We start from the raw sequence: 55525 nt of genomic DNA, 5'->3' as shown, positions 1-55525 counted from the left end.
ACCGACACGGCCCCGAAGTCGAACACGCGCGCCGAGCAGCGCGCCCGGACCGGCCCCTCGATCCCCGGCACCGCGATCTCGCACTCGGCGAGCGCGATCTCGAGCGGGCGCACCGCGATGACGAGGCCCTCCGCGAGCGTGCTCGCGAGCTCGAGGCGCTTGCCGCCGGGGACGAGCTTCTCCGCGACGTCGAGCGCGATCTGCTCGCCCGCGTCGAACACGCGATACGCGAGGATCGCGCCTCGAACGATCGCCGGACCTTCGCTCACGCCGCGATGCTACCGTCGTTCGCGTGCTGCCGCTCTTCGCCGTGCCCGAGGCCGCCCTCCACGCCGAGACGCCGCAGCCGCAGGCGCAGCCGAAGAACGCGGTGCTGCTCGATCTCGGGCTCGCGGTGGTGGGCCTCGCGTTCGAGCGCACGTTCGAGCGCCAGCTCGCGTTTCAAGTTACGGGTCACGTCTTCGGGACGTGGTTCGGACCCGCGGTCGACAAGCCGAACCTCTCCGGCCTCGGCGGCGGCGTGCGCGCGACGTGGTTCTTCACCCACGACGCGCCGCGCGGCCTCTACGTCGCGCCGTTCCTGCGCGTCGATCGCGTCACCGTCGACGAGCCGGGCGCCGAGCGCGCGTGGGGCTACTCGACGGGCGCCTTCGCGGGGTGGTCGTGGCTCTTCGCCGACCACGTCAACGTGCGCGTCGGCGGCGGGCTGCAGTGGCTCGCGTACGAGGTGCCGGTCGGCGCCCGCCGTGACTCGTTCCGCGGCTTCTTCCCCGCGCTCGATCTCGTGGTCGGCTACGCGTTCTGATCCGGGCGTCAGCCGGCGAAGTGGCCGACGACCTCGGACTCGACGATGCGGCTGCCGTCGAGCGTGAACTTGAAGAGCATCGCCGCGGCGTCGCCCTCGTCCTCGTTCGTCTCGTGACCGGACGCGAGCCCCACGAACACCTCGTGCCGGCCGTTCGCGATCGGCACGATCTCGAGGCGGATGCGGCCGTCGTTCTCCATCGCGAGCCACTCCGCCGCGACCTCGCGCGCGAGCGGCTTCTCCGCGTTCTGCTCGGGATAGGGGTCCACGAGACGCAGCTCGCTCGCGAACAGCGCGCTCAGCACGAGCGCATGCTCGCAGCGCTTGCTCCCGTTGCACGCCGCGATCGAGCGACCACCCTCCGTCGCCGCCGCCGCGCTGACGTTCGACTCTTCCGACGCCGTCCCGTCCGCCTGCGCCGCGCACGCACCAAGAAGAACCGCCAAGCCAAGGACCATCGCCTTCATCATTTCATCACCTCCACCCACATTGGTGCAGGTCACGTTCCAACGAGGGTGATCTCGACAATGCCGCGCAAATCCGGGCCCTCCACGCGCCCGACGCGCTCGACCCGCCCGACGGATCGACCCACTCCGCACACCCACCCTGATCGGATCGAGCATCTCGGCGCGGATTCGCGTCAGAGGTACGGCTTCAGATCGCGGACGTCGATCGCGCCCCTCGTCGTGACGGTGCGGCGGACCAAGGTGCTGCCGATCGGGTCGTCGGGCGCGAAGGCGCGGAGGTCGTCGAGGGAGTGCGCGAGGACGTCGCGCTCGCCGGTCGCGCCCATGCCGACCGCGCGGGCGCGGAGGAGCTGCGCCGTCGCGGCCGCGAGCTCCGGGTCCTTCCTCGCCACCGTGATCCGGACGAGCCGGTCCTTCGTCGCGGCGAGCTGATCGAGCGCGCGCTTGCGATCGCTCGCGCCGCGCGGCTCCGGCTCGAAGCGGGCGGTGAGGCCGGTCGGGACGAGGTGGCGCGAGAGCACGCGGTCCCACTTCGGATCGAAGCACGCGTAGACGGGGCGCTGCGATCCGAGCTGCGCGAGCGAGAGCTCCTCCGGCGGCACGCCGAGCGCCATGTCGCGATAGAGCGGCGCGAGCTTCGGCTCCGCGAGGAGGGCCCGCTCGCCGGCGCGGCTCTGCACGTCGTACGCGGGGACGACGACGAGGTCGGCGCGAAAGTCGCCGGTCGCGCGCGCGGCCGCGATCCGCCCCATCGTCACGCGGTCGTGCACGAGCACGATCGCGGCCGGCGCGGCGGGGCCCCACGCGACGTCGTTCCAGATCGCCGCCGCGTGCGCGGCGCGCGCGTCGCGGCGGCTCGCGGTCTCGTCCGCCGCGCGCACCGGCAGCACCAGCTCGAGGACGACGACGAGCGCCGCGCTCGCCTCCGCGAACGGCACGCGCGCGCGCGCGATCGCGAGCACGACGACGGCGAGCGCGGTCGCGGCAAGGATGTAGAGCGCACATAGCGCGGCGAGGAGCACCGGCGCGTAGCGGCTCGGGCCCGAGCGCGCGTGGAGCGCGAGCGCGACGGCGCCGACCGCGACGACGAGGACCAAGGGCCACGCCGCAGGCCGCGTGCACGCGAGCGCGAGCCCGAGCGCGGCGGCGCCGATCGCGACCCAACCGATCTCGTTCGCCGCGAAGGCGAGCGGCGCCGTCGTCCCGCCGAGCTCGAGCGCGGGCCGCAGCAGCGCGACCTCCGGCGGCCGCTGCCCGAGCGCGATCGCGATCGCGAACGGCACGAGGCCGAGCGCGAACATCACCGCCGCGTGGACCAGCGCGTGACGCGTCACGCTCCGCCAAGCGAGCGCGATCGCCGGCACGCACGCGAGCCCCGCCGCCGCGAGCACGAGCGGCTCGTAGCTCGCCGCGAGGCCAACCAGAAACGCCATCGCCGGCAGCACGCCCGCACCTTCTGTACCCATCAGTACAGAATCGGTCGCTCGACCGGGCCCCACCGAATCGGGTTCTGTACCAATCAGTACGGAATCAGCGTCGCCCGCGACCCCCGCGGCTCCGCGGCGGCTGCGGGGGCGGGAGGCGGTCGTGCATGCGACGTGGAGGGTGAGGAGGACGAGGAGCGCGCCCGTCGTCGCGCCGCCAGGGGCCGCCGCTTCGGTTTGCCAGATCGGGGAAAGCAGCGCGGTGAGGACGGCGACCGCGCTCACCGCGCTCATGAGGCGCTCGCTCTTCTTGTCGCTCGTGTTGCGGAGCACCGCCGGCACCGCGGCGCAGACGAGGTCGCGCGCGAGGCCGAAGGCGATCCAGCCCGCCACCGCGGTGACGAACGCGCCGGCGAGGCCCGCGCGGAAGGCGCGCGTGCCGAACGGGAGCAAGAGAGCAGGGGCCGCGACGAGGAGATCGAGCGCGCGGAAGAGGCCGGTCGGGCCGGCGCCCACCGCGCGGACGACCCCGTCGTCGTGGGCCGCGAGGGCGGTCGACGTCGCCCCGAGCGCCGCGAGGACCGCAGGAATCAGGGCCGAAATCGATCGGAGCACCGCGTCAAGCCGGCTCTTCATCGGGCAGGGCTTCTGGTCTAACCTGCTATGCCCTCGTGGTCCCACTTTTGGGCCGCTTTTGAAGGAGAGACCTCCCTTGGCACGCTTCATCGACGACCTGAAACGCACCCATCGCTGCGGCGATCTCCGCGCGAGCGACGAAGGCAAAGAGGTCGTCCTCTTCGGCTGGGTCGCGAGCTACCGCGACCACGGAGGCTGCGTCTTCGTCGACCTGCGCGACCGCGAGGGCGTGACCCAGCTCGTCTTCGACAAGAGCGCCGTCATCCTCTTCGAGAAGAAGCTCGTCGAGAAGAACGACGCGAACGTCGCGCTCGCGGAGAAGACCTACGAGGCCGCGTCGGCGGTGCGCTCGGAGTGGGTCATCGGCGTGCACGGCTACGTCGTCGGACGCGGCTCGAACAAGAACCCGAAGATCGCCACCGGCGAGATCGAGGTCCACGTCGTCGAGATGACGGTGTTCAACAAGGCCGACACGCCGCCGTTCGAGATCGCCGACCAGATCGACACCGGCGAGGAGAAGCGCCTCCAGTACCGCTACCTCGATCTCCGCCGCGCCCCGCTCCAGAAGACGCTCCGCGTTCGCCACCGCATCAACCAGACCGTGCGGCGGTACTTCGACGGGCAGGGCTTCCTCGAGCTCGAGACGCCGTTCATGGTGAAGTACACGCCCGGCGGCGCGCGCAACTTCCTCGTCCCCTCGCGCATGAACGCGGGGAAGTTCTACGCGCTCGCGGAGAGCCCGCAGCTCTTCAAGCAGCTCTACATGTGCGCGGGCTTCGACCGCTACTTCCAGATCGTGAAGTGCTTCCGCGACGAAGCGCTCCGCCTCGATCGCCAGCCCGAGTTCACCCAGATCGACGTCGAGATGTCGTTCGTGAACCAGGACGACATCTTCAAGGTCATGGAGGGCATGATCTTCGCGGTGTGGAAGGAGACGCTCGGCGTCGACCTCCACGCCCAGTATCCGTCGGGGCGCTTCCCGCAGATGCCGTTCGAAGAGTCGATGTCGAAGTACGGCAACGACAAGCCGGACCTCCGCTTCGACCTCCCGCACACGGACATCACCGGCCTCGTCGTCGACCACGCCGGCGGCGGCGTGCCGTTCTTCAAGGACATCGCGGAGAAGTTCACGAGCGGCCAGTACCGCCGCGACCTCCCGACCGAGATCTTCAAGGCGATGCGCATCCCCGCCGAGCACGCGGGCAAGCTCTCGCGCGCCGAGCTCGACAAGCTCGAGGACTTCGTGAAGGGCATGGGCGCGAAGGGCCTCGCGCGCGCGAAGATCGGCGCGGGCGGGGAGTGGACGCAGTCGCCGCTCGCGAAGTCGATCACGAACGAGCTCCGCGACGCGATCAACGAGGCGACCGGCGCGACCGACGGCGACCTCGTCTTCTTCCAGTTCGGCAAGGAGTCCACCGTCCAGACGGTGATGGCGAACCTGCGCGTCCACCTCGCGAAGAAGTTCGGGCTCATCCCGGAGTATGGCCACGGCAACAAGTTCAACCTGCTCTGGGTCGTGAACCCGCCGCTCTTCGAGTACGACGACGACACGAAGAAGTGGGCCGCGGCGCACCACGCGTTCACGCGCCCGCACGACGCGCACGTCGACCTCATCGAGAAGGATCCGGGCAAGGTGCTGTGCTGGCGCTACGACCTCGTCCTCAACGGCTTCGAGATCGGCGGCGGCTCGATCCGCCTCCACGATCCCGACGTCCAGGCGAAGGTCTTCCGCGCGCTCGGCATCGACAACGAGGAGGCGAAGCAGAAGTTCGGCTTCCTCCTCGACGCCCTCCGCTACGGCGCGCCCCCGCACGGCGGCATCGCGATCGGGATGGACCGCCTCGCGATGCTCCTCTCCGGCGCCGAGTCGCTCCGCGACGTCATCCCCTTCCCGAAGACGCAGAAGGGCCAGGACCTCATGACCGACGCGCCGAACAAGGTCGAGCCGGAGCAGCTCCGCGAGCTCCACGTCCGCATCGTCGAGCCGCCGACCTGACCTACGATGGGCGCCATGGCCCGCCGCCTGTTCGCGATCGCGCTCGTCGTCGACGTCGCGATCGCGTGCGGCGATCCCTCGCGCATCTATCAAGGTCGTGTGTGGCGCGTGGACCGGCGGTGCCTCGACGTCGTGACGAGCCTCGACGTCGTCACCGGCGAGCCGCCCGGCCCGCAGTGCGGCCCCATCTGCTTGGCGCAGGGTCACTCCGACGGCGGCCGCACCGTCTACGCCGCGACGATGTGCGGGCCCTACCCGCACCTCTTCGACGCAGCAGGGACCGATCCCGAGTGCCCCGGCGCGCTCGCCGCCCTCGCCCGCGACGACACCTGCCGCGACGACGGCACGTCGTCGAATCCACCGGACGCAGCGGCGGACGCCGAATGACGTTCGGCGCGAAGCCGCACGTTGGGACCATCCTGCAGGCGCCGATGGCGGGGGCGCAGGGCGTCGTCGACGGCGCGCTCCACTGAGCGCGAGCTAACGTCGCAGGAGCGCGCGCAGCGCGGCGAGTGGATCGAAGCCGAGCGTGGTCGATACGTCCTTGTTCCCCGCGACCGCGCCGAGCCGCTCGCGCGCGGCGGCGAAGACGGGATCGAGCTTCTTCAGCGTCTCGCTCCGCCCCGCGATCGTGCGGAACGTCTCGAAGGCGAAGCGCGCGCCGTCGGCGCCGAGCGCGAGGCGGACGCCGACCGGCATCGGCGAGAGGATCACGTCGCGCACGACCGCCGCGCGTCCCCACGCGCCCGGCTGCGGATCGACCTGCAGCTCGCGGAAGCGATCGACCTCCGCGAAGATGCCCATCGCGACCGGCGCGTACTGCTCCTCGACCGCGCGCGCGACGTGACGGTAGTCGCGCCGCCAGTCGCCGGAGATGAGGCCCATCCGGATCCGGATGTCCTCCGGGCCGGCGAGGACGTCGAAGGCGTCGCCGCGACGCCGCGCGGCGCCCGCGGTCCAGAGGTCGCCCTGACGGAAGACGCCGAGCACCATCGCGTGGCCGTCGGGACAGATCGCGTCGAGCGCGCGCCGGACCATCACGTCGGTCGGGAGCGGGACGCCCTTGAGCCGCTCGGGCCATCGCTCGATCGCGCCTTCGTCGAGCATCTCGCGCGCGATCTCGGCGACGAGGAGCGCTTGCGCGGTGAGGTCGTCGGTCCGACGGAGGCGCGCGCCGAAGCGCTCCATCAGCTCCTCGAGCGCGCCCGTCTTCGCCGCGAGCGCGAAGCTCGCGTGATGGATCGAGGCGAGCTCCGAGAGCGGGATCGGCCACTCGCCGCGCGGATCGAGGCGGCCCGTCCGCGTGTGGAGGAGCTTGCGGAGCCGTCCGTCCTCGTGGATCGCGATGACGCCGCCGCGCGGGCGCGTCGCCTCGCGATCGGGCGTGGCGCGCGGCTTCCAGAGATGGACGAACCGCGTCCACGTCTCGGTCGTCCAACCTTCGAAGCGCACGTCCGGCGTGAGCAAGGGTGTAACCGTACACTGAGCGTCCCCTTATCCATCGATCGAATTTGCACGCTCTCTCGTTGCAATCACGCGTCCCAATCGGTTTGATCCAAGACGAGTGGAGAGCGCTGGAAAAGGCTCGGTCGTACAGCCGCTCCTCGCCCTGGAACGCGAGGACGTCACGGGTGTGCTCGAGTTCCGCGCGCACGGCGTCGCGACCCAGATCTACTCGCGCGCCGGCGAGATCGTCTTCGCCACCGGCGGCACGTTGACCGAGACGCTCGGCCGCATGTTGATCCGCGCGGGCCGGCTGACCGAAGACCAGGTCGCCGCCGCGATCCGCCGGCTCACCGACTCCACCGTGGACGGCGAGCCCGTGAAGCTCGGCGCGATCCTCGTCGAGTACGGCTTCATGACCGGCGACGAGCTGGAGATCGCGCTCACGCAGCAGGTCAAAGAGAAGATCCTCGGCTGCATCCACCGCGGCCCCGGCGACTGGCGGCTGTTCCGCAACGACAAACGCGTGGAGGACGCCGGCAGCTACGTCGTGCGGACGCGCCCGTGCCTCGTCGAGGGAGCCCCCTTCCTCCCCGAGCGCCGCATCGAAGCGGTGCTCCAGGTCGACGAGAACCGATACCCCGAGGTCGTCGCGCCCGAGAACGTGGTGAGCGCCGAGTTCGAGCTGAACAAAGGCGAGGCGGCGGTCCTCGCCGAGCTCGACGGCACCGGCGCGATGCCGTTCATCCTCTCGAAGGCGCCCTCCGACGCGATGGCCCCGCTCATCGCCGCGCTCATCCTCGGCGGCGGCATCGAGCTGCGAGGCGCGCCGTCGACCAAGCAGCGCGGCGACACGCGCTCGATCCCGCCCGACTTCCGCACGCTGCGCCGCGCGGCGCCTTCGTTCGACGAGACCGCGCAAGCGGCGCGGCCGCCGGTGCGGAAGCCGGAGCTGCTCTCCGATCCGCTCGTGAAGGCGGGGCTCCCGCCGAAGCGGCCGTCGTACTCGACCCTCGCCGTCGCGGTGCCGCCGTCGCAGCGGCGCTCGACGCGGCAGAACCTCGCGCCGCCGAACGCGGACGCGCAGGCGCGATCGCGCGAGGCCTTCGAGCGCCTCAAGGCCGACCTCGACGCGCGGAAGCCCGCGAGCAAGCGGATGCGATGGCCCGATCCGAAGGACGACACGCAGAAGCGCCTCATGGCGGAGTCGGCGTTCCATCAAGGGCGCATGTGGCTCCACGCGGAGGAGGCGGAGCGCGCGCTGCCGGGGCTCCATCGCGCGCTGGAGCTGCGGCCGGAGGAGCGCGAATACGAGCTCTACGTGAAGTGGGCGCAGATGCTCGTCAACGACACGTTCAAGGAGGACGCGCAGCGCGCGACGATCCAGGCGCTCGCGGCGAAGCTCGTGCGCGAGAACCGCGACTGCGAGCTCGGGCACTCCATCCTCGGACACTGCGCGCACCACGACGGGCACGACGAGTCGGCGCTGCGCTTCTTCCAGCGCGCGTCGATCCTCGATCCGAAGCTCGTCGACGCCGCGCGCCTCGCGCGCCTCCTCGCGCAGCGCGCGCACACCGACAAGACGAAGCCCGGATCGCGCCCCGACTTCCGCACCCCGCGCCGCGAGCGCGGAGGCCTCGACGCGGCGATCGACGAGATCGTCCCTTGCCTCGCGATGAAGCCGATCGCGCTCGTGCCCGCGCCGAAGCCGGACGTGCCGCGGAGCGACGACGATCCGCGCTCGGCGCGCACGTGGGAGGGCATCGGCGCCCCCGCGCCGCCGCCCGTCGCGCCGAACGCGCCGCCGCGCGTGCCGCCTCCGCCGCAACGATCGCCGGCGCCCTCCGCCGCGAAGGCGCTCCGGACCGTGCCGGCCGCGTTCGCGCCCGCGCCGCCGCCGATCGGAACGCCGTCGCCGCCGTTCGCAGAGACCCCCGCCGCGCCGCCGCCCGTCGCGTCGCTCCCGCCGCCGCCGCTGCAGCTCCCCTCGATCGCGCCGCCGCCCGCGCCGATGGCGCCGCTCCCGATCTCCTCGTCGAACGTCGTCGCCGCGCCGCCGTCGTCGCCGTCGATCCCCGCGCCGGCGTGGAACACGACGCCGCCGCCGAACCCGTTCGCGAGCGGCGGGTATTCGAGCCAGCGCAACATCCCGACGGTGCCGCCGTCGTCGTCGCGCGCGATGGCGATCGCCGACACGGCCGTCGCGCGGAAGCCGAACAAGGCCGGGCTCGTCGTCGGCATCCTCCTCACGCTCGGGGTGACGGGCGCGGTCGCCTTCGTCGTCGGGACGCGCGTGCTCTCGCCGAAAGAAGGCGGCGACGCCGGGAGCGAGGCGCACGACACGACCACGACCACGACCGCGACGACGACCGCGGCGTCGCTCGTCAGCGCGGTCACGAGCGCGGAGCCTCCGACCCCGGAGCCGCCGCCCTCCGCCGCGACGTCGGCGACGGAGCGGGAGCCGGAGCCGGAGCCCGTCGTCACCGCGTCGGCGAAGGTCACGATCGCGAAGCCTCCGCCCGACCAGACGACCGCGATCCTCAAGGTGAAGCCGAAGGGCTGGGGTCACCGCGTGTTCCTCGACGGCCGCCTCGTCGGGCAGGGCGGCAAGGACATCACGGTGCCGTGCGGCTCGCACCGCGTGAAGGTGGGGAGCGCCGGCAAGGAGAACACCTTCGACATCCCGTGCGGCGGAACGCTCGAGGTCGAGTAGCTGCCGATTTGTCGTGAAGCGCGACGCGTGGTCTACTCCGTCCCGTTCAGGGAAGGTTAGGAGGAGTCGATGCAAGGTGGATGGCAGCCCCCGCCTGGGGGCGGAGGATACGGTGCGCCTCCGGGCGGTGGTTACGGCGCTCCGCCCGGCGGGCCTCCCAGCGGCTACGGCGCTCCTCCCGGCTACGGCGCTCCTCCGCCCGGCTTCGCGCAGAACCCGTACGGCGCGCCGGGCGCCGGGGCGGGGATGACGCCGCAGTACGGCAACTACGAGTTCAACGAGTACGAGAACTCGATCATCGACAAGGCCGCGAGCCGCGTGAAGCTCTGGGGCATCATCTCGACGACGCTCGGCGCGCTCCAGGTGATCGGGAGCTGCGGCATGTTCGTGAGCCCCGGCCTCGCGACGTACCTCCCCGCGGGCATCGTCGCGATCGTCGTCGGCGTCACGTTCCTCGGCGCCGGTAACTCGCTGAAGGCGGTGGTGACGACGCAGGGCAACGACCTCCAGCACCTGATGCAGGCGTTCCAGAAGATGAGCACCGCGTTCATCATCGAGATCGTGTGCGCGGTCGTGGGCTTCTGCCTCGCCATCATCGGCGCGCTCCTCGTCGCGTTCGTCTTCGTCGCCGCCGCCGCGTCGCAGTAGTAAGCAAGGCCACCCATGGTGGCGACCACGGCCGAGGCGCTCTTTCGCGACGTCTTCCTTCCGCTGTACCCGGAGGACGCGAGGAGCGATCTCGGCCGCGCGCGCTCTACCGACGCGAACCCGGCGAAGAACCCGTACATCCTCGCGCAGCTCGACGACGCCGCGCGCATCTTCGTCGAGCTCGCCGAGACCGCGCTCGGCGTGACGAACCTCGCTCTCGACTTCAGCGACGCGAGCGTCCATCGCCTCGGCGCCGCGATCGGACCCGCGGCGCGGGAGCGGCTCCGCGAGCGGGACGAGCTGTTCAATTTCGTGATCCACGGCGCGCTCTACGTCGGCGCCTGCGTCGTGAAGAACCACGGCGCGACGTGGGCGGTGCGGCGGCCGCTCTGGGAGAGCCTCGTCCACTTGAAGTCGCGCGCGGGCGAGGGCGACCTCCCCGTCTTCCACTGGTGGCTCAAGTCGCTGAGCGACGAAGGAACGGCGACGCTCGGCGATCGCTACCGCGCCCACGTCGAGGTGCCGTGCCTCCGCCCCGAGGAGCTCCCGATCATCGCCGCGCCGGAGGGGCGCACCTTCGCGCGCCTCTCCAAGATTCGATACGATGTATTTTACAAGTACCTCAAGGCCCACCTGCCCGAGGTCAAGGACGTCGGGGCGGCGTTCCCGTCCCCGGAGCGCTTCACCGACTACGGGCTCGCGCACCTCGACTTCGCGCTCGTCGGCGGCGGCCGCATGCTCCTCGTGCACGGCCCGAACAAGGACGGCCTCCACGCGTTCTGGCTGACGAAGGAGGGCTTCGAGAAGGCCGCGTTCTGGCCGGCCGACAAGTTCCCCGCGCCGTTCATCAAGCCGAAGGGCGACAAGCTCGAGGTGCACCTGTCGAAGGACGGGCAGGCGCGCTCGTTCGAGCTGCTCTGGTGGGGTCCGTGAGCAGCGGGGCGCGGCGGCGCGCGTACCTCCGCGTCCGCGACATCTTCGTCGGCAAGACGGAGCGCCGCCTCGCGATCGTCATCCTCGTGACGACGATGGTGCCGCTCGCGGCCGCGCTCTACCTCGGGACGCAGATGTTCCGCCGCGGCGTCGCGGTGTTCTACACGCCGGAGATCGGCGAGCAGCTCGATCGCGGCGTCGACGTCTACAAGGACTACGTCAAGGCGATCAAAGACGACCTGAAGCACCAGACCGTGGCGATCGCCTCCGATCCGGTGCTGCGCGAGGCGGCGCGGAAGGGCAACGTGGAGACGCTCGAGGCGGAGCTCGACGCGCTCTTCCCCGCGTTCACGAGCCTCGTCGAGCTGCGCGTGCTCCGCGCGCCGCCGGAGTCTCCGGCGCCGCCGTTCGATCCGGACGACGTCGCCGGCAAGACGATGGCGCACCGCGACCGCGGCCGCCCGGTCGATCAGACGACGGAGAAGAGCCTCACCCAGATCCATCCACTCACCGAGGACCCCGACGGGGTCTGCGTGTTCGCGACCTTCGCCGTGTCGAGCAAGCGCCTCGACGAGCTCGAGCAGTCGGCGGAGGTCGTGAACCGCTACCACCAGATCGAGTCGTCGCGCTCCGACGTCTATCAGGGCTACCTCAACGTCTTCGCGCTCCTGCTCGGCGCCACCGTCCTCCTCACCGTCCCGCTCGGCTTCCTCCTCGCGCGCGGCGTCACGCGCCGCATCAACCGCCTCTCCGCCGCGATCAACTTGGTCGCGCAAGGCGACCTCTCCGTCCGCGTCCCCGTCACCGGCTCCGACGAGCTCACCGACCTCGCGCGGACCTTCAACCGCATGATCGGCGAGATCTCGCAGTCGCGCTCGCGCATCGAGTTCCTCCAGCGCATCGGCGCGTGGCAGGACATGGCGCAGCGCCTCGCGCACGAGATCAAGAACCCGCTCACGCCGATCCAGCTCGCGGTCCAGGAGTGCCACCGCAAGTACGCCGGCGACGACCCGCGCTACCGCGCGCTCCTCGACACGACGCTCGAGATCGTCGAGGAGGAGGTCGGCACGTTGCGCCGCCTCGTCGGCAGCTTCTCGAATTTCGCGCGTCTCCCGCACGCCGACCTCAAGCCGGCGAACCTCTCCGACTTCCTCCACGACTGCGAGAACCAGCTCGGCCACCTCGAGGACCCCTTCGCGGGAGAGGAGGGCGACAACGCGCTCCCGGCCAACGTCGAGGTCAAGTGGGAGGTCCCGAAGGAGGCGATCGAGGTCGCGATCGATCGCGAGGCGCTGCGCCGCGTCGTGATCAACCTCGTACGCAACGCGGTCCAGGCGATCCGCGATCACCACCTCCACGGCTCACGCCCCGCCGGCGGCGCGACGAGCGAGGTGATCGGCCGCGTGCTCGTGAGCGCGCACCGCGAGGGCGAAGGCGCGCGGATCGAGGTCGACGACGACGGCCCCGGCGTCGCGGCGTCGATGCGCGGCCGCATCTTCGACCCTTACGTCACGACGAAGGCGGACGGCACCGGCCTCGGCCTCGCGATCGTGAAGAAGGTCGTCGTCGAGCACGGCGGCGAGATCGACGCCGGCGAGAGCCCCCGCCTCGGCGGCGCCCGCTTCACGCTCCACCTCCCCGGCATGAAGATCCTCGCGATCGCGCAAGCGGCAAAAGAGGCCCGCGAGCGCGCGAAGCAGCAGGGCGTCGAGACGGTCGACTGACGCGGTCAGAGCTCGATCTGCGTGCCGAGCCCGAGCGATGGCGCTCCGCAACACGGCCCGTGCTATGCGAAGGGCATGATCGACGGCACCGCTCGTGATGTTGGGGCGCCGACCGAGCCGGCCGGCAACATGCGCGCCGCGATCGCGGTCCTGGCGCTCGCGGCAGGGTTCGCGTTGATTCCGCGCGCGACGAAGGGCTGCGAGGGCGTCTCGCTCGACGAAGAAGCGCCGGCCTTCGAGGCGAAGATCGTCGCGAACGCGGGCGTCCTCGCCGCGGACGGGGAGGCGAACCCGACGCGCCTCCGCCTCGAGAGCCTGCGCGGGCGAACGGTGGTCCTCGACTTCTGGGCGACGTGGTGCGGGCCGTGCCAGGCGGAGGCGCCGATCGTGAACACGATCGCGCAGCGCTACAAGGACCGCGGCCTCGCGGTGGTGGGCGTGAACACGAGCGACGAGGACGGGCTCGCCGCGCATTTCGTCCGCGCGAAGCGCCTCGGCTTCCCCGTCGTCTACGACGAGGGCAACCGCATCGCGAGCGCGTACCACGTCTCGAACCTGCCGACCTTGATCGTGATCTCGAAGACGGGCAAGGTCGTCGCGATCCGCCAGGGCGTCACGAGCGACAGCGCGCTCGACGAGATCGTTCGACGCTACTTGTGACGCTGCGGGAGGAAGAACGGGACGCCGTCGCGCTCGCCGACGTAGAGGGCGGCGTCGAAGACGTCGTTCACGATGTCGCGCGTGAGGACGTCGCGCACCGCGCCTGAAGCGACGACGGCGCCTCGCTTGAGGAGCACCACCCGGTCGGCGAACTGCGCGGCGACGTTGAGGTCGTGCATGACGACGAGGCAGGCGAGGCGCTCGCGCGCGACGGAGCGCGCGAGGAGCTCGTAGAGATCGAGCTGGTGACGCACGTCGAGGAACGCGCCCGGCTCGTCGAGCAAGAGCACGCGCGGCTCCTGCGCGAGCGCCCGCGCGACGGCGACGCGCTTCTGCTCCCCGCCCGAGAGCGCGCGCGCCGAGCGCGACGCGAGCGCGACGAGGTCGCAGCGCGCGAGCGCGTCGTCGACGATGCGTCGGTCCTCGGCCGTCGTGTGCATCCACGCGTCCTGATGCGGCGCGCGCCCGAGCGCGACGACCTCGCGGACGGTGAACGCCTCCGAGAGCTCCTGCATCTGCTCGACGACCGCGAGCACCTTCGCGATCTCGAGGCGCGACTTGCCCGCCAGCGGCTCGCCGAGGAGTCGCACCTCGCCGGTCGCGGGAGCCAGGAGCCCTGACGCGACGCGCACGAGCGTCGTTTTTCCCGCGCCGTTCGGGCCGAGGACGCACACGATTTCGCCGGCGGCGAGGCTCAGATCGACGCGGCGCAGCAGCGGTTCGGCCGCGCCGTATCCTGCCGAGACGTCACGAAGAACGAGCGAACCTCCACCGTCGTTTGCCACGCTTTCCGACGCTCCGCGTTGGTGTATCTTGGACGGGTGAGCGACAAGGCCCAGGACAACGCGGCAGGTACCGAGAGTCCGGCGCGCCGCGTCGTGAAACGGTACTCGAACCGGAAGCTCTACGACACGAAGGACAGCCGGTACGTCACGCTCCTCCAGATCGCGGAGATGGTCCGCGGCGGCGAGGAGGTGCAGATCATCGACAACAACACGAAGGAGGACCTCACCGAGGTCACCCTCGCGCAGATCATCTACGAGGAGCAGAAACAGAAGGCGTCCTCGAGCAAGAACGTCCCGCTCCAGACGTTGAAGGACCTGATTCACCAGCGCACCGAGAAGGTCCTCTCCGATCTCCGCGAAGGCCCGATCGGCCGCCTCATCCCGGGCAGCGGCAAGAGCGAGCCGCCCGGGAAGCCGGAGGTGCCGGAGGAGCCGCCGCCGCAAGAAGAGAACGGCGTGGTCGCCGCCGCGTCGAGCAAGCCGAGCCTCGTCGAGCAGGCAAAAGACGCGTTCGAGGACTGGCAGACGAAGATCGACGAGCGCGTGAAGGCGGTGGTCCCGAACCTCCTGCCGTGGCAGCAGCTCCAGCAGGACATCAAGCGCCTGAACGCCCGGGTCGAGGAGCTCGAGCAGAAGCTCAAATCTGGCAATCGGGGCGAGTAAAAGGCTGGGGTTTCGCCAAATAGGCAAAGCGCAGGCCGGACCTAGATCGCCGGAATAGTGGCCTTAACGTCGTGGTTACGCCCGCCAGAGAGAAAGGCGTAAACCCCTGATGAACCAGCTTTCTACGCCGAACAAACCTAGTGATTCCGATGCCTTCGCTCAGGAGGCCGTGGGTCACCTGGACGCTCTCTACGCCGTCGCCTGCAAGCTGACGCGGAACCCCTCCGAGGCGGAGGACCTCGTCCAGGACACTCTCCTGAAAGCGATGAAGGCGCGGGAGCAGTTCCACGCGGGCACGAACCTGAAGGCCTGGCTGTTCCGGATCCTGACCAACACGTTCATCAACAAGTACCGCCGCGGCGGGCTCGAGCGCTCGGTGCTCGAAGGCCCGGACGCGGACCCGCTCGTCGACGGGTGGGTGAGCGCCTCGACGATGCGTCAGCTCCGCGATCCGGAGCAGGCCGCGCTGATGCCGATCGTGGAGGGCGAGGTCCAGCGCGCGCTGGACGCGCTCCCGACCGAGTTCAAGATCGCGGTCATCCTCTGCGACGTGGAGGAGTTCAGCTACGAGGAGATCGCGCAGATCATGGGCTGCCCGATCGGGACGGTGATGAGCCGCCTCCATCGTGGCCGGAAGCTCCTTCAGCGATCTCTCTACAATCACGCGCTGGCTCTCGGTATCGTTAGGGGCGAGCCGGTGAGCGAGCAGAAGTCCAACAACCAGCCCGCGGACCTCGCGGCATACCGAGCCAAAAGGAAAGCCTCTTGAGTGGTGAAGTGAACCCGTCTGATTCTCGTTGCAGCTCGATCGCGCGCCTCCTCGGAGCGCACGCCGACGGTCAGCTCGACGCGGCAAAGACCGTCGAGATCGATGACCATCTCGGCGCATGCGAGACCTGCCGCGAGCGCACCGCGCTCGACCGAGCCATCCGCGGTTCACTCAAGAAGTCCGTCAAGACCACCGCCCCAACCGACCTCCGCACCCGCCTCCTCGCCGCCATGACGGCCGAAGTCGCACAGCCGGACGCCGAAGCCGAACCGGGCCCCCGGGAAGCGGCCGCGCAAGCGGGCGCGCAGCGCCCCGAGCGCGCCAGCGCGAGGGCCGTGTCCCGGGGTGGGGGTGTCGGGGGCGAAGCCCCTGACGTTGACAAGACCCCCAAGCCCAAGCCCAGGCCCGCCATGCTTCGTCACTGGCGCACGGCGATCCCCGTCGCGAGCGCGGCGGCGATCGCGCTCGCGTGGGGCTTCGCGGCGCGGCAGCCGATGGCGGCGGGCGACGCGCATTCCTCCGCGCGCGCCGGCTTCGGCAACGACGAGCTCGTGAAGCAGTTCGTCGACGTTCACTCGCGCCCCATCCGCCCCGAGACGGCGGACTCGCGCGAGGTCCGCAACTTCGAGCGCGAGGTCGGCGTGCCGGTGCACGTCCCGCAGCTCGAGAAGAACGCGCGCTTCGTCGGCGGCCGCCTCCTCCCGGTCCAGGGCGGAGAGCGCGCGGCGATGCTGCAGTACGAGGTCGTCCGGCCCACCGGCGACGTGCAGCGCGTCAGCGTCTTCATCTACGACCCGCGCCGCGTCCAGATCCGCAGCGCCGAGCAGCTCCCGCCGCGCGCGGTCGGCACGGCGGAGGTCCGCGTCGGCCAGGCGCGTGGCTACTCGGTCGCGGTCGCGCAGCACGGCGACGTCGGCTACGCGGTCGCGAGCGACCTCGACGACTCGACGAGCGCGCAGTACGTCGCCGCGGTCGAGCGCGAGTAGCTCCGTCTTGGGCGACGAGCGTTGAGCGTTCGGGCAAGGCTGGGCTAAGGTTCGGCCGATGCGCTTCGTCTTCGTGATGGACCCGATGGATCGGGTCCTGCCCGACAAGGACACGACGTTCGCCTTCCTCCGCGCCGCGCAGGCCAAGGGCCACGAGTCGCTCCACTGCGAGCCGCGCGACCTCGTCGTCCGCGGCGGCGACGTGTACGCGCGCGTGCAGCCGATCAAGGTGAGCAACGTGGCGCCGCACACCGTCTTCGGCGCGGGCTTCGAGTATCGCCTCGCCGACGCGCACGCGGTGTTCATCCGAAAGGATCCGCCGTTCGACACGATGTACCACCTGACGTCGCTCCTCCTCGAGCGGCTGCGGGGCCGGACCGTGCTCATCAACGATCCGCGCGGCCTCCGCGAGGCGAACGAGAAGCTCTACGCGTTGAACTTCGCGCGCTGGATGCCGAAGACGGTCGTGACCTCGTCGGAAGAGGACGTGATGGCCTTCGTGAAGGAGGTCGGCGGCATCGGCGTCATCAAACCGCTCGACCTCATGGGCGGCACCGGCGTCATGATGGTGCGCGAGGGCGACAAGAACGCGCGCGCCATCATCCAGCTCCTCTCCGACGAGGGGCGGCGGCTCGTCATGGTCCAGGAGTTCATCCCGAAGGTGACGGAGGGCGACAAGCGCATCCTCCTCCTCGACGGGAAGCCGCTCGGCGCGATCAACCGCGTGCCGCGCGCGGACGATCTCCGCTCCAACATCCACGTCGGCGGCAGCGTCGAGCCGTGCGAGATCACCGCGACCGAGCACGCGATCATCGAAGACATCGCGCCGCGCCTCGCGCAGGACGGCCTCGTCTTCGTCGGCCTCGACGTGATCGACGGGCGCCTCACCGAGGTGAACGTCACGTCGCCGACCGGCATCCAGCAGCTGAGCCAGCATCAGGGCCGCGAGGTCTCCGACGACGTGATCGCCTGGGCCGAGCGCGCGGCGGAGCAGTTCCGGCCTGCGCTCCGCAGCATCCCCGCGCCGACGTCGTCGGCCTAGCCGGCACCGATGCCCGTCACCGTCACCGTCCGGCGCGAAGAGAGCAGCGGCGAGTCTCCGTCGCTCACGTTCGACGGTCCACGCGTCGTCATCGGCCGGAGCGACGGCGCCGACGTCCGCCTCCCCGATCCGAGCGTGAGCCTCCGCCACGCGAGCGTCCGCGCGGAGGGGACGGGCTTCGCCGTCGTCGACGAGGGCAGCACGAACGGCACCTGGGTCGGCGGCGTCCGCTTGCCGCCGCACACGCCGCGCCTCGTGAAGACAGGCGATCTCGTGCGGGTGGGTCGCGTGTGGCTCGAGCTCGCGATCGGGCAGCGCGCGGCGACGCCCGACCTCGGCGCCGCCACCCGCGACCTCGCGCTCGCGCTCGTGCGGCAGGCGATGGAGGCCCACGGCGAAGACACGCGCGTGAAGGTGCGCGTCGCGGAGGGGCCCGATCTCGGGGCGGAGCTCGTGCTCGCGGAGGACGGGAAGAGCTACCTCGCCGGCCGCGCCGAGCGCTGCGACCTGCCGCTCGCGGACGAGGACGCGTCGCGCGAGCACGCGGCGATCACGCGTCGCGGCGGGCAGGTCTGGGTCCGCGATCTCCGCTCCAGCAACGGCGTCTACCTCGGCGAGCAGCGCATCGCGAGTGATCGCGACGTGCCGTGGCGCGGCCCGAACATGCTGCGCATCGGCGCGTCGGTCCTCGCGCTCGACGAGCCGGTGAGCGTCGCGCTCGCCGACCTCGCGAGCCTCGAGGACGAGAAGCTCCCGCCGGACGCGGAGCCGCCGCCGCCTTCGTCGCTCGCCGGCCCACCGAGCCCGCCCGCCGTCGCCGCGCCCCCGTCCGCCGCGCCCGCCGCCGCGATCGCAGAGCTCCCGAAGGGCCCCGACTCCCGCGCCGCGGTCACGGTGCGCCGTCCACGGCGACGGACCTGGGGCCTCGTCGACGTCCTCGTCGTCGGCGTCGCGGTGGCGATCATCGGCGCGAGCCTCGCCGGGCTCGTCTGGGTCCTTAAGTAGTCTGTCTCGTTCGAGAGGGCGCTGCCCTCTCGAGCTCTCCCGCCCGCGAGAGGCTCCGCTTACTTGTTGAGCGGTGGGGGGGGTTCGCTGCTCATTTGTGGGAGCGTCTGGTTCGTCTCTTCGATCGGAGGGGGGCGGCGAGGGCGGCGGTCGTAGCTCGTCGGTAGGCCGGCGGTGGGGATCGCGGAGAGCATCGCCTCGAGCTCCTCCGCGCTCTTCGGGCGATCGTTGATCCGCTTCTTCAGGCACTTCATCACGACCTGATCGAGCGCCTCGGGGATGTCGAGGTCGGGGCGGCGCTGGCGCATCGGGACCGGGATCTGCCGCTGGTGCAGATCGAGGAGCTCGCGCCGGCTCTGCGCCACGATCGGGAGCTCGCCGGTGAGCGCCTCGTACATGAGCACGCCGAAGGCATAGAGGTCCGTCTGCGCGACGACGTTCGCGCCGATGCACTGCTCGGGCGCCATGTACTCGGGCGTGCCGAGCGTGTAGCCGGCCTGGGTGAGCGACTCCGCGGTCGTGAGCTTGCTCATGCCGAAGTCGAGGACCTTCGGCGTGCCGTCGTCGCAGAGGAAGATGTTGCCCGGCTTCAGGTCGCGATGGACGACGCCCTTCTTGTGCGCGCCCGCGAGCGCGCGGCACACGCCGATGAAGACGGGGAGCGCGAAGCCCGGCGCGATGACGTGCTCGCGCGAGAGCTTGTCGGCGAGGGAGCGGCCGTGGAGGCGCTCCATGACGACGTACATCGACCCGTCGGGCATCTGATCGAGATCGTGCACTCTGCACACGTTCACGTTGTCGATGTTGACCTGGATGTACGCCTCCCGCCGGAGGCGCGCGATCTCGCCGCCGTCGCGCGCGGCCGCGCCGCGGAGGACCTTCACCGCGACCTCGTGGCCGAGCGTGTTGTGCTCCGCCGCGTACACGACGCCGATGCCGCCCGAGCCGATCTTCTTCCCGATGCGGTACTTGCCGCCGAGGACGGTGCCGGTCAGCTCGCCGGGGACGGCCGCCTGCGTGGCCTCGCCGCGGAGATCGAGGCCGCGCTCGAGCGCGGCGATGCGGTTCTTCTCGAAGGACCGGCCCGACGCCTCGACCTTCGACTTGTCCCAGATCTTGCCGGCGCCGAAGCCGAGCGCGCCCGCGATGATCGCGCCGATGGCGCCGGCGACCGGTCCGCCCGCCGCGAAGATGGCGCCGCCGCTCACGACCGCGGCGCCGGCCGCGGCGATGACGGCGGTGTTCTTCGTCGCGGACGCGCTCCACTCGACGAGGTACGAGCAGCAGTCGTCGCCCTTGGCGATGCACTTCTCGTGCGTGACCTTCGCGTCGCCCTTCCCCCAGATGCGCGTGACCGACGCGAGCTCGCCCTCGCGCGCGGCGCAGAAGAGGGCCTCCGTCTGCGGATCCGGCTTGTCGGCGTCGTCGTAGCCGTCGGAGCGGTGGCGATAGATGAGCCGCACCGCGCTCACGCTCGCCTTGTCCTTCGGGAGGCGCTTCTTCGCGTCGTCCTTCTCGGCCTGCGTCTCCGGGCCGTTCTCGTCTTCTGGCGATTTGGTCGTTTCTACCGGTTTGGGCGGTTCGTCGCCCGGGAGCTCGAAGTCCCACTGACCGACGCGCGTGACCTCGCGCGCGTTCTCGGCGAGGTACACGTAGGCGTCGACCGGCTGCTCGGCGGTGCGGAGCATGCGGACCATCGAGCCGAGCGCCTCGGCGTTCGTGACCCAGTCGCCGCGGCTGCGGAGCGCGTCGACCGAGCCGAGCTGCTCGCAGATCCCGCGGAGCGCGCGGCGCGCGGCCTGGGTGCTGACCCAGCCCGTCTCGTTGTCGACCATCGAGGGATCGATGCCGGCGCTCTCGAGGATCGACCGGACGGTCCGCTCTCCCTTCTCCGAGCGGATCCGAAGGAGGTAGGTCTTGAGGATCGAGGCGCGGAGCTCCTCTTTCCCGCCCTGGCGCACGGCGCCCTTGGGCAGCTCGGACACGTTGCTCATCCGCCGACCAGGCTATCGGAATTAGACGTTGGTGACGACCTCGAGCGTATCGCCGGCGAGGGCGCGCAAATCCGTGAGCATCCCGCCCGGTCCGGCCGCGAACACCACGCCGCCCGCGGAGCGCCGCGCGGCGAGGTCGTCGGCGAGGACACGCTGGACGTAGCCCTCCCCGCGCAGCGCCTCGGGGAGGACGCTCGCGTCGTCGTCGCTCGCGCGCGAGAGGCAGAGGACGAGCCGCGCGCCGGCGTGAGCCCAGCCGGCGACCTCTTCCACGAGCGGGATCTCACGCGACGAGCGCACGCCGATGTACACGCTCGTGAGCGCGGCCTCGCGATGCGCGAGGCGGTCGCGGAGGATCGGTCGCGCGACCGCGAGCGCGCTGCCGGCCACGGCGACGACGAGGGCGCGACCGCGCGCGCGCTCGAGCGGGAACCCCTTGCCGAGCGGCCCCGCGACGCTGACGACGGTGCCCTCCGGCGCGCCGGTGAGATCGGTGGAGGCTTCGCCGTTGTTGCGGACGAGGAGCTCCCACGAGGGGGCGTGGAGCTCGCCGGCGAGGACGAAGAAGCCGGAGCCCGAGTCGGTGCGGACCTGCACGTATTGACCGGGCGCGCGATAGCTCGCGGCCATCTCTTCGGGTGGGGTCAGCGTGACGAGATGGAGCCCGGCGCCGGCTTGTCGGCGCGCGGTGAGGACGACGGGCTCGAAGGTGGGCACCTCAGAAACTGCCACCGTAGGAGAGGCCGGCGAAGCCGGGACCGACGGAGGGGGTGAGGCGCGCGTTCTCCTTCGGTCCCGTGGGCTCGAGGAAGTGCCAGACGAGACCGCCGGCGATCAGCACGGCACCACCGCCGATTGTGACGCCGCCCCACATTGGCTGCCACTTGGCAGCTCCGGCTTGGTCCTGCGCCTTCTGGAACGCCACGTCCGACTGTCCCGGTTGCTGCGTGCACTTCAACGTGTCCTCGCTGCAGCCCTCCGGCAGGTCCGGCGACGTCAGCACGACCGCGACGCCGATGCCTACCGCGAGGACGCCCGCGCCGACCACGAGCCACGGCCAGATCGTGTGCTCCTGCTGCTCGACCTGCGGCTGCGGGGGCGGCTGTTGCGGCGGCGGCGGAGGCGGCGACGCGGTGGCGATCTGCTTCTTCAGGTTCTCGATCTTCGCCTGCGTCGTCGGCATCTCCGGCGAGTCCTTCGGCGCCCGCTGGACGTAGGCCTCGAGCGCGGCGAGCGCCTGCTGCCGCTCGCCTTTGCGTTCGTAGGTCGACGCCACGAGGAGCAGGAGCTCCGGCTTGCAGTCGATGGCGTACGCGTCCTTGAAGCGCTTCAGCGCCGAGTCGTAGTTCCCCTCGTCGTAGTCCTGCCGCGCGGCGATGTACTTCCGCTTCCCCTCTTCGCTGTCCCCCTTCGGCGTGCACGGCGGATAGTCGCTCGCGGCGGGGGCCGGCGGCGACGACGACGCCGGTTGCGCCGCCGCGATCCCCGGCCTCGAGAGCGCGGCCGCAAGGAGGACGCCAGCACCGAAGATCTGCGTTCGTCGGCTCATGTCGAGGTGGTCGGTACGGCGCCCAGCATACAAGCGTTCGTCCTCAAGTCCTCCGCTTTGTCGCCTTCTCCCCGAAGAGCGACACCGCGTCCATCATCCAGGAGAGCCCTCGCTCGTCCGGGCCGAGCGACACCGGGACGAGGATGAAGCCACCTTGCCGCGTCTCCGCGTGGATGGGCACGCGCCAACCGAGGAGCAGCTTCCGGACGCTCGGCGTGATCGCGGTCGCGATGTCCTCCTTGCTCCCGGCGAACGACGCGAACACGTGGTCGAACGCGGCGTCGCCGGTGGCGAACCGCACCATCGACACCAGGTCGAGCGGCTCCGCGAAGACGCTCCCGAAGTCGCTCGTCACCGCCGCCCTCGTCGTGATGCGCTCGTCCTGCACGATCGCGATCCAGGTCCCGTATTCGACCGGCGGCAGCGGGTGCGGCGAGGGCGTCGTGTTCGGCACCTCGAGGACCGCGCGCGCGATGCTGATCGATCCGATGCTCCCCGTCGCGAGGAGCGCGTGCTCGTAGCGGAGCGGCACGCGCGTCGTCGTGTAGGGCTCCCAGACGCGAAGCCAGCGCTCGTCCGCGTCGGGCTCGTAACGAAGCCCGCGTGCACGCGCGAACGCTTCCATCCAATAGAGCGGACCCGGCATGCGAGCCCGAGCGTAGCCGATCGCAGCTCAGGGAGTCATCGCGGGAGTCACCGCGACGTGCGGGACCTTCTCGCCGTTCGCCTGCTTCTCTTTCATCTCGTACTTGCTCGGGCACTTCGCGAGGACGTTCGACGCCTCGAAGTCACCGCTCGCCTTCAGCTCGCCTTCGACCGTGACGCCGAGGTCCATCCCCGGCACGTCCTTGAACGTGTCGGGGACGATGCACTTCGCGTAGCGAACGGGGATCTCGGTCCCGTTCTTCTCGATGCGGAAGCGGTACTCGCACGGGCTATCCTGCTTCGCGATCGAGCCGTGGACGAGCGTGCCTTCGGCGCGGACCGCCTTCCCGACGTACTTGCCCTTCTGAGCGACGAGCTCGTCGACGGGCTTCGAGTAGATCCCCTTGTCTTGCATGCCGACGAGGACGATCGCGACGATCGCCGCCGCGGCCGCGACGAGGGGGATGACGAGGAGGAGCCGCTTCCTCGCGGCGCCCTCCTCCTCTTCTTCCTCGTCCTCTTCACGGCGACGGCGCACCGGGAGCTCGACGGGCGCCGGTTGCTCGACGATGTGCCCCGACTCGAGCGCGAGCCTCCGCGCTTCTTCTTTTTCGATCCCGTCGTCGGCCATCGCGTTCATGGAGACTACCTGCCACCTCCCCCGGGTCAACGTCATCCGTGGCCTCGTATTCCCCAAAAAGTGCCTTGGATCCGGGCCGATCCACAGATCAGATGCTATGCTGAGCAGGTAGTTTCCATGACCGACGTACTTTCGAGACCGGTCCTCGTCCTGAATCGAGTGTTCCAGCCTGTTCAGCTGACGACCGCGAAGCGCGCGTTCGTCCTCCTCTACGGCGGCGCCGCTCACGCGTTGGACGAGCACGGTGAAGAATACGACTTCGATCTCTGGCGCCACCTCCCCGTCCGCGACCACGACGACAGCGTGCCCATCATCGGCGGGTCGCTCCGGATCCCGCGCGTCCTCCACCTCCATCGCTACGACCGCACGCCGAAGGTCACCGTGCGGCTCACGCGCCGGAACATCATGTTCCGCGACGCGCACCAGTGTCAGTACTGCGCGAAGACCCCGCCGCTCCGCGATCTCAACATCGACCACGTGATGCCGCGCTCCCGCGGCGGCGGCGACACCTGGGAGAACCTCGTGACCGCGTGCCGGGTCTGCAACCTCCGCAAGGGCTGGAAGACGCCCGAAGAGGCGAACATGCGCCTCCAGCGACGGCCGTTCCGACCCAAGTGGTCGATGACCGCGCAGCTCCTCCTCGGCTCGGGCACGAAGTACCGAGAGTGGGAGCCGTTCCTCAAAGCTTCGTGAAGCCGCCGTCGGCGCAGATCGCCCAGAGGTCCCACGCGCCGTCGCTGCAGACGAAGAAGTCCTCGCAGCCGCAGCAGCCGTTCGTGCACGTGAGGCCGAGGCCGACCGTGCAGTCCGGCTCCTGGAGCACGCCGCAGCCGGGTCCGCCGTAGGCGCCGGGAGGCGCGTTCGGGTTCTCGACGAGCCCCGCGTCATCGCCGGCGTCGGGCACCACGCGCGCCCCCGCGTCCGGATCGAAATTGGGGCACGTCTCGCCGCGCTCCCAGACGTTCCCGCGGCGGCACAGGTAGATCGCCTCGCACCGCGGGTCCGCGCACGACACGCCGTTCGCGAGCGGGCACCCGTTCGGGGGGATGTTCGTGCACGGCCGGTCGATCACGACGTCGTCGCACGCGAACACGGCGAGCGCGCCTGCTGCGGCGACGACGACGGCGAGCGCGCGGATCCGAGCCACGGATGTCTACTACCACCCGGATGCTTCTTTTGCGCCGATCGGGTAGCGTCGCGTCATGCATTCCATCCTGTTTCGGGCTGCCTTCGCCGCGTCGGCGTCGCTCGTCTTCGTCCTCGCCGCGTGCGGAGGCGACCCCAAGGATCCGAAGACCCCGGCCTCGAGCTCGGGCAGCGACGATCCGTCGAGCACGTTCTCGTCGTCGGGCGGCGGGTCGTCCGGTGCGGCGGAGTCGTCCTCCGGCGGCGGCGGCGAGCCGACGCCGGTGGGACCGACGACGACGACGACCCAGCTCGGCGACGGCGGCGATCTGCAGGGCGCGAAGCTCGGCGGCAAGGTCCACACCGAGACCGAGTCGAAGGGCGAGAGCGGGCCGGCCAGCACCGGCGGCAAGAGCGCGAACGAGCCGGGGCGAAGCCTCGCCGACATCAGCGCGATCGTGAAGGCGCGCCGCGAGGACGCGCGCGCTTGCTACGACAAGGCGCTGCCCTCCCATCCCGGGATGGAGGGGAACCTCGACATCAAGTGGACGATCGACCCGAAGGGCAACGTCACCGAGGCGTCGCTCGACACGAGCAAGAGCCAGATCCTCGATCAGGGCGTCGCCAACTGCGTCATCGACATCATCAAGAAGATCAAGTTCGCCGAGAGCAAGGGCGGCTACGAGACGCGGGCGCACTACCCGTTCGACTTCCACCCGAGGACGTTCACGCCGAAGCCGGCCGGCAGCGGCGGAAAGTAGTCGCTCGGGATGAGCGAGCCGGATCGGATCGTTTCGGCGCTCGTGGCGGTGGGGTTCAGCCTGAACGAATCGCGGGCGTACGCCGCGCTCCTCGTCGAGAGCCCCGCGACGGGCTACGAGGTCGGGGTCCGCGCGCAGATCCCGCGTTCGGCGGTGTACGGCGTGCTTCGCCGCCTCGTGAAAGCAGGCGCCGCGCGCTCGATCGCGGGCTCGCCCGAGCGCTTCGCGCCGGCGCCGGCGGAGGACCTGCTCGTCCTCCTGCGGAAGCGGTTCGAGACGTCGACGGAGCAGCTCGAAGAGGCGATCCGCGATCTCGACGTCGCGCCGAAGGCCCCCGACGCGTTCACGGTGCACGGCTACGCGCGGATCCTCGAGGAGGCGGAGCGCCTCGTGCGCGGGGCGCAGCACCGGCTCGTGATCAGCGGCTGGCCGCGCGAGATCGAGCAGCTCTCGCCGGAGCTGAAGCGCGCGGCGAAGCGGAAGGTCTACGCGGTGGTGTTCTCGCACGCCGAGCTGCCGCCGCTCCCGGTCGAGACCTTCAGCTACGGCCTGCCCGAGCGCGGGCTCGAGGAGTTCTGGAAGCACCGGCTCGTCGTCGTCGCCGACGATCGCCGCTCCCTCATCGGCGCGACGGAGATGAACGACGGCGACAACGCGGTCGTGAGCGAGACGCCCGCGATCGCGGAGATCGCGACGAGCCAGGTCGCGCTCGACATCACGCTCCTGTCGCAGAGGCAGCAGCGCGACGTCGGCGACGTGATGGCGCGGATGCTCGGCGACCGCGTCGGCCGCCTCGACACGCTGCTCGCGCGACCGGACGCGCGCCCGCGCGCGAAGGCGGCCCGATGAGCGACACCCGCATTCCGCCGCGCTCGATGCCGGCGCGCTCGCTCACGCCGCGCTCGATGACGGCGGTCGCGCGCTCCCTCGCCCCGCCCGCCGCCGGCGGAGACGCCTACGCCGACCTGATCAAGGAGACGCGCGGCCTCCGCCGCGAGCAGCAGATCGCGCGCGAACAGTGGCTCGCGCGGCTCGACGTCGCCCGCCGCGAGGAGACGCTCTTCGAGCTCGAGGTCCTGCTGAAGGGGCTCGCGTGCTTCGCGAACCCGCGGAACCACGCCGGTCCGCCGCGCAAGACCGCGATCGTCGCGCTCGACTACCGCGACGCGCTGGTCCTCTCGCGCGACGCGATGCAGCGGATCATCGTCTTGTGCCGCCAGCTCCTCGGCGAGCAAGACCGCGCGTTCGTCTTCCAGCGCTACCTCGAGATGCTGCTCCCCGACGACACCGCGCGCACGAAGCTCGTTCGCGGCGCGGCGAGCCAGGACACGCCCGAGGAGTCGCTCTTCCTCCTGCGTCACGCGCTCACGAACCTGCTCGAGGTCAACGGCGGCATCACGCGCCTGCCGCGCGTGCCCTTCCGCCTGTTCTACGCGGCGATGTCGGTCGCGCATCGCGAGGTCGCGCAGTCCGCGTTCTTCAACCCGCTCGTCGCGCTCGAGTTCCGCCCCGAGTTCGATCGCATCACCAACGTCCGGGTCCTCGAGCTGATGCGGCAGGTGCCGGGAGAGCAGGCCCGGCGCCTCGTCGCGCTCACGTTCCTCGCGCTCTTCCGGATGCTCCGTTACGTGACGCTGCTCGAGAGCGTCGTGCGGCAGCAGCGCCCCGCCGGCCTCGTGTACGTGGTCCTCAGCGTGATGCGCTCGGACGCACGCGCCCTCACCGACTACCTGCGCAAGCAGACCGGGCAGCAGCTCGCGGAGAGCTTCGAGCGCGAGCTGTTCAAGATCCCGGCGTCGCAGATCCACGCGCGGCACGACGAGCTCTCGGCCGAGGCGCATCGCCTGCTCTCGATCAAGTCGACGCTCGGCGGCATCTCCGCGAACGTGCGGCTCGAGCTACGGCGCGCGTTCGAGCACGATTTCATGGCGCCGGACGGCGGGGCGTCGACGGAGCAGCTCCGCGCGTCGGTCGCGACGGTCGCGTCGAACCTGCGGCCCGCGCTGCAGAACGCGGTCCTCGTCCTCGGGAAGGCGCTCGGCGCGCGGCTCGACGAGCACGGCGTGTTCGACGACGTGGCGGTGCGGCGCTCGCTCTCGCTCCGTCTTCGCCGCGACGTCTGGATGTTCGCGCAGATCGTCCGCGCGTTCGGGGCGAAGGCGCGCGCGACGCCGACGCGCGAGGATCGATGGAGCGGCCCGTCGTCGCTCCAGTTCGTGCGCGAGTTCCTCTCGTACTTCGACGCGATGGGCTACCCGCTGCTCCGCGCCGCCGACTACCCGCGGTTCGACGCGTTCATCGGCGCCCTCGGCGCGCTCGAAGAGACGGACCTCCTCGATCCGAGCCGTCTCGAACGCGCGGTGGCGGAAGCCGAGCGCTTCTACCAGTTCCTCACCGACCTCTTCGAGCAGATCGGCCACCGCGACGAGCTCAAGGGAGTCGCCTTCGATCGCCGCCAGGCAGCAGAAGCGCTGAAGCTCTACCTGGGCGAGTGAGCTACTGTACGTCTGACACGTACCTGATCGACGTTCACCTGCGCCCTTGGCGCCGCTGCTCATATGAAGAGGAGGGCTCGGCCCGTTCAAGGCGAAGCCCGATCCGTTCCGAACGGATCCGAGCTCAGGGTGGAGCGGGCACGCTTCAAGTCTCGCGCCCCTCGTCCCGGCTAAGGTCGGATGTCTGGCTCGATCGCTCGGTCCCCGGATGCCTGACGCCGCTCAAATTCTCGACCGCTCGATTCTCCCGGCTGAGCTCGGGAATCCCGGGCGCGTTCAATCCGTCGATACTTCCCGGCTGAGCTCGGGATGTTCCGGCCACAAGGGCAAAAAGCCCCATGATCTCGGAGTCCGAAGGCCGGACCGCCAGTTTAAGTCTGACCCGCCGACCGTTACGCGGCCACGAGCTCAGCCGGGAGGCTCGAGCGATGGCCGGCATCCCGAGCTTGCCCTCGACGTCGGGCGGCTTGGCTCGGGCTACGACTTGAAGCCATAAAGACGGCGAACGCCGCGATCAGTCCACTCGGGCTACGACGTGAAGCCATTAAAGACGAGAGGGCGACTCCCGTTGGGGAGCGCCCTCTCGTCCGTGCCTTACCCGCTTGAGCTCAGCTCGGCGGATTCGGCAAAAACTGCAATGATCTTTGGCGTTGACCCGAGGTTGGTCGATGTCGACCTATTCCTCGCCCTCGTCCAGCCCAGCGCTAGACGTGGGAGCGCCGCCCAACATCGACGGAACACCGGCCGGCGGAGACGCCTTGCCACGGGACTTGGCCGGAGCAGACGCCTTCTTTGCCGCAGACCGCCCAGTTTTTGCCGCCTTAGGCTGGGCGGCTTTTCTGGCAGGCTTTTTGCCGCCGGCAGCCTTCTTGGCGCCGCCAGCCTTCTTGGCAGAGGCGCGCTTCTTGCCGCCCGCCTTCTTCTTCGACGCGGTCTTGCCCGCCGCCTTCTTGGTGGTCTTCGTCTTCTTCGCAGCAGCCTTCTTCTTAGCAGCCATATTCGTATCCTCCTGCAGAGGTGATCTACATGACGTATATGGTCACCTACGTTACATGTCAAACAAAAAAACTTGACGAGTGAGCAGGCTGAGCAAGCGCTCCGGTGGTTGGAGCGGCGGCATTTGCTCCTCGCGAGGTAGACCTTGACGATTCAAGCGATTCGGGTCATGCGCCCACTCATGGCTAAATTTCAGGCGTTTCGTCGCAATGTCGGTTGGTTCCTGAATTGATAAATATTCTGGAATCGCGTCGAGGCATCACGGATCGCCCTGGAATGTGGGCAGATCGCGCCTTCGCGAAAAAATTTTTTTTTTGATCGCCTCGCTCGTGCGTGGTGATGCGCGATCGCGATCGCATCACGCGTGAGTGCGGTGCACGAGACCAGGACGACCGGCCGTTGACGCACGTGCCTTCCGCTCGGTAGCTTCGCCGGAGTTTCGGGCGACGATCATCGACGCGACGAGCCCGTTCACAGGACAGGAGATGAGCATGCGGAAGTTCATGGTTTGGTCGGGCGCTGTCGCCATGGCCCTCGCGATCGCCGGCTGCGGCCACACCGACGAAGAGATGGCGGCGAAGCAGCGCGAGATCGACAAGCTCTCGGCCGACATGAAGGCCGCGAAGGCGCAGATCGCGGACGATCAGGCGAAGTACTCGGACGCGCAGAACCAGATCGAGAAGCTGAAGGAGCAGGCGCGTCAGGCCGGCCTCTCGTCGCAGGCCGAGATGGACAAGTTGAAGCAGGCGCTCGCCGAGTACAAGCAGCGCGCCGACCAGCTCGCCATCATCGAGCAGCGCTTCCGCGAGCTTCGCTCGAAGCTCGACAAGCTCAATAACGTCGGCGTCAAGGTCGTGCCGCGCAACAACCGCCTCGTCGTCCAGCTCCCGGGCGACATCCTCTTCGACTCCGGCAAGGACGAGCTGAAGCCGCAGGGCAAGGAAGTCCTCAGCCAGGTCGCGGAGGTCATTCGCTCCGACAAGGACCTCAACAACCGCTACTTCCTCGTCGCCGGCCACACCGACAACGCGAAGTACCCGACGGGCGGACAGTTCAAGGACAACTGGGGCCTCTCGCTGATGCGCGCGCGCCAGGTCAACCTGTTCCTCGTCGACGAGCACAAGGCGGACCCGAAGAAGAAGGGCGACGTCAACGGCGGCGGACTCAACCCGAAGCGCTGGGCCCCCGTCGGCTACGGCGAGTTCGACCCCATCGCGGGCTCGGTCGAGTCGCAGACGAAGGACGACATGGCGAAGAACCGCCGCGTCGAGCTCGTCGTTCAGCCGAACGTCGAGGAGATGCTGAACCTCGGCAACATCAAGTAGGGAGGGCTTTCAACGTCGGGGGCTTTGCCCCCGACACCCCCACCCCAGACACGGCCCTCGCGCGGTGCGCGAGGGTCGCTTCGCGACCGCTTTCGCGGCCGCTTCTGGGGCCCCTTCCGGGGGTGGCTCGCGAGTGCCTGCCGCGAGCGCTCGATCGGTGAAGTCGGAGGCCGGTGGGCGTTGAGCAACTTGAGAAGCTCTTGGGGGTGAGCGAACATCGCGGCGGGATGCGCGTCGCGAGCGTCGACATTGGGACGAACACGGTGCTCTTGCTCGTCGCGGAGCGTGGAGCGGACGGGCAGCTCGTCGCGGTGGAGGAGCGCGCGACGATCACGCGCCTCGGGCAGGGCGTCGACAAGACGCGGCGGCTCGCGCCGGAGGCGATCGCGCGGACGAACGCGGCCCTCGATGCGTACGCGGACGTGATCGAGAAGGCGGGGGCGACGCGGGTCGACGTCGTCGGGACGAGCGCGATGCGCGACGCCGGCGGGGGCGAAGAGGTGCGCGCGCACGTGAAGGCGCGGCTCGGGGTCGAGGCGCGGACGATCTCGGGCGACGAAGAAGCTCGCCTCACGTTCGCCGGCGCGCTGAGCGGCCTCGGCGCCATCGCCGCGGGGACGAAGGTGCGCGTGTTCGACATCGGCGGCGGGAGCACCGAGATCGTGCACGGAGAGCGCGGATCGACGGCGCTCCTCTACGCGCACAGCTACGACGTCGGCAGCGTCCGGCTGACGGAGCGGCACGTGAGCGGGGACCCGCCCTCGCCGGCCGAGCTCGACGCCGTGCGCGCCGCGGCGCGGGCGGCGTTCGCCGGCGTGCCCGCGTTCGCGAGCGACGTGCCTCCCGTCGGCATCGCCGGGACGATGACCACGCTCGCGGCGGTGTCGCTCGAGATGTCGGCCTACGACGGCGCGCGCGTCCACGGGCTCACGCTGTCGGTCTCGGAGATCGAGCGCGTCGTCGCCGAGCTCGCGCGTGTCCCGCTCGCGGAGCGCGCGCGGCTTCCGGGGCTCGAGCCGAAGCGCGCCGACGTCATCGTCGCGGGAGGCCTCGTCGCGCTCGCCTACCTCGAGCACGCCGGCGCCGACGCGGTCACGATCTCCGATCGCGGCGTCCGCTGGGGCCTGGCGGAAGAGCTCGTGCGCGCCTCGCGCATTGACACGTAGGCGGCCACGGAACTAAAGTACGGGCCGCCTGAAGTTGTGCCCGCGTCGTTCTTGGACGCCGGTCGTCGCGGTCCGCCAAGGGCGGCGCGAGACGAAGGAGACGCGATGCCCGCTGACGCGGAGTTGAAGTTCAAGGTCGGAGACAAGGCTGTTTATCCCGCTCAAGGCGTGGCCGAAGTCATCAAGATCGAAGAGAAAGACATCGGCGGCACGCGCCAGCGCTTCTACGTCCTCCGCATCATGGACACGGACCGGAAGATCATGGTCCCGGTGACGAACGCCAGCGCCGTCGGCCTGCGCCAGGTCATCAGTGAGCAGGAGATCCGCGAGATCTTCGACATCCTGAAGGAACGCACGATCGCGTTCGACAACCAGACCTGGAACCGCCGCTACCGCGGCTTCATGGACAAGATCAAGACCGGCTCCATCTACGACGTGGCCGAGGTCCTCCGCGACCTCTACCGCCTCAAGACGGACAAGCAGCTCTCGTTCGGCGAACGCCGCATGCTCGACACCGCCCGCACGCTGATCGTGAAAGAAATCGCGATCGCGCGCGAGCAGACCGAAGAGCAGGTCAAGAACGAGATCGAAGCGATCTTCGTCTCGAACTGACCCTCGAACGAGCTGACCTTCGAACGAAGCGACGCGCGCGAAAGCGAGCCCTGTCTCCGCGCCTTCAGGCTCGGGCGCGCCTCAGGCGTGGCTGATTGTGGCGGGCGTCGTGTCTTCCGCCATCTCGAGCAGGCCGAAGTCCCAGGTCTCCTCGGGCTCGCGCAGGCCGGCGACGGCGCGCTCGACGCGATCGAGGAGCTCCGACGGGGACGCGAACGCGCCCGGACGAATGCCGACCGAGACGCGGCCCGGCCAGTGCCAGACGCGCGCCGCGGTCACGCCCTGCACGCCGTAGACGAGCTCGAGCGTGCGCCGGAGGCGCGGCGGAAGATCGATACGTGACGGCCTCGGCTCCCCACCAGGTTCCATCGTTCGGACACTACCGCGTGTCGTGCAGACTGCAAGCGATGGTGCGCTCGAGATGAGTCGGTTGGTGCGAGCTTTCGGCACCGGCACGAGCGGTTGCCACGCGCGTTGCCGACGGAAGCTACTTGATGGACGCGAGGACCTCGGGCGTCACTTCGTCGGCGCTCACGCCGCGGTCCGCGCCGTGGTCCTGAATGAACTTCAGCTTCAGAGGCGTGGCGACCGGCACGAGGTCGGGGCCCATCGGCCCGAGGACGTCACCGCCGATCATGAAGGTGACCTCGCCCGCTTCGCGCCACGTGCGGTCGTAATACTCCTGCACGCGGAGGTCCTTCGCCGGCGTCTTGCCGCTGCGCCAGGACGTGAACGCGCAGCGCGGCGTATCGAACGGCACGAGCGTCCCGTCCGCGAGCACGAGCTTCGCGGTCCACGCGCTCCCCGGATCGATCTTCATCCCGCAGTGCTTGCACCGCTCCTCCGCCGCCGGCTTCTTGCACGCGAGCGCGAGGCCGCCGACGAGACACGCGTGAACGAAGGCCCTTCGCTTCATGGGAACAGCGACGCTCCGTTGCCGACGACGGCGAAGCGCACGACCGGGAACGCGCCGAGCGCGAGCGCGCACGCCCACGCCGCGGCGCCCAAGCGGAGCCGCCGCGACGCGAACGCGCCGAGCGCCGTCGTCGCCGCCCCCCCGCGCGCGAGGAGCGCGCTCACCGCCGCGCCGCCCCCCCACGCCGTCGCGAGGAAGAGCGCGCCGTAGAGCGGATAGCCGAGCGCGAAGACGTCCATGCGGAGGAGGCAGAACGGACAGACGTGCGACGGCACCTCGAACGCGTGCGGCGCGACCTCGAGCACCGACGCCGCGAGCGCCGCCGGCAACGTCACCACCGAGAGCGCCCCCGCCGCGAGGACCGCGCGGCGGGAGGGCGCGCGCGCGGCGAGGAGCGCCGCCGCGATCGAGAGCACGGTACCGCCGCACGCGATCGCGGTCAGGAGCACGCGCGGGCCCGTCGCGAACGTCTCTCCCGTCGCGGCGACGGGATCGAGCTGCACCGAGCAGCACGACGCGACCACGCTGAGGTCGAGCCCGAGGAGGAACTTGCCGGTCGCGAGGAGATCGACGGCGGAGAGCGGCGCCATCACGCAGGTCGCGATCGCGAGCGGGCGCGCGAGGTCGAGCGTTCGCACCCGCGCGTCGAAGGCGTAGAGCTGCGTGACGATCCCCGCCGCGAGCGCGACGCCGCCCGTGATCGCGAGCGCGCGGAAGCCCCATTCGTGGGCCGCGAAGACGCCGTACGCGCACATCGCGCCGCGGACGCCGCGGCTCAAGCGGTCCGCCGAGAGCGCGGTGAGCGCGAGCGCCGCGACCTGCACGACGGCCGCGACACGCGCGAACGTCGCCGCGAGCTCCACCCGCTTCTCGAGCGCGAGCTGCCCCTCCGTCGCGCGACGCACGTCGAAGTAACGAAGCACCCGCTGCGCCGTGACCGCCGCGCGCGCGAACAACGCGAACGCGACGACGCCGGCCGCCAACCGCACGAGGACCCACGGCTCGAGGAGGTTCGTCATGCGCTCAGCTTCCCTGCCACGAGGTCTAGCACGCGGACGCGCGCGCCGGCCGGCATGCCGGCGGTGATGCGCGCGTCGTGCGTCGCGACGAGGAGCGCGCGGCCGTCCTTCGCCAGCGCGGCGAGGTCCTCCGCGATCGTCTTCGCGTGCGCGTCGTCGAGGTGCGCGGTCGGCTCGTCGAGGACGAGGAGCTTCGGATCGACGAGGAGGGCGCGACAGAGCGCGACGCGCTGGCGCTCGCCGCCGGAGAGCCCCTTCGCCTTCGAGCCCGCGAGCGCGCCGAGGCCTCGTTGCTCGAGGAGCGTGCGCGCGCGCTTCTCGTCGTCGGCGGTCACGCCGTCGGGCACGCGCGGGAGGAGCACGTTCGCGAGCGCGGTGAGGCCGTCGAGGAGCTGGAGGTCCTGGAACAAGAAGCCCACCTTCCGCCGCCGGATCTCCGCGCGGTGCGCCTCGCGCAGGCGCGACGTCGGCTCGCCGTCGATGTGCACCTCGCCGCTCGTCGGCGAGAGCATCGCGCCGACGAGCGCGAGCAGCGTCGTCTTCCCGCTCCCCGAGGGCCCGCGGACGACGACGAGCTCGCCACGACCGATCTCGAAGCTGACGCCGTCGATGACGGTGCGCCGCTCGGAGCCGTCCTTGACCCTCTTCACCACGTCCTCGACGCGGACCGCGATCTCCTGGGTCATCGCGGCGATTGTGCCAACGTGAGCCACCCGCTCGCAAGCTGTCAGGGTACGAGCGCGACCGTGGCCCCGCACCGTCGTGATTTTCCACGCAGCGTCGCGCCTGGTACGCTCGCTGCTATTAGTCCGCTCGTGCTCGTCCGCCGTCGCCTCGTCCACCTCGCCCTCCTCGCTGCCATCGGCGGCGCCGCCGTCGTGGCGTGCAGCGGCGAGCTGAACCCGCAGCCGCTCCCGCCCGTCACCGGAGACGACGACGACGATCAGCGCGATCCCGAGACGGCCAGCGGCTCCTCCTCGAGCGGCTTCGGCGGAAGCACGAGCTCCTCCGGCGTCGCCGCCGCGCCGGGCGACGCGAGCGCCGATCCGGACGCAGGAGCGGACGCCGACGCGGGGCCGGAGTGAAGCTCTCCCGCAGCGCTCGCTTCCGCCTCGGCGCGTCGCTCCTCATCGGCGGCGGGCTCGTCGCGTGCGTGATCGATCCGCTGAACCCGCAGCCGCTCCCGCCGCAGGAGCCTTCCGCTCTCGCCGACGGAGGCGTCTTCGCGCCGCCGCCGACGATGGACAGCGGAGCGCAGACCGAAGACTCGTTCCGCGACGGAGCGGCCGGGTCCCCCGACGGCGAGCCGCCGAACGTCGCCGACGAAGACGGCGGCACGGACGGCGGAGCGGACGCGGGCGACGCCGAAGCCGACGCCGGCGACGCGGGTAACGAAGACGAAAACTAAGACGCCTTGCCCGAGGCGGACGTCGCGTACTCGTCGAGCACGTTCATCGTGAAGTCGGCGAGGAGGCCGTCCGCGACGCGGAGGCGCCGCGAGAGATCGCGCGCGATGTTGAGCACGATGAGGGTGTAGCTCTTGAGGTCGTGACGGTAGAGCGCGTCCATCTCCTCGGTGGAGATGCGGAGGAGGCGCGACGAGCCGACCGCGCGCACCGTCGCGGACCGCGGCTGCATGTCGATGATCGACATCTCGCCGAAGCAGTCGTTCGGGCCGAGGATCGCCACCCGCGTCTCGCGTCCGCGGCGGCTCTTCTTCAACACCTCGATCTCGCCGTCGAGCACCACGTACATCTCGCGCGCGGGATCGCCCTCGCGGAAGATCACGTCGCCGACCGTGTAGCGCTGGACCGAGAGCGTGCCGGCCAGGTGCTCGAGGAAGTCGTCGGAGAGCGCGCCGAACAGGCCGACCTCGCGGAGCTGCGCAGGCGTGACCTTCGGATCGGCGGCCGGGATCTTCACGGAAGACATTTGCCTGTGACCTTCGCGCTCTTCGCGGAGCTTGTAAAGCTCACGCCATCGGCGTGCCGGGCGCGACCAGCTCTTTCGTGAACACGATGCGCTTGCGTCCCTTGCCGGCGTAGTCCTCCAGCTCTTCGTGCTTCCACCCCATCGCCTCGTGGAACTTGAGCGAGCCCTCGTTCGCGACGGTGGTGATCGCCTTCATGCGCGTGCAGCCGAGCTGGAGACAGCGCGCGGTGAACTGCTCGTAGAGGAGACGACCGACGCCCTGCCGCCGGTGATCGGGATGGATGCCGACGAGGTGGACGTAGCCCGTCTTCGGCGTCTTGAAGACGAGGAAGCCGAGGATGAAACCGATGAGCTTCCCGTCCTCTTCGACCACCAGCGCGTTGTCCCCGAGCTCCCAGAAGAAGATCGGATGCGCGAAGGTGGCCATCGGTCCGCCCCACCACCGATCGATGACCTCGACGATCTGATCGAAGTCGGCCTTCGTGATCTTGCGCGCCTGCATGACGACTTCTTGATAGCCTTTCGCGGCCCGATGAGCCACGGCGATCGCGTCCTCGTTGCCCCCTCGATCCTGTCGGCGAGCTTCGCCCGGCTCGGAGAGGAGATCGCCGCGGTCGAGGACGCCGGCGCCGACTGGATCCACGTCGACGTGATGGACGGCCGCTTCGTCCCGAACATCACGATCGGCCCACCGGTCGTGAAATCGATCCGTAAAGTCACGCGCCTGCCGCTCGACGTTCACCTGATGATCGTCGAGCCCGAGCGCTACGTCGACGCCTTCGCGGAGGCGGGGGCGGACACGATCACGATCCACGTCGAAGCCTGCACCCATTTGCACAGGACGCTCGCGCACATCCGCTCCCTCGGAAAACGCGCCGGCGTGACGATGAACCCGTCCACGCCGGAGGACACGATCCGCTACGTCCTCGACGTCTGCGATCAGGTGCTCGTCATGAGCGTGAACCCGGGCTTCGGCGGGCAGTCGATGATCGACGCCGTGCTGCCGAAGGTCACCGCGATCCGGCGGATGATCGACGAGCGGAAGCTGCCGATCGACCTCGAGATCGACGGCGGCATCAACGCCGACACCGCGCCGCGCGCGATCGCGGCGGGGGCGCGCGTGCTCGTCGCGGGGAGCGCGGTCTTCGACGCGAAGGACTACAAGGCCGCGATCGCCGCCATCCGAGGCGCGAAGTGAGGCCGCGCGGGGAGGTGCGTCGCGCCGTCAGCGCGGCCACGCAGCGCGCGACGCTCCTCGCGGCGCTGGCGCTGATCGCAGGGTGCTCGACGACGAGCGCGCCGCCGCCGCCGAGCCCGCTCCCGACGCCGCCGCCGATCGCCACCACCGCCGAGCCCGCGGCGCCGAAGAGCGAGAGCGCGCTCGCCTCGAAGGAGTCGAAGCAGGTCGCGAGGGCGCTCGCCCGCGTGAGCGCGCTCCGCGGCGTCAACGCGCAACGGCCGGTCCCCGGCGTGAAGCTCGAGCGCAGCGAGCTCGTCGGGCGCATCAAGGAGAAGGCGCTCCGCGAGTACCCGCCGGAGGCGCTGAAGCGTGAGGGCGAGCTCCTCCAGCTCCTCGGCTTCGCGCCGGCGTCGTTCGTGTACCTCGACGAGCTCCTGAAGCTGCTCGACGCGCAGCTCGAGGGCTTCTACGAGCCGAAGAACGGCACGATGTACCTCGCGAACGACCTCAAAGGAAAAGAGGCGCAGGCGACCCTCGCCCACGAGCTCGTGCACGCGCTGCAGGACCAGTCGTGGGACCTGAAGTCCCGCTCCACGTACAAGCCGGGCGAAGGCGACAAGACCCTCGCCCTCGCGTGCCTCGCGGAGGGTGACGCGACGAGCCTGATGATCGACTACGCGATGGCGGACGAGGGCGGCGTGAGCATGACCGCGCTCGATCCGCCGGAGTCGAGCCTGCGCGAGATGATGGCGGCGGGCATGAAGGGCGAGTCGATCAAGAACGTCCCCCACATCCTGAAGGCGAGCCTGATGGCGCCGTACGTCGACGGTCTCTTCTTCGTCAACGCCGCGCGGCGGAAGGGCGGCTGGGCGGCGGTGAACAGGGTCTGGGAGAACCCGCCGACGACGACGGAGCAGGTGCTCCACTTCGACAAGTGGGAGAAGCACGAGCCTCCGCTCACGGTGTCTCCGCCGACCGCCAACGCGCTCGGCTCGGGATGGAAGAAGGACGACGAGGACTCCTTCGGCGAGCTCGAGTTCGCGCTCATGTACGAGGAGTGGACCGAGAGCCACCTCGCGCGCCTCGCCGCGTCGGGCTGGGGCGGCGACCGATCCGCGATTTACGTGAAAGGCGATGAAATGGCCTTCGCGGTCCACGAGCGGTACGACGCCGACCGGCCGCGCCCCGACGGCTTCTCGGAGCGCGCCTTCACGAAGGTCACGCCGGGCATGAAGAAGACGCTCGGGAAGCCCGCGCTCGAGACGCCGACCGCGATCTGCTTCGAGCGGAGCGATCTCGGCCCGCTCCTCCTCGCGCGGAGGGACCGCGAGCTCGTGATCGCCGCCGGCCCCGCCAAGCGCGGCGCGGGCGGCTGGACCTCCACCGCCACGTGCGCGCAGACGAAGAAGTGGGCGGACGAGGTGCTCGCGAATCCATGAGCGGGGCCGACCTCTCGACCTGGACGCCGCGCCCGCGGCCCGATGGCTCGACGCTCGAAGGTCGCTACGCGCGCCTCGAGAGGCTCGCCGCGAAGCACGCAGAGACGCTCGACGAAGCCTCCCGCGCCGAGCCGGAGCGCTACCGCTGGCTCTTCGATTCTCCGCCGCCCGATCGCGCCGCGACCGACGCATGGATCGAGGCCGCGTCGCGCGGAGCGGACCCGCTCTTCTACGCCGTCATCGACCGCGCGACGGGACGCGCAGAAGGACGGCAGGCGTATCTCCGCATCACGCCCGAGCACGGCGTGATCGAGATCGGCAGCATCCTGTGGGGCCCGCGCATCGCGCGCACGCGGGTGGCGACGGAGGCGCTGTGGCTCTTCGCGCAGCACGCGTTCGTCGACCTCGGCTACCGCCGCTTCGAGTGGAAGTGCGACGCCGAGAACGAGCCTTCGCGAAGAGCCGCCCTCCGCTTCGGCTTCACGTTCGAGGGAACCTTCGCGCAGCACATGATCGTAAAAGGAAGAAACCGCGACACCGCCTGGTTCGCGATCCTCGACCGCGACTGGCCCCGCATCAGCGCCGCCATCCAACGCTGGCTCGCCCCCACCAACTTCACCCCCACCGGCCACCAACACACCCCCCTCTCAACCTCACGCTAACCCGAGACCGCAGCGCAACCGGCCGCCCGGGGCCCCCGCGACCGCGGCCGCGAATGCGGGCGCGATGCAACCCGAGCGCAATGCGCGAGGGCCGTGCTCCCATCACCGCCCCAGCGCAACCGGCCACCCCGGGGCCCCGCGACCGCGGCCGCGAATGCGGGCGCGATGCAACCCGAGCGCAATGCGCGAGGGCCGTGCTCCCCATCACCGCCCCAGCGCTTGGGCAGGCCCCGGGGCCCCGCGACCGCGGCCGCGAATGCGGGTGCGAAGCAACCCGAGCGCAATGCGCGAGGGCCGTGCTCCCATCACTGCCCCAGCGCTTGGCCAACCCCCCGGGGCCCCGCGACCGCGAATGCGAAGCAACCCGAGCACGCAGCGCGAGGGCCGTGCTCCCATCACCGCCCCAGCGCTTGGGCAGGCCCCGGGGCCCCGCGACCGCGGCCGCGAATGCGGTTGCGAAGCAACCCGAGCGCAAAGCGCGAGGGCCGTGCTCCCCATCACCACCCCAGCGCTTGGGCAGGCCCCGGGGCCCCGCGACCGCGGCCGCGAATGCGGTTGCGAAGCAACCCGAGCGCAAAGCGCGAGGGCCGTGGTCGCGGGGTGGGGGTGTCGGGGGCAAAGCCCCCGACCATGAAAGACCAAACTCGCCCCGCCCCCAGGCCAACCGGCGCGCGGACGCGACCGCCACAGCGGTTGCGAAGCAACCCCCGTCTTCGGGGGTCGTGTCCGCGCGCGCGGGGGGGTGTCGGGGGCAAAGCCCCCGACCATGAAAGACCAGACTCGCCCCGCCCCCAGGCCAACCGGCGCGCGGACGCGACCGCCACAGCGGTTGCGAAGCAACCCCCGTCTTCGGGGGTCGTGTCCGCGCGCGCGGGGGGTGTCGGGGGCAAAGCCCCCGACCAAGAGAGAGAGCCCCCTGACCATGCTAAGCTCACCGACCCATGCGGGTCGGTGTACTGGAGAAGAACGGCGACAGAGCATGGTTCGCGCTCGACGGCGATCGGGCGCGCCGCTTCGACGGGTCGCCGTTCGAGGGCGCGCGACTCGGGTCCCACGAGATCTCGTGGTCGGCGGCCGATCTCCGCGCGCCGGTGCGGCCGTCGAAGATCATCTGCGTCGGACGCAACTACGCCGCGCACGCGAAGGAGCTCGGGAACGAGGTCCCGAAGGAGCCCCTCCTCTTCTTGAAGGCGCCGTCGTCCGTCGTCGGGCCCGGCGGGGCGATCGTGCTCCCGAAAGAGAGCGAGAAGGTGGAGCACGAAGCGGAGCTCGGCGTCGTCATCGGCCGCCGCGTGAAGCGCGCCGCGCGGGAGCAGGCGCTCGACTCCGTCTACGGGTACACCTGCGTGTGCGACGTCACCGCGCGCGATCTCCAGAAGAAGGACGGGCAGTGGTCGCGGGCGAAGGGCTTCGACACGTTCTGCCCGGTCGGCCCCTGGATCGAGACCGAGCTCGATCCGAAGGACCTCGCCGTGAGCTGCGCGGTGGACGGCGTGTTGAAGCAGCAGGGCCGCACGTCGCAGATGATCTTCGACGTGCCCACGCTCATCGCGTACATCAGCGCGGCGATGACGCTCGAGCCGGGCGACCTCATCGTCACCGGCACGCCCGAGGGCGTCGGTCCCCTCGCGGCGGGGAACAAGGTCGTCGTGTCGGTCGAAGGGATCGGAGAGCTGTCCGTCGGCGTCGTCGGCGCCTGAATGCTGCAGGACGCGGATCCGGCGGCGCGACGCGCCCTCGCCGCGATCGGCGCGCTCCTGGCGGTCGGGATCGCGAGCTACCTCTTCGTCCGGTGTTACGCGGCGGAGCCCGAGATCGGCTGCGCCGCCGGCTTCGTTCACGAGGGAACGCGCTGCTTCGCCCTCCCGCCGTGCCCCGCCCCGCTCGTCGAGACCGAGCACGGCTGCGACGCGCCGGAGCGCGAGCTCGTCGCGATCCCGGAGACGACGGTCGTGATCGGTCCGTCGGACTGGGAAGCGGAGGGCCGCGTCGCGCCGCGCACGGTCCACGTCGCCGCGTTCGCTCTCGATCGCCTCGAGGTCACGGCGGGCCGCTTCTGCCGCGCCCAGAAGGTCCCCTGCGACGACCGCGATCCCGCGCGGGCCGCGACGAACGTGCCCCTCGCCGCCGCCCGCGCGTACTGCGCCGCGCGCGGCGGCCGGCTCCCGGCCGAAGACGAGTGGCTCGCCGCGGCCGCGGGCGACAAACCGCGCCGCTATCCGTGGGGGGACACCGGCGCGGTGTGCCGCCGCGCCGCGTGGGGCGTGGAGCGTGGTCCCTGCGCGCACGGCGCGACCGGACCCGACACGGTGGGCGCGCACCCCGACGGCGCGACCCCGCTCGGGGTCCACGATCTCGCCGGAAACGTCGCGGAATGGGTCGATGCGCCGAGCGCGGTCGTGCGCGGCGGGTCGTGGCGCACCAGCCTCGCCACCGAGCTCCGGACGTGGCCCCGCACCGAGGTGTCGGCCGAGGTCGCCTCGAAGGGCGACCCCACGATCGGCTTCCGCTGTGCGTACGGCGCGGTACGCTGACGAGTCCATGACCTCTGCGGTGCTCAGCATCGGGACCGAGATCACGCGTGGCGAGCTCACCAACACGAACGCGACGTGGATCGCCGCGGCGCTGACCGACCTCGGCTTCGAGGTGCTCGAGCACTGCACCGTCGACGACGACAAGGCGCGCATCGTCTCCGCGCTCGAGCGCATCGCGCGCGGCGCCAAGGTCGTCATCTCGACCGGCGGGCTCGGACCGACGACGGACGACCTCACGACCGAGGCCGTCGCCGCGGCGCTCAACGTCGGCCTCGAGCGCGACGCCGCGTCGCTCGAGCACATCCGCCGTCGCTTCGAGAAGCTCGGACGCACGATGAACGAGTCGAACATGAAGCAGGCGGACTTCCCCGCCGGCGCGACCGTGCTCCCGAACCCGATCGGCACCGCCGCCGGCTTCATGGTCGAGATCCGCGGCGCGCGCGCGTTCTTCCTCCCCGGCGTGCCGCCGGAGATGAAACGCATGTTCGAGGAGCAGGTCGTGCCGCGCATCCGCGAGATGGCGCCGAACGACTCGCACCAGATCCGCTACCGCACCTTCGGTCTGCCCGAGAGCGTCGTCGGCGAGCGGCTCGCGGGGGTCGAGGCCGCGTTCCCCGGCGTCACGATCGGGTACCGCGCGCACTTCCCCGAGATCGAGGTGAAGGTCCTCGCGCGCGCGGGCGAGCACAAGGCGGCGATCGAGCTCGCCGAGCGCGCCGCGAGCGAGGTGCGCGCCCGCATCGGCGAGGTGATCTACGGCAACGGCGACGACACCTTCGCCGGCGTGGTCGGCCGCGCGCTCCGCACGCGCGGCTGGACGCTCGCGATCGCGGAGTCGTGCACCGGCGGCCTCGTCGGCCACCTCCTCACGCGCGAGCCCGGCGCGAGCGACTACCTCGTCCTCGACGCCGTGACCTACGCGAACTCCGCGAAGCAGGCCGTGCTCGGCGTCGACGAGGAGGTGCTCCGCGGGCACGGCGCGGTGAGCCCGGAGGTCGCGATGCGCATGGCCGACGGCGCGCGCCGCGTCTCGAACGCGGACGTGGCGCTCGCGATCACCGGCATCGCGGGCCCGACCGGCGGGAGCGAGACGAAGCCGGTGGGGCTTGTCTACCTCGCGGTGTCGACCCAGAAAGGGAACGTCGTGAAGGAGCAGACCTTCCCCGGCGACCGCCACTGGATCCAGACGCTCGCGGCCTACCAGGGCCTCGCGATGGTGCGTGCAGCATGCACACAAACCTGATCCGCCTCGCGTTCTCGCCCGACAGCGACGACATCTTCATGTTCTGGGCCCTCCTGAACGGGAAGGTCGACACGGAGGGCCTCTCCTTCACGAGCGAGCGCGCGGACACCGAGACGTTGAACCGGCGCGCCGAGAGCGGCGAGGGCGCGGACGTGTGCGCGGTGTCGATCGCCCACTACGCGCGCGTGGCGAAGGACTACCTCCTCTTGCCGCACGGCATGTCGGTCGGCCGCGGCTACGGGCCGGTCGTCGTGACGGAGGAGCCGGGCACCGCGCTCGCGGACCTCGCGGGCAAGCGCGTCGGCGTGCCGGGGCTCCGCACCACCGCGTACCTCGTCACGCGCCTGCTCCTCCCCGACTTCGAGCCGGTCGTCGTGCCGATCGCGCCGTACTCGCAGGTGTTCGAGGAGCTGCGCGCGGGAGCGATCGACGCCGCGCTGCTCATCCACGAAGGGCGCCTCTTCTACGAGCGAGAGGGGACGGCGAAGGTCGTCGACATCGGCGAGGAGTGGGCGCGCGTGACGGGCGGGCTCCCGCTCCCGCTCGGCGGCAACGCGATCCGGCGGGGCCTCGGGGCGGAGACCATCACGAAGGTCTCGCGCGTGTGCCGCGCGTCGATCCGATGGGCGGCCGAGCACGCGGACGAGGTCGCGCGCGCGCTGCTCGACGCAGAGACGCGCGCGGACGTGGGGCTCGATCGCGCCTCGCTCGACCGCTACCTCGCGATGTACGCGAACGCGGACACGCTCGACGCGCCGGACGACGTGCGCCGCGCGATCGACGAGCTCTTCACGCGCGGACGCGCCGCCGGGCTCTTGCCCGAGGGCGCGCGCGCGGAGCTCGCTCCCTGAACGCGATCAGCCGCTGGGAGCGCCGCCGTCGATGATGGTGACGGGCGGCGGCGGCGAATCGTCGTCGTCGTCGTCGTCGTCGCCCCGCGAAGGGCGATCGACCGAGCTCGAGACCTTGGTGCACGTCACCGTGACCGAGCGGACCTGACCCCCGCTCGTCGTCTGCGTGGTGAACGTGAAGCCGTTCCCCGTCGACGTCCACGTCGCGATCGCCCTGCCGTTCGCGAGGATCGTGCCGTCCGCCTGGAGAACGGCGCCGTCTCCGCTGCAGCCGCCGGAGCCGGCGGGCGTGAGCACGACCGAGCTGCTGTCGGAATCGCCGTCGGAGGTGGAGGTGCACCGATACGTGCCCGCGCAGTCGAAGCCTCCGGTCGGCGAGCCCTCGACGCTGTTGCGACCCGCGGACTCGGTCGTGCTGCTCACGCCTTCGTTCGAGACGCTCACCCCTTCGGACGAGCTCGACACGCCCTCGTTCGAAATCGGCGGTCGGTCCTGCGTCTCGAGCGACTGCGAGAGCGCGCCGCCGCCGCCGACACATGCGGCGGCCGCGAGCGCGACGGGAACGAGCGCGTAAGGTCTCACGGGAAGTAGTAGATGGCGGCGATGTTGTTGGTGAAGAGCGCCCACGGATCGGCCTGCACGGTGGTGCCGAAGTCGGTCGCGCCGTCGGACGACGACGTGGGTTGCGGCGTCGTGTCCTGAGAAGCATTCCACACGCGGCGGCGGAAGTTGAGCCCCACGGAGGCCTGGAGCGCGAGCTCCGGGATCCCGATGAAGCCGAACTGGATCTCGGTTCCGATCCGGGCGCCGACGTCGAAGCGGAGGCCGCTGCGGTGGATGTCGGGCGGGACCGGCGCGCCCGCGGGCGGGTTCTGCGCCTCTTCCGTCTGCGTCGCGTAGCCGAAGTTGATCTCCGGCACGGCGAGGAACTTGTAGTGCTTGCCGTAGGCGAACGCGATCGGCACGCCGGCGTGCAGCGCGAACGCGATGACCGCCGGGCCGTCGGTCGTCGTCTCGGCGCCGTTCTGCTCGACCGCGCGCGACGAGCTGAAGAAGTTCAAGCCGAGACCGCCGTCGATGCCGATGCGGTTCGAGAGCCAGTAGCGCGCTCCGATGACCGGCACCTGCACGGTGCCGCGGCCGACGGCGTTGGGAGCGCCGGTGCCGATCGGCTGCGCGGTCACGCCGAAGTACCCGACGCCGAAGTGACCGACGACCTTCTCGTGGTCGGTGGTGCCGTCGTCCTTCGTCTCCTCGGCGGCAGCGGTGCTGCCGTTGCCGCTCGCCGTCTTGGTCGAGACCGTCGTCTGGGCCTGAACCGTTGGCGGCGGTGGCGGGGGCGGGATCGGCTCTGTCGGAGGCGGCGTCGGCTCCTGGGCCATCGCCGTCGACGCAGCAAGCAAGATCCCCACAGCTACTCCACAACCGAGCGCATTCCTCATTCGAAGCCTCCGCAGGTGCCAAGGAGGCCACGGGTCGTGGGGCTGGGCCAAAATAGCCGTGCGTTTTCGGATTGACGCATCGCGTCGTTACCCAACCATCGGGATTGAGACGCGAATGAGGGGTGCAGACCGGATCCATGAGACTACAGTGCACCACCTTTCGCCAGGGATGGCGGCAGGAGACGGGAGCGATTGATGCGGTTGGCTGGGATCACGGCGAGCACGGTCCTTTGTGGGGTGCTCGCGATCGTCGGTTGCTCCTCGTCGGCGAAGGACGAGCTGGGCACGGCCACGGCCAACGTCCAGGGCGGCGAGATCGACAACACGCACCGTTTCGCGGTCGGCGTCCGCTCGAACAACGGCATCTGCTCCGGCGCGCTCATCCTCCCGAACCTCGTCGCGACCGCGCGCCATTGCGTCAGCGCGTCGCCGCAGCGGATCGACTGCACGAAGAACCCGACCTTCGGCGCGGACAAGACCGGCTTCTGGATCACGACGAACACCTCCCTCAACGGCAACCCGTCGACGTCGCCCGGCTGGTACAGGGCGAAGAGCATCTACCGCCCGAACGATCCCCACATCTGCGGGAACGACATCGCGCTGATCGTGCTCGAGAAGAGCGTCCCCGAGACGGAGGCGAAGCCGATCACGCCGGGGGTGCAGCACAAGATGTATGATGCAACGAGGTTCGTGCCCTCGTTCACCGCGATCGGCTACGGCCGCACGATGCCCGCGAGCATGGGCGGCAACGGCGGCGCGGGCACGCGGCGCATCCTCTCCGGCATCGACGTGCGCTGCGTCCCGGGCTCGCCGACGATGAACTGCCCGAGCTTCGTCGACACGAAGGAGTTCATCGGCGGCAGCGGCATCTGCCAGGGCGACAGCGGCTCGAGCGCGTTCGAGACCTCCTCGTTCGAGGCGGAAGATCCCGTCTCGTTCGGCGTCCTCTCGCGCGGCGGCGAGAGCGCCGACGGCACCGCCTGCGAGGGCTCGCTCTACACCCGCTTCGACGCGCACCGCGACTTCGTGCTCGACGTCGCCAAGATCGCCTCGCAGAGCTGGACGCTCTACGACGAGCCGGCCTGGACCGCGCAGATCGACGCGCCGGACGACAACGAGAGCAAGCCCGACGCCGGCGGCGGCAACACGACCGCGGGCGGCGACGTCGAGAACGGCGGCACCTGCAAGAAGAGCAAGGACTGCGCGTCCGGCGTCTGCGTCGAGGTCGACGACGTGCGCGTCTGCGCCGAGACGTGCGAGGAAGACGAGGAGGACACCTGCGGCAAGGGCTTCTCCTGCCAGTGGGGCTTCTGCCTCCGCGCGCCGAAGAAGACCGTCGAGACCACCCCGTCCACCTCCGGCGGCGAGACGGCGGGCGGCGACCTCGGCGCGGCCCCGCAGACCCAGACGATCACGACCACCAGCTGTGCGTTCAGTGGTTCGAGCGCGAACGGCTCGTCCGGCGCCCTCCTCGGCCTCGGCCTCGCCCTCGCCGCCGCCATGCGCCGCCGCAAGCGCTGAAGTCTCGCAACCGTTCCGGGTCGGCGAGCATCGGATCGAGCGGGGAAGCCTGCAGGATCGCGCTATGCTTTGGCCTCGGACCATGGGGATGACCTCGGAGCTCGAAGTCCAGACCGCGCGTCGCCGGGCGCGGTTCGAGGCCGAGCGCCGCCGTGTCTTCACCGACATGGCGACGATGACGTCGCGGTGGCGGCTCGCGCTCGTCGCGCCGTTCCACGCGCTCGTCATCGCGCTGCTCGCGGTCCACGGCTTCCCGCGCGACCGCCTCGCGATCCAGATCGCGGCGTCGGGCACGATGATCCTCGGGTTCCTCGCGGTCGAGCGCACGTACGGGCGGCGGAACCAGCTCATGTTGTTCCTCTGCGGCACGAGCATCCTCGTCGCGATCGGGAACACCGGCGGCCTCGCGTCCCCGCTCCTGCTCAGCTTGATGCCGTTCATGGTCGGGGTCGCGATGAGCCCCGAGCTCGAGAACCGCCGCCGTCACTTCGTCGGCAAGTTCCTCGTCGTGTTCGGGATCATGGCGTGGTTCGCGCGGAGCTACATGCTGCCGGAGCCGCTCTGGGGCGCGGGCCCGTTCGCGACGCGCGAGTACGTGACGATCGCGTTCGCGAGCGCGGTCATGTCGCTCATCGCGGTCTACAACATCGGCAAGACCGTGACCGGCGCGTACGAGCGCCTCACCCTCGAGCTCGCGGAGCGCCGCGAAGAGCTCTGCGACGAGAACGAAGGCCGCACGCGCGCGCTCGAGGGCATCGCGGCGCGCCTCGCGCACGAGGTGAAGAACCCGCTCGCGGCGATCAAGGGGCTCTCGACGCACATGGCGCGGAGCGCCGAGGACGCGAAGATGAAGGAGCGCCTCGCGATCGTCGCGTCGGAGGCGGAGCGTCTTCAGGAGATCGTCGACGGCTTCCTCTCGTTCTCGCGCGGCCTCGACGAGCTCAACGTCGCCGAGACGAAGCCGTACGACATCGCGCGTGAGCTCTCGACGTTGCTCGAGACGCGCGCGAACGACGCCGGTGTCGCGCTCGAGGTGCGTGGCTCGCGCGAGCTCTCGCTCGACGCCGACGCGAAGAAGCTCCGCCAGGCGCTCCTCAACCTCGTGCTCAACGCGATGCAGGCCTCGTCGAAGGGCTCCACCGTGACGATCGAGGTCGCGAAGAGCTGCGGCGACGGCGCGGCGATCCTGCGCGTCATCGATCGCGGCACCGGCATGGCGCCGGAGGTGCTCGAGCGCATCCGCAAGCCGTACTTCACGACGAAGGACGGCGGCTCGGGGCTCGGCATCGCGATCGCGCGCGGCATCGTCGAGCAGCACGGCGGCACGCTCGACTTCGAGAGCAAGCGCGGTCGCGGCACCTCGGCGATCGTGCGGCTCCCGGCGCACGCGCACGGCAAGGAGAAGCTCCCGAACCCGTGTCGCTACGCGGCCGCGGCGGTGAAGCCGGTGGTGGACGCCGCGACGGCCCCGGCCGATCCGGCCACCCCCGCGCCGGCCTTCGCGAGCGCGGAAAAAGTGCCGTCCTGAGGGACTGACTCATGGCGCGTGTCCTGGTCATCGACGACGAACCGGCGATGCGCTTCACGCTCGAGGCGGTCCTCGGCGACGCCGGTCACGACGTGGAGACGGCCGACGGCGGCGCGGCCGGGATCGCGGCGTTCGAGGCGCGCGGCGCCGACGTGATCATCACCGACCTCGCGATGCCCGAGGTCGACGGCATGCAGGTGCTCTCCACCATGCGCGTGCTCGATCCGGGCGTGCCGGTGATGATGCTCACCGCGCACGGCTCCGAGCGCGTCGCGGTCGCGGCGATGAAGGCGGGCGCGTTCGACTACGTCCCGAAGCCCTTCGATCCCGACGAGATCGCGCTCGCGGTGACGCGCGCCGCCGACACGCGGAAGCTGCGCCTCGAGAACGCGCGCCTCCGCACGGAAGCGTCGCTCGGTCGTCCGATCGTCGCCGCGAGCCCGGTGACGAAGCGCGTCCTCGAGCTCGTCGCGCGCGTCGCGCCGAAGGACGTCACCGTGCTCCTCACCGGCGAGAGCGGCGTCGGCAAGGACGTCCTCGCCGCCGCGCTGCACGCGCACTCGAAGCGCGCCGACAAGGCGCTCGTCCGCTTCAACGCCGCCGCGATCCCGGGCGAGCTCGCGGAGGCGGAGCTCTTCGGCCACGCGAAGGGCGCGTTCACCGGCGCGACCTCGGCGCGCACGGGCTACTTCCAGCAAGCGGACAAGGGCACGCTCTTCATCGACGAGGTCGGCGAGCTCGCGCTGCCCATTCAAGCGAAGGTGCTGCGCGCGCTGCAGTCGGGGGACGTGCAGCCGGTCGGCGGGCGCGCCGAGCACGTCGACGTGCGCCTCGTCGCGGCGACGAACCGCGACCTCGCGGCGGAGGTGAAGGCGGGCCGCTTCCGCGAGGACCTCTTCTATCGGCTCAACGTAGTGCCGATCCGCGTCCCCCCGCTGCGCGAGCGACCGGAGGACATCGAGCCGCTCGTGCACGCGTTCGTGCGGACGTACTCGGAGCGCTACGGCATGGACCGCGTCGTCATCGAGCCGGCGCTCATCGACGCGTTCAAGGCGCACACCTGGCCGGGCAACGTCCGCGAGATCGAGAACACGGTCGCGCGCCTGCTCGCGCTGACCGCCGACGACAACCTGACCCTCGCGCTGTGGCGCTCGCTGACGGAGGAGGCGCGCTCCACCAACGCGCCGTTCTCGATGGTCCCATCGAGCGGCGCCGCGCCGGGCGATCCGGGCCCGGGCCATTCGCTCCGCGCGCGGGTCGAGTCGTTCGAGCGCGCGATCATCAGCGCGGAGTTCGAGTCCGCGAACAAGAACCAGAGCGAGACCGCGCGCCGCCTCGGCGTCTCGCGCCCCGCGCTGATCGAGAAGCTCCACAAGTACGCGCTGATCCCGCAGCGCTAGAGCTTCAGCGGGGCGCGGACCTCGGCGAAGTCGCCGTCGTCGAACGCGACGACGATGCGCTGGTGCAGCCCTTCCGCCGCGAAGCGCGCGAGGAGCGCGGCGGCGCCGAAGCGGAGCGCGTGGGCGACCGCCTTCTTCGGCTCGCCGCGCGTCTCGTTCCCGGCGCGCACGATCGCGTCGAGCGACGGCGACGAGAGGAAGCGGTCCTTCGGCCTCCACGTCGGCGTCTTCGTGAGCCAGCGCGCGCCGTGATCGATCCCGGTCGTGCCCATGAGGTGGAAGCCGGTGTAGACGCCGCTCCCGTCGTCGTCGACGCCGTCGAAGAGCCCGAACACGAGCGTGTCGACCTCGATCGGCGCGTGCGCGGCGATGACACGAACGCGGACGCCGAGCGGCGCGATCTCCTCGTCGAGGTCGAGCGCGGCGAGCGGACTCGCGACCTTCTTGCCGACCGTACGCTGCGCGCGCACGCAGATCGCGCGCCACCCCGCCGTCGCGCCGTGCGCGTTCTTCGCGACGGCGACCACGTCGTCGAAGAGCGCATAGTGATCGATCGGCGACGGCGCAGGCAAGGACCGACCATGATATCTCTCCTCTCGTGCGGCACGTCGTCGTGACTACGCTCCTGCTCTCGGCGTGCGGCGGAGAGACGAGGGACGACGCGCCGGCGCCGGTCGAGGCGGACGCTCGCGCCCCGGCCACGCCACAGGCGCGCGACCGGCAGTGCCAGGAGACGAACCGGCATGTCGTCCGCCCGGAGGGCCCGCCGCGCGGCCCCTGCGTCTCGGACGCGGAGTGCGAGTTCTCGACGAGCGCCCGCGACGAGGTCTGCGCCGACGGCGGCACGCAGTATCCGACGAGGCCGACCTATTGGACGTGCCGCTGTCCGCGCGGGGAGTGGGTCTGCGTGTCGTACGTCGAGACGACGGGCAGCCTCTCGGCGGGCACGGCCACGTGCGACGCAGGGCCCTGATGACGCGCGCGTTCGTCGTCTTCGTGCTCGCCGCGATCGCCGCGATCGCCACGCTCGGGTGCACGCGCTCGGAGGCGAAGAAGAAGGCGGCGCCGGAGCGGATCGTCTCGCTCTCGCCGTCGACGACGGAGGCGGTCTTCGCGATCGGCGCGGGCTCGCTCCTCGTCGGGCGTTCGCGTTATTGCAACCATCCGCCCGAGGTCGCGAAGCTCCCGCAGGTCGGTGGCTACGTCGATCCGTCGCTCGAGGCGATCCTCGGGCTCCGTCCCGACCTCGTGGTGGGGGCACGCGGACCGGCCGGCAACGCGATCACGCAGCAGCTCGAGGCGCGCGGCGTCGTCACGTATTTCCCCGAGACCGAGAAGCTCGCCGCGATCGACGACATGCTCCTCGGCCTCGGCGAGAAGACCGCGCGTATGGACGGCGCGCGCGCGGCGGTCGCGAAGCTGCACGCGCGCATCGACGAGACGGTGACCGCGGTCGCGAAGCTACCGCGGCCGAAGGTGCTGCTCGTGTTCGGCCTCGCGCCGCTCTCCGTCGCCGGCCCCGGCAGCTTCGCGGACGAGATGATCGCGAAGGCGGGCGGCACGAACGTGATCAAGGAGGGCGGCGCGTACCCCACGATCGGAGCCGAGCGCGTCCTCGTCCTCGATCCGGACGTCGTCGTGAACGCCGCGATGATGGAGGAGAACGCAGCCGAGCGGCTGAACGCGAACGCGCCCGGCTGGAGCGCGGTCCGCGCGGTGAAGGAGGGCCGCGTCCGCACGATCGCGGACGAGTCCGTCCTCCGCCCCGGCCCCCGCATCGGCGACGGCCTCGCCCTCCTCGCCCGCGCCATCCACCCCGAGCTCCCCGCCCAGTGACCATCCCCACGTACGCACGCACGCCCCACGCGGAGCCCCACGATGACGCACGCGCCCACCCGCGCCAACGCGCAGGGCCGACGGGCCCCGACGCGCACGTCCACCAGTGCCACCGCGCGGAGCCGCACCGCGCAGCGCTGGCAGCCCCCGAGGCGCGCGCCCACCCGCACCGCGCGGAGATGCAAGTCGCAGGGTTCGCAGGCGCGAGGACCCCTTGAAGACGCGCGCCGATCAGTTGCTCGTGCAGCGGGGCCTCGTGGTGACGCGGGCGAAGGCGCAGGCGCTCATCCTCGCGGGCAAGGTGTACGTCGGGGAGGTGCGCGTCGACAAGGCGGGGGCGATGTTGCCCGAGGACGCGGCGATCGCCGTGCGCGGAGAGGACCATCCGTACGTGTCGCGTGGCGGAGTGAAGCTCGCGGGGGCGCTCGATGCGTTCGGTGTGGACCCGCGCGGCAAGCGCTGCCTCGACCTCGGCGCGTCGACGGGGGGCTTCACCGACTGCCTCCTCCAGCGCGGCGCGGCGTCGGTCGCCGCCGTCGACGTCGGGTACGGACAGCTCGCCCACTCGCTGCGCGTCGATCCGCGCGTGCAGAACCTCGAGCGCACGAACGCGCGCACGCTCACGCCCGACGCGATCGGGGGGCCGTGCGAGCTCGTCGTCGTCGACGCCTCCTTCATCGGGCTCGGCAAGCTCGCGGCCGCGATCGCGCGCTGCACGGCGACGCGCGGCGAGCTCGTCGCGCTCGTGAAGCCGCAGTTCGAGGTCGGTCGCGACGAGGCGGCGCGATCGCGCGGCGTGGTGAAGGATCCGGAGGTGCGCCGGCGCGCGATCGACGACGCGGCCGCCGACGTGAGAGCGGCGGGCTTCGAGCTCCTCGGCACCGCCGACAGCGTCCTCGAGGGGCCGAAGGGGAACCTCGAGGCCTTCGTGCACGCGCGGAAGCTCTGACCTCGCGACCGGATCACAGCGCGAGCCGGTATTGCTCCCACGCGAGCGAGACTTCGTGCGCGAGCTCGAACGCCTCGTCGACGACGTCGGCCTCGACGCGCTTCGCGGTCTCGAGCAGCTCCGCGCGGAGCTTCGGGACGCGCGCCGCGTCCTTCGACTTCGCGTGGCCGCGGCCGAGCTGGAGGCCGACGTCCTCCGCGAGCTCCGCGAGCTCCGCGGCGGTGTGGACGTCGTCGACGGAGAGCTCCTTGTAGAAGACCTGCCACGCGTGCGTGTAGTACGGCTTGCCGCGGATCGTCATCGCGCCGAGGAAGCGCTCGGGCGCGGCCGACATCTGGAGCTGCGTCTCGATCACCCGCGTCGCGTCGAGATCGACGCCGCGCATGCAGCTCGCGAGCGCGCCCGGCTCGAGCGCCTTCGCCTCGAGGAGGATGTCGTCGTCCAGCGCGGAGGTGGGGCCCTCGATGCGGGCGAGGAACTTCTCGGCGTGGGCGCTCCCGATCCCGAGCTCGAGCTTGCCGCCGGCCTTCACGGTGAAGAAGTCCTCGTCGAGCGAAGGATCGAGCGAGCACATCTCACCCACGAAGCCCCTCCACGCCTGAGCGAAGACCTCGTGATCGGCCGGATCGGAGGGCGAGATCAGCAGCGTCATGCGATCGAGCCACTCGAGCCGCGTCGGCTCGAAGCGCTCGCGGAGACGCATGACGACGCGCGGCTCGTTCATCGTCGCACGCGCGTCGATGAGCGCACGCGAGTAGCCGCGGAAGAGCGCCGCGATCGCCGCCTTCGTCCCGGCGTGGTCGTAGGGACGCGCGAGCGCGAGCGATGCGGAGAATCTTGCAAAATCGATGACAGGCGGACCTTCGCCTGATGCGTCGAAGTCGGCGAGACCGCGACCGCCCTCCGCGACGGCGTACTGCTCGAGGTGAGCGTCTCCGTGGACGTGGACGAGCGGCATGCGCGGGATGGTGCTCGCCCATCGATTGCAGACCCGCTCCGCGAACGCGCGGTTCTGGTAGCGGAAGAACGTGTACGGCGTCCTCCCGACCTTGCGCGCGACGTGGGGGTCCTTCGCGAGGAGCGCGGCGCCGTCGATCGCGAACGTGTCGGGACGCGGAGCCGTGGGCCCCGGCGCCGGCGCGACCGCCGCCGGGCCGCACGCGAGCACGGCGCCGAGGACGAGTGCGCGCGCCGTCTTCACGCCTCCGAATGCTACTTCTTCCGCGCCGCGCAGGTGCCTTCCTTGCAGTAGGCGACGAACGCGTCGGTGGGCTCGACCTTGGGACACTCGATGCGATCCGAAGAAGCAGCGCACTCGACCACCGCGCACTTGTTCTTCTGCTGCTCGAACGCGAGCACCGGCATCCCGAAGGGCTGGTCGGGGCACGACTTGCAGCAGCCCGAGGAGTCGCTGACCGTGCAGTCCGAGTCGCTCGCGCACGACGCCCGCGCGCCGGAGGGAGTCTTGCCCTTGTCCTCCGAGCCGCCGCACGCGACGGCGACGAAGGCAAGGGCGGCGAGGACCACGGCGAGACGCGAGAGCATGGGGCGCGAGACTACTCGAAGCGGCGGACTCCTGCTAAGCCGGACTCCCCGTCGATGTCATCGCCGCAAAAGACACCCGGCCTTGGCGCGATCTTCCTGATCGTCTTCCTCGACATCCTCGGGTTCAGCCTCGTCTTGCCGTTCCTCGCGGAGGAGTCGCGCTCGACGTTCGGCACGAGCGAGCTCACCGGCACGCTCCTCGCCTCGATCTACTCGCTGATGCAGTTCGTGTTCGTGCCGGTGTGGGGCCGCGTCTCGGACCGCGTCGGCCGGCGACCGGTGCTGTTGTGGAGCATCACCGCGACCGCGCTCGGCATGTTCGGCCTCGGCTTCGCGCTCCTCCGCGCGGAGCACATCGCGTGGCTCTTCGCGGCGCGCGCGGCGAGCGGCATCGCGACCGCGAACCTCGGCACCGCGAGCGCGTACATCGCCGACGTGACGAAGCCGGAGGAGCGCTCGAAGGGGATGGGGCTCATCGGGATGGCCTTCGGCCTCGGCTTCATCCTCGGCCCCGCGATCGGCGGCGCGCTCTCCGCGATCCCGATCGGCGGGCGCACCGGCGCGGTGCCCTGCTTCGTCGCGGCCTCGCTCTCGTGCGTGAACCTCGGCTGGGCCTTCGTCGGCTTGAAGGAGTCGCTGCCGCCGGAGCGCCGCGCGGAGACGAAGCGCTCGCTCTCGCCGCTCGACTTCGGCGCCGCCCGCGACGCGTTCGCGCGCCCCGGCATCGCGATCGCGGTCGCGGTGAACTTCGCGATCACGCTGTCCTTCACCGTCCTCGACCAGACGTTCCGCTTCTTCAGCAAGGACAGCTTCCAGATGGAGCCGCTCGACACGGGCATCGTGCTCGCGTTCATCGGCGTCGTCGCGGCGAGCGTCCAGGGCGGCCTCATTCGCCCGCTGTCGCGCCGCTTCCGCGAGGCGTTGCTCATCCGCGTCGGCACCGGGATCCAGGCGGCGGCGTTCGCCGTCATCGCGCTCTCGGCGACGGCGGGCAAGCCGCTCCTCTACGTCGGCGGCGCCCTCCTCGCCCTCGGCAACGGCATGACGCAGCCGAGCACCGGCGCGTTCATCTCCAAGCGCGCCGACCCGAGCGCGCAGGGCGCCACGCTCGGTACGAACCAGTCCGCGGCGAGCCTCGCGCGCATGTTCGGCCCGGGCCTCGGCGGCTGGGTGTACGGGACCCTGGGGCCGCGCTCGCCATACGTCCTCGGCGCGGTCGGCATGTTCATCGCGATGCTCCTCGCCTTCGGCCTCGACCGCGAACCGACGGAGCCGTCGCGGCGAGCATGACGATCGCGTTCAGCGCTGCAAGATCTCGGTCCATCGCGCCCACTCGGCGTCGGTCGGCTTCGGCCGCAGCTTCGTGAGCGGCGCAGGGCGTTCCTTCTCGAGCGCCACGCCGTCGACCATGAAGAACTGCACGACGAACTCGCCCGGCGGTTCGCCGGCGTCGCTGCGGATCTCCGCGTAGCGATCGACCGCGGCGAGGAGCGCGGCCTCCTCTTTCGCGGCGTCGCCGCG

60 protein-coding genes (2 of these 60 only partly in view) are annotated in these 55525 nt (G+C 70.7%); 36 read left to right on the top strand and 24 right to left on the bottom strand.

The genetic code is table 11. The annotated features are described in order from the left end of the window. Positions 1-269, bottom strand: the 5' end (the start) of a protein-coding gene (locus tag KF837_20975; GenBank protein MBX3229805.1) for a hypothetical protein. The gene continues 823 nt to the left of window position 1, outside the view; 269 of the gene's 1092 nt are visible here — the first part of the coding sequence; the start codon lies at positions 267-269; the stop codon falls past the left edge of the window. 23 nt (positions 270-292) lie between these two features. Here KF837_20975 and KF837_20970 point away from each other — a divergent pair, with 23 nt between their 5' ends. Further along, a complete protein-coding gene (locus tag KF837_20970; protein ID MBX3229804.1) occupies positions 293-805 on the top strand; it encodes a hypothetical protein in 513 nt (170 codons plus the stop codon). 8 nt (positions 806-813) lie between these two features. On the opposite strand, the gene KF837_20965 is transcribed toward KF837_20970, so the two are convergent. Further along, positions 814-1275 (bottom strand): hypothetical protein, encoded by a 462-nt coding sequence (locus KF837_20965; protein MBX3229803.1) that lies wholly within the window; start codon positions 1273-1275, stop codon positions 814-816. A gap of 170 nt (positions 1276-1445) precedes the next feature. Next, complete coding sequence (locus KF837_20960) at positions 1446-3332, bottom strand: hypothetical protein (GenBank protein MBX3229802.1); 1887 nt, start codon at positions 3330-3332, stop codon at positions 1446-1448. A 76-nt stretch (positions 3333-3408) separates the two neighbouring features. On the opposite strand from KF837_20960, the gene aspS reads away from it, so the two are divergent. Further along, entirely contained in the window at positions 3409-5328 is a 1920-nt protein-coding gene (gene aspS, locus KF837_20955) for an aspartate--tRNA ligase (GenBank protein ID MBX3229801.1), read from the top strand. A 15-nt stretch (positions 5329-5343) separates the two neighbouring features. Then, complete coding sequence (locus KF837_20950) at positions 5344-5715, top strand: hypothetical protein (GenBank protein MBX3229800.1); 372 nt, start codon at positions 5344-5346, stop codon at positions 5713-5715. A gap of 93 nt (positions 5716-5808) precedes the next feature. Here the strand turns inward: KF837_20950 and KF837_20945 are convergent, their stop codons facing one another. Continuing rightward, a complete protein-coding gene (locus KF837_20945) occupies positions 5809-6795 on the bottom strand; it encodes a hypothetical protein (GenBank protein MBX3229799.1) in 987 nt (328 codons plus the stop codon). Positions 6796-6892: 97 nt separating this feature from the next. On the opposite strand from KF837_20945, the gene KF837_20940 reads away from it, so the two are divergent. The 5 genes from KF837_20940 (at position 6893) to KF837_20920 (ending at position 13449) form a co-directional block, all read left to right on the top strand. Next, on the top strand, positions 6893-9484 hold the full coding sequence (locus tag KF837_20940; protein ID MBX3229798.1) for a hypothetical protein: 2592 nt from the start codon (positions 6893-6895) through the stop codon (positions 9482-9484). A 69-nt stretch (positions 9485-9553) separates the two neighbouring features. Next, a complete protein-coding gene (locus KF837_20935) occupies positions 9554-10132 on the top strand; it encodes a hypothetical protein (GenBank protein ID MBX3229797.1) in 579 nt (192 codons plus the stop codon). A gap of 15 nt (positions 10133-10147) precedes the next feature. Further along, positions 10148-11065, top strand: a complete 918-nt coding sequence (locus KF837_20930; GenBank protein MBX3229796.1) for a hypothetical protein — start codon at positions 10148-10150, stop codon at positions 11063-11065. Then, the gene (locus tag KF837_20925) at positions 11053-12789 is read left to right on the top strand and encodes a HAMP domain-containing protein (GenBank protein ID MBX3229795.1); all 1737 of its coding nucleotides are present in this window, start codon (positions 11053-11055) and stop codon (positions 12787-12789) included. Before KF837_20930 ends, KF837_20925 begins: the two co-directional genes overlap by 13 nt. A gap of 75 nt (positions 12790-12864) precedes the next feature. After that, complete coding sequence (locus KF837_20920) at positions 12865-13449, top strand: TlpA family protein disulfide reductase (protein MBX3229794.1); 585 nt, start codon at positions 12865-12867, stop codon at positions 13447-13449. Here KF837_20920 and KF837_20915 read toward each other — a convergent pair. After that, positions 13440-14234, bottom strand: coding sequence for an ABC transporter ATP-binding protein (locus tag KF837_20915; GenBank protein MBX3229793.1), 795 nt, complete (start codon positions 14232-14234; stop codon positions 13440-13442). The two genes, KF837_20920 and KF837_20915, sit on opposite strands and share 10 nt — an antisense overlap. A 36-nt stretch (positions 14235-14270) precedes the next feature. Here KF837_20915 and KF837_20910 point away from each other — a divergent pair, with 36 nt between their 5' ends. From KF837_20910 to KF837_20890, 5 genes are all read left to right on the top strand, one after another. Beyond that, positions 14271-14897 (top strand): polyhydroxyalkanoate synthesis regulator DNA-binding domain-containing protein, encoded by a 627-nt coding sequence (locus KF837_20910; GenBank protein ID MBX3229792.1) that lies wholly within the window; start codon positions 14271-14273, stop codon positions 14895-14897. 109 nt (positions 14898-15006) lie between these two features. Next, positions 15007-15666 (top strand): sigma-70 family RNA polymerase sigma factor, encoded by a 660-nt coding sequence (locus KF837_20905; GenBank protein ID MBX3229791.1) that lies wholly within the window; start codon positions 15007-15009, stop codon positions 15664-15666. 8 nt (positions 15667-15674) lie between these two features. Then, entirely contained in the window at positions 15675-16652 is a 978-nt protein-coding gene (locus tag KF837_20900) for a zf-HC2 domain-containing protein (GenBank protein ID MBX3229790.1), read from the top strand. A gap of 58 nt (positions 16653-16710) precedes the next feature. After that, complete coding sequence (gshB, locus tag KF837_20895; protein MBX3229789.1) at positions 16711-17694, top strand: glutathione synthase; 984 nt, start codon at positions 16711-16713, stop codon at positions 17692-17694. 9 nt (positions 17695-17703) lie between these two features. Further along, a complete protein-coding gene (locus KF837_20890) occupies positions 17704-18699 on the top strand; it encodes an FHA domain-containing protein (protein MBX3229788.1) in 996 nt (331 codons plus the stop codon). Between the two features lie 59 nt (positions 18700-18758). Here the strand turns inward: KF837_20890 and KF837_20885 are convergent, their stop codons facing one another. From KF837_20885 to KF837_20865, 5 genes are read right to left on the bottom strand one after another with little or no spacing between them, the layout of a single operon-like run. Next, a complete protein-coding gene (locus tag KF837_20885; protein MBX3229787.1) occupies positions 18759-20693 on the bottom strand; it encodes a serine/threonine protein kinase in 1935 nt (644 codons plus the stop codon). A gap of 21 nt (positions 20694-20714) precedes the next feature. Beyond that, on the bottom strand, positions 20715-21410 hold the full coding sequence (locus tag KF837_20880) for a hypothetical protein (protein ID MBX3229786.1): 696 nt from the start codon (positions 21408-21410) through the stop codon (positions 20715-20717). Position 21411: 1 nt separating this feature from the next. Further along, positions 21412-22242 (bottom strand): tetratricopeptide repeat protein, encoded by an 831-nt coding sequence (locus KF837_20875; protein ID MBX3229785.1) that lies wholly within the window; start codon positions 22240-22242, stop codon positions 21412-21414. A gap of 43 nt (positions 22243-22285) precedes the next feature. After that, the gene (locus KF837_20870) at positions 22286-22888 is read right to left on the bottom strand and encodes a hypothetical protein (GenBank protein ID MBX3229784.1); all 603 of its coding nucleotides are present in this window, start codon (positions 22886-22888) and stop codon (positions 22286-22288) included. A gap of 27 nt (positions 22889-22915) precedes the next feature. Further along, positions 22916-23527, bottom strand: coding sequence for a cytochrome c maturation protein CcmE (locus tag KF837_20865; GenBank protein ID MBX3229783.1), 612 nt, complete (start codon positions 23525-23527; stop codon positions 22916-22918). Between the two features lie 117 nt (positions 23528-23644). Here KF837_20865 and KF837_20860 point away from each other — a divergent pair, with 117 nt between their 5' ends. After that, on the top strand, positions 23645-24220 hold the full coding sequence (locus KF837_20860) for an HNH endonuclease (protein MBX3229782.1): 576 nt from the start codon (positions 23645-23647) through the stop codon (positions 24218-24220). On the opposite strand, the gene KF837_20855 is transcribed toward KF837_20860, so the two are convergent. Beyond that, the gene (locus KF837_20855) at positions 24207-24674 is read right to left on the bottom strand and encodes a hypothetical protein (protein MBX3229781.1); all 468 of its coding nucleotides are present in this window, start codon (positions 24672-24674) and stop codon (positions 24207-24209) included. The genes KF837_20860 and KF837_20855 overlap by 14 nt on opposite strands. Positions 24675-24729: 55 nt before the next feature. On the opposite strand from KF837_20855, the gene KF837_20850 reads away from it, so the two are divergent. Genes KF837_20850 through KF837_20840 form a run of 3 tightly spaced genes read left to right on the top strand, consistent with a single transcriptional unit; the run spans position 24730 to position 27908 of the window. Further along, a complete protein-coding gene (locus tag KF837_20850) occupies positions 24730-25413 on the top strand; it encodes an AgmX/PglI C-terminal domain-containing protein (GenBank protein MBX3229780.1) in 684 nt (227 codons plus the stop codon). A 9-nt stretch (positions 25414-25422) separates the two neighbouring features. Then, positions 25423-26262 carry a TrmB family transcriptional regulator gene (locus KF837_20845; protein ID MBX3229779.1) on the top strand — a complete coding sequence of 280 codons (840 nt, stop codon included), beginning with the start codon at positions 25423-25425 and terminating at the stop codon, positions 26260-26262. A gap of 56 nt (positions 26263-26318) precedes the next feature. Continuing rightward, positions 26319-27908, top strand: coding sequence for a hypothetical protein (locus KF837_20840; protein MBX3229778.1), 1590 nt, complete (start codon positions 26319-26321; stop codon positions 27906-27908). Between the two features lie 676 nt (positions 27909-28584). Here the strand turns inward: KF837_20840 and KF837_20835 are convergent. Then, positions 28585-28905 carry a hypothetical protein gene (locus KF837_20835; GenBank protein ID MBX3229777.1) on the bottom strand — a complete coding sequence of 107 codons (321 nt, stop codon included), beginning with the start codon at positions 28903-28905 and terminating at the stop codon, positions 28585-28587. Between the two features lie 484 nt (positions 28906-29389). Between KF837_20835 and KF837_20830 the strand changes: the two genes are divergently transcribed. The 3 genes from KF837_20830 to KF837_20820 all read left to right on the top strand — a co-directional run bounded on the left by KF837_20830 (position 29390) and on the right by KF837_20820 (position 32007). Further along, positions 29390-30229, top strand: a complete 840-nt coding sequence (locus KF837_20830) for an OmpA family protein (GenBank protein ID MBX3229776.1) — start codon at positions 29390-29392, stop codon at positions 30227-30229. 227 nt (positions 30230-30456) lie between these two features. Next, positions 30457-31395, top strand: coding sequence for a Ppx/GppA family phosphatase (locus KF837_20825; GenBank protein MBX3229775.1), 939 nt, complete (start codon positions 30457-30459; stop codon positions 31393-31395). A 105-nt stretch (positions 31396-31500) separates the two neighbouring features. Further along, positions 31501-32007 (top strand): CarD family transcriptional regulator, encoded by a 507-nt coding sequence (locus KF837_20820; protein ID MBX3229774.1) that lies wholly within the window; start codon positions 31501-31503, stop codon positions 32005-32007. A gap of 81 nt (positions 32008-32088) precedes the next feature. Here KF837_20820 and KF837_20815 read toward each other — a convergent pair whose 3' ends face one another. The 4 genes from KF837_20815 to KF837_20800 all read right to left on the bottom strand — a co-directional run bounded on the left by KF837_20815 (position 32089) and on the right by KF837_20800 (position 34628). Beyond that, a complete protein-coding gene (locus KF837_20815; protein ID MBX3229773.1) occupies positions 32089-32376 on the bottom strand; it encodes a hypothetical protein in 288 nt (95 codons plus the stop codon). A 118-nt stretch (positions 32377-32494) separates the two neighbouring features. Then, the gene (locus KF837_20810; GenBank protein ID MBX3229772.1) at positions 32495-32923 is read right to left on the bottom strand and encodes a nitrous oxide reductase accessory protein NosL; all 429 of its coding nucleotides are present in this window, start codon (positions 32921-32923) and stop codon (positions 32495-32497) included. Continuing rightward, positions 32920-33942 carry a hypothetical protein gene (locus tag KF837_20805; GenBank protein ID MBX3229771.1) on the bottom strand — a complete coding sequence of 341 codons (1023 nt, stop codon included), beginning with the start codon at positions 33940-33942 and terminating at the stop codon, positions 32920-32922. The genes KF837_20810 and KF837_20805 overlap by 4 nt, the downstream gene beginning before the upstream one ends. Next, positions 33939-34628 (bottom strand): ABC transporter ATP-binding protein, encoded by a 690-nt coding sequence (locus KF837_20800; protein MBX3229770.1) that lies wholly within the window; start codon positions 34626-34628, stop codon positions 33939-33941. Before KF837_20800 ends, KF837_20805 begins: the two co-directional genes overlap by 4 nt. Before the next feature lie 129 nt (positions 34629-34757). On the opposite strand from KF837_20800, the gene KF837_20795 reads away from it, so the two are divergent. Next, positions 34758-35027, top strand: coding sequence for a hypothetical protein (locus KF837_20795; GenBank protein ID MBX3229769.1), 270 nt, complete (start codon positions 34758-34760; stop codon positions 35025-35027). After that, positions 35024-35350: a hypothetical protein gene (locus KF837_20790; protein MBX3229768.1), complete on the top strand. Its 327-nt coding sequence runs from the start codon at positions 35024-35026 to the stop codon at positions 35348-35350. Before KF837_20795 ends, KF837_20790 begins: the two co-directional genes overlap by 4 nt. Here KF837_20790 and KF837_20785 read toward each other — a convergent pair. Then, positions 35347-35874, bottom strand: coding sequence for a cyclic nucleotide-binding domain-containing protein (locus tag KF837_20785; protein MBX3229767.1), 528 nt, complete (start codon positions 35872-35874; stop codon positions 35347-35349). The genes KF837_20790 and KF837_20785 overlap by 4 nt on opposite strands. Positions 35875-35914: 40 nt before the next feature. After that, complete coding sequence (locus tag KF837_20780; protein ID MBX3229766.1) at positions 35915-36376, bottom strand: GNAT family N-acetyltransferase; 462 nt, start codon at positions 36374-36376, stop codon at positions 35915-35917. A gap of 30 nt (positions 36377-36406) precedes the next feature. Here KF837_20780 and KF837_20775 point away from each other — a divergent pair, with 30 nt between their 5' ends. From KF837_20775 to KF837_20745, 7 genes are all read left to right on the top strand, one after another. Continuing rightward, positions 36407-37072: a ribulose-phosphate 3-epimerase gene (locus tag KF837_20775; GenBank protein ID MBX3229765.1), complete on the top strand. Its 666-nt coding sequence runs from the start codon at positions 36407-36409 to the stop codon at positions 37070-37072. Between the two features lie 14 nt (positions 37073-37086). Continuing rightward, positions 37087-38493 (top strand): hypothetical protein, encoded by a 1407-nt coding sequence (locus tag KF837_20770; GenBank protein ID MBX3229764.1) that lies wholly within the window; start codon positions 37087-37089, stop codon positions 38491-38493. After that, a complete protein-coding gene (locus KF837_20765) occupies positions 38490-39155 on the top strand; it encodes a GNAT family N-acetyltransferase (GenBank protein ID MBX3229763.1) in 666 nt (221 codons plus the stop codon). The genes KF837_20770 and KF837_20765 overlap by 4 nt, the downstream gene beginning before the upstream one ends. A 941-nt stretch (positions 39156-40096) precedes the next feature. After that, positions 40097-40855: a fumarylacetoacetate hydrolase family protein gene (locus KF837_20760; GenBank protein MBX3229762.1), complete on the top strand. Its 759-nt coding sequence runs from the start codon at positions 40097-40099 to the stop codon at positions 40853-40855. Continuing rightward, on the top strand, positions 40856-41689 hold the full coding sequence (locus tag KF837_20755) for an SUMF1/EgtB/PvdO family nonheme iron enzyme (protein ID MBX3229761.1): 834 nt from the start codon (positions 40856-40858) through the stop codon (positions 41687-41689). A gap of 7 nt (positions 41690-41696) precedes the next feature. Further along, a complete protein-coding gene (locus KF837_20750) occupies positions 41697-42932 on the top strand; it encodes a competence/damage-inducible protein A (protein ID MBX3229760.1) in 1236 nt (411 codons plus the stop codon). After that, a complete protein-coding gene (locus KF837_20745) occupies positions 42917-43783 on the top strand; it encodes a hypothetical protein (protein MBX3229759.1) in 867 nt (288 codons plus the stop codon). Before KF837_20750 ends, KF837_20745 begins: the two co-directional genes overlap by 16 nt. Positions 43784-43789: 6 nt before the next feature. On the opposite strand, the gene KF837_20740 is transcribed toward KF837_20745, so the two are convergent. After that, complete coding sequence (locus KF837_20740; GenBank protein MBX3229758.1) at positions 43790-44365, bottom strand: hypothetical protein; 576 nt, start codon at positions 44363-44365, stop codon at positions 43790-43792. Continuing rightward, positions 44362-45165, bottom strand: a complete 804-nt coding sequence (locus KF837_20735) for a hypothetical protein (protein MBX3229757.1) — start codon at positions 45163-45165, stop codon at positions 44362-44364. Before KF837_20735 ends, KF837_20740 begins: the two co-directional genes overlap by 4 nt. Positions 45166-45420: 255 nt before the next feature. Here KF837_20735 and KF837_20730 point away from each other — a divergent pair, with 255 nt between their 5' ends. The 3 genes from KF837_20730 (at position 45421) to KF837_20720 (ending at position 49674) form a co-directional block, all read left to right on the top strand. Further along, positions 45421-46746 (top strand): trypsin-like serine protease, encoded by a 1326-nt coding sequence (locus KF837_20730; GenBank protein ID MBX3229756.1) that lies wholly within the window; start codon positions 45421-45423, stop codon positions 46744-46746. 82 nt (positions 46747-46828) lie between these two features. Next, entirely contained in the window at positions 46829-48274 is a 1446-nt protein-coding gene (locus KF837_20725; GenBank protein ID MBX3229755.1) for a HAMP domain-containing histidine kinase, read from the top strand. Between the two features lie 11 nt (positions 48275-48285). Continuing rightward, positions 48286-49674: a sigma-54-dependent Fis family transcriptional regulator gene (locus KF837_20720; GenBank protein ID MBX3229754.1), complete on the top strand. Its 1389-nt coding sequence runs from the start codon at positions 48286-48288 to the stop codon at positions 49672-49674. On the opposite strand, the gene KF837_20715 is transcribed toward KF837_20720, so the two are convergent. Then, positions 49671-50246: a hypothetical protein gene (locus KF837_20715; protein MBX3229753.1), complete on the bottom strand. Its 576-nt coding sequence runs from the start codon at positions 50244-50246 to the stop codon at positions 49671-49673. The two genes, KF837_20720 and KF837_20715, sit on opposite strands and share 4 nt — an antisense overlap. Positions 50247-50272: 26 nt before the next feature. Here KF837_20715 and KF837_20710 point away from each other — a divergent pair, with 26 nt between their 5' ends. From KF837_20710 to KF837_20700, 3 genes are all read left to right on the top strand, one after another. Then, on the top strand, positions 50273-50647 hold the full coding sequence (locus tag KF837_20710) for a hypothetical protein (protein MBX3229752.1): 375 nt from the start codon (positions 50273-50275) through the stop codon (positions 50645-50647). Beyond that, on the top strand, positions 50647-51510 hold the full coding sequence (locus tag KF837_20705; GenBank protein MBX3229751.1) for an ABC transporter substrate-binding protein: 864 nt from the start codon (positions 50647-50649) through the stop codon (positions 51508-51510). Before KF837_20710 ends, KF837_20705 begins: the two co-directional genes overlap by 1 nt. Positions 51511-51724: 214 nt before the next feature. Beyond that, a complete protein-coding gene (locus KF837_20700) occupies positions 51725-52459 on the top strand; it encodes a TlyA family RNA methyltransferase (protein ID MBX3229750.1) in 735 nt (244 codons plus the stop codon). A gap of 13 nt (positions 52460-52472) precedes the next feature. Here KF837_20700 and KF837_20695 read toward each other — a convergent pair whose 3' ends face one another. Both KF837_20695 and KF837_20690 read right to left on the bottom strand, forming a co-directional pair. After that, entirely contained in the window at positions 52473-53660 is a 1188-nt protein-coding gene (locus tag KF837_20695; GenBank protein ID MBX3229749.1) for a DUF2252 family protein, read from the bottom strand. An 11-nt stretch (positions 53661-53671) separates the two neighbouring features. Beyond that, complete coding sequence (locus KF837_20690; GenBank protein MBX3229748.1) at positions 53672-54004, bottom strand: hypothetical protein; 333 nt, start codon at positions 54002-54004, stop codon at positions 53672-53674. 54 nt (positions 54005-54058) lie between these two features. Here KF837_20690 and KF837_20685 point away from each other — a divergent pair, with 54 nt between their 5' ends. Next, positions 54059-55294: an MFS transporter gene (locus KF837_20685; protein MBX3229747.1), complete on the top strand. Its 1236-nt coding sequence runs from the start codon at positions 54059-54061 to the stop codon at positions 55292-55294. Between the two features lie 9 nt (positions 55295-55303). Here the strand turns inward: KF837_20685 and KF837_20680 are convergent, their stop codons facing one another. Beyond that, positions 55304-55525, bottom strand: the end of a protein-coding gene (locus KF837_20680; GenBank protein ID MBX3229746.1) for a hypothetical protein. It continues 1035 nt past the right edge of the window; 222 of the gene's 1257 nt are visible here — the last part of the coding sequence; the start codon falls outside the window, past its right edge; it ends in the stop codon at positions 55304-55306.

Source organism: Labilithrix sp., assembly GCA_019637155.1.
Taxonomy (GTDB): Bacteria; Myxococcota_A; Polyangia; order Polyangiales; family Polyangiaceae; genus Labilithrix.
Note: the sequence above shows the minus strand (reverse complement) of the source record. Positions and strands in the feature narration are given on the sequence as shown.

Bases quoted from the DNA above. Each gene is read 5' to 3' on its own strand.
- KF837_20735 (MBX3229757.1), bottom strand. From the start codon at position 45,165: ATGGCCCAGGAGCCGACGCCGCCTCCGACAGAGCCGATCCCGCCCCCG.
- KF837_20685 (MBX3229747.1), top strand. From the start codon at position 54,059: ATGTCATCGCCGCAAAAGACACCCGGCCTTGGCGCGATCTTCCTGATC.
- KF837_20800 (MBX3229770.1), bottom strand. From the start codon at position 34,628: ATGACCCAGGAGATCGCGGTCCGCGTCGAGGACGTGGTGAAGAGGGTC.
- KF837_20820 (MBX3229774.1), top strand. From the start codon at position 31,501: ATGCCCGCTGACGCGGAGTTGAAGTTCAAGGTCGGAGACAAGGCTGTT.
- KF837_20905 (MBX3229791.1), top strand. From the start codon at position 15,007: ATGAACCAGCTTTCTACGCCGAACAAACCTAGTGATTCCGATGCCTTC.
- KF837_20965 (MBX3229803.1), bottom strand. From the start codon at position 1,275: ATGATGAAGGCGATGGTCCTTGGCTTGGCGGTTCTTCTTGGTGCGTGC.
- KF837_20835 (MBX3229777.1), bottom strand. From the start codon at position 28,905: ATGGCTGCTAAGAAGAAGGCTGCTGCGAAGAAGACGAAGACCACCAAG.
- KF837_20810 (MBX3229772.1), bottom strand. From the start codon at position 32,923: ATGAAGCGAAGGGCCTTCGTTCACGCGTGTCTCGTCGGCGGCCTCGCG.
- KF837_20815 (MBX3229773.1), bottom strand. From the start codon at position 32,376: ATGGAACCTGGTGGGGAGCCGAGGCCGTCACGTATCGATCTTCCGCCG.
- KF837_20845 (MBX3229779.1), top strand. From the start codon at position 25,423: ATGAGCGAGCCGGATCGGATCGTTTCGGCGCTCGTGGCGGTGGGGTTC.
- KF837_20725 (MBX3229755.1), top strand. From the start codon at position 46,829: ATGGGGATGACCTCGGAGCTCGAAGTCCAGACCGCGCGTCGCCGGGCG.
- KF837_20825 (MBX3229775.1), top strand. From the start codon at position 30,457: ATGCGCGTCGCGAGCGTCGACATTGGGACGAACACGGTGCTCTTGCTC.
- KF837_20935 (MBX3229797.1), top strand. From the start codon at position 9,554: ATGCAAGGTGGATGGCAGCCCCCGCCTGGGGGCGGAGGATACGGTGCG.
- KF837_20765 (MBX3229763.1), top strand. From the start codon at position 38,490: ATGAGCGGGGCCGACCTCTCGACCTGGACGCCGCGCCCGCGGCCCGAT.
- KF837_20760 (MBX3229762.1), top strand. From the start codon at position 40,097: ATGCGGGTCGGTGTACTGGAGAAGAACGGCGACAGAGCATGGTTCGCG.
- KF837_20755 (MBX3229761.1), top strand. From the start codon at position 40,856: ATGCTGCAGGACGCGGATCCGGCGGCGCGACGCGCCCTCGCCGCGATC.
- KF837_20920 (MBX3229794.1), top strand. From the start codon at position 12,865: ATGATCGACGGCACCGCTCGTGATGTTGGGGCGCCGACCGAGCCGGCC.
- KF837_20860 (MBX3229782.1), top strand. From the start codon at position 23,645: ATGACCGACGTACTTTCGAGACCGGTCCTCGTCCTGAATCGAGTGTTC.
- KF837_20865 (MBX3229783.1), bottom strand. From the start codon at position 23,527: ATGAACGCGATGGCCGACGACGGGATCGAAAAAGAAGAAGCGCGGAGG.
- KF837_20775 (MBX3229765.1), top strand. From the start codon at position 36,407: ATGAGCCACGGCGATCGCGTCCTCGTTGCCCCCTCGATCCTGTCGGCG.
- KF837_20690 (MBX3229748.1), bottom strand. From the start codon at position 54,004: ATGCTCTCGCGTCTCGCCGTGGTCCTCGCCGCCCTTGCCTTCGTCGCC.
- KF837_20705 (MBX3229751.1), top strand. From the start codon at position 50,647: ATGACGCGCGCGTTCGTCGTCTTCGTGCTCGCCGCGATCGCCGCGATC.
- KF837_20890 (MBX3229788.1), top strand. From the start codon at position 17,704: ATGCCCGTCACCGTCACCGTCCGGCGCGAAGAGAGCAGCGGCGAGTCT.
- KF837_20730 (MBX3229756.1), top strand. From the start codon at position 45,421: ATGCGGTTGGCTGGGATCACGGCGAGCACGGTCCTTTGTGGGGTGCTC.
- KF837_20930 (MBX3229796.1), top strand. From the start codon at position 10,148: ATGGTGGCGACCACGGCCGAGGCGCTCTTTCGCGACGTCTTCCTTCCG.
- KF837_20850 (MBX3229780.1), top strand. From the start codon at position 24,730: ATGCATTCCATCCTGTTTCGGGCTGCCTTCGCCGCGTCGGCGTCGCTC.
- KF837_20745 (MBX3229759.1), top strand. From the start codon at position 42,917: ATGCACACAAACCTGATCCGCCTCGCGTTCTCGCCCGACAGCGACGAC.
- KF837_20750 (MBX3229760.1), top strand. From the start codon at position 41,697: ATGACCTCTGCGGTGCTCAGCATCGGGACCGAGATCACGCGTGGCGAG.
- KF837_20870 (MBX3229784.1), bottom strand. From the start codon at position 22,888: ATGCCGGGTCCGCTCTATTGGATGGAAGCGTTCGCGCGTGCACGCGGG.
- KF837_20720 (MBX3229754.1), top strand. From the start codon at position 48,286: ATGGCGCGTGTCCTGGTCATCGACGACGAACCGGCGATGCGCTTCACG.
- KF837_20840 (MBX3229778.1), top strand. From the start codon at position 26,319: ATGACGGCGGTCGCGCGCTCCCTCGCCCCGCCCGCCGCCGGCGGAGAC.
- KF837_20885 (MBX3229787.1), bottom strand. From the start codon at position 20,693: ATGAGCAACGTGTCCGAGCTGCCCAAGGGCGCCGTGCGCCAGGGCGGG.
- KF837_20805 (MBX3229771.1), bottom strand. From the start codon at position 33,942: ATGACGAACCTCCTCGAGCCGTGGGTCCTCGTGCGGTTGGCGGCCGGC.
- KF837_20785 (MBX3229767.1), bottom strand. From the start codon at position 35,874: ATGTCTTCCGTGAAGATCCCGGCCGCCGATCCGAAGGTCACGCCTGCG.
- KF837_20830 (MBX3229776.1), top strand. From the start codon at position 29,390: ATGAGCATGCGGAAGTTCATGGTTTGGTCGGGCGCTGTCGCCATGGCC.
- gshB (MBX3229789.1), top strand. From the start codon at position 16,711: ATGCGCTTCGTCTTCGTGATGGACCCGATGGATCGGGTCCTGCCCGAC.
- KF837_20950 (MBX3229800.1), top strand. From the start codon at position 5,344: ATGGCCCGCCGCCTGTTCGCGATCGCGCTCGTCGTCGACGTCGCGATC.
- KF837_20960 (MBX3229802.1), bottom strand. From the start codon at position 3,332: ATGAAGAGCCGGCTTGACGCGGTGCTCCGATCGATTTCGGCCCTGATT.
- KF837_20780 (MBX3229766.1), bottom strand. From the start codon at position 36,376: ATGCAGGCGCGCAAGATCACGAAGGCCGACTTCGATCAGATCGTCGAG.
- KF837_20875 (MBX3229785.1), bottom strand. From the start codon at position 22,242: ATGAGCCGACGAACGCAGATCTTCGGTGCTGGCGTCCTCCTTGCGGCC.